This is a genomic window from Comamonas sp. FUJ_7 (assembly GCF_057369555.1).
In genome coordinates this window covers 283,181-338,300 of sequence record NZ_JBXXZI010000004.1, presented here as the reverse complement: position 1 = coordinate 338,300, position 55,120 = coordinate 283,181, and the positions used below count along the sequence as shown (strand labels likewise).

Below are 55,120 nucleotides of genomic sequence, written 5' to 3'. Positions count from 1 at the left end.
TGGCACTTCGAAAGTGGGAGCGCATAACGCAGGTCTGCTAAAGACTTGAGGCTTATAAATACCGGATATCCAAAAAAAGAGAGCGCCTGGCGCTCTCTTTTTATTTCTGCAGGTTGGAGGTGTAGAAGCGTAGGATGCCGCGTCCATCCAGTTTGCGTACTAACTGCTGACCGAACCAGAGATAGTGCAGATGGGCCAGAGCCTCTCCCATGGCGAACGTCATCTGATGAGTGTCGAGCTGGCGTTTGAAGAGAAGGGGAAGGATGTCGGCGGCACTCAGCCCTTGTTGCTGAGCAGCTGCTTGCATGATGTCATCTAGGCGCTCTTGGTGATGAGCGAGCAGCTGCTGAACACGAACATGCAATCCCGTGAAGGGTTTGCCGTGCGAGGGCAGAACATAGGTTTCTTGCGGAAGCTCGAAATAGCGCTTCAGTGATGTGAGAAACAGCTGCAGAGGATTGGCTTCGGGCTCGGTGGAATGCACGCTGACATTGGCGGAGATGCGCGGCAGAACCATGTCGCCACTGATGAGTATCTTGAGTTCGGCACAATACAGCGCCATGTGCTCCGGCGCGTGGCCATAGCCGGCAATGCATTGCCAGGTGCGGCCGTTGATGTTTATCTCGTCGCCATCCATGATGCGGTGATAAATGTCGGGGATAGGAGCAACCAGAGAAGAGTAGTAGCTGCCTCGCCCGCGCACATGGCGTAGAAATTCTTGATCTTGTTGTCCGTGCAAGCTGTAGAAATCCGCTCCAGACTCGCCGCCGAAGCCGTCTCTGTCTTTCATGGCGACACGGGCGACGTTGTAATCGGTGGCGCTGATCCACAGAGAGGCATTCCATTGCCGGCAAAGCCAGCCGGCAAGGCCGATATGGTCGGGGTGCATGTGGGTGACGATGACACGCAAGATGGGTAGGCCTTCAAGCTCGGAGGCAAAAATCTGCTCCCATTGATCGCGTGCTTCGGGGCGATTGACGCAGCAGTCGATGACTGTCCAGCCTTCGCGGAGTTGGCCATGCCGGTCCGCTTGACGATCACGCAGAAGCCAAAGATTGATGTGATCCAGAGCAAATGGCAATGACATGCGTATCCACTTGATGCCAGGCGCGATCTCCAGGGCTTGAGCCATGTTAGGCAAGGTATTGCCTAGCGGATAGTGGAGTGCAGATTCTTGAATGGAGCTCATGGCAGGGTATTTCGTTTAGGATTGACGTTAACGTAAACGTAAACGTCAGATTGACCAGCATTTTAGAGATTGAGCCGTTTTGGGCAGTCGCCTGTGCGATGCAAGACTTAGAACTACACCATCATGTCTATCAGTTACACCATCAGTGATCTAGCCAAAGAGTTTGATCTCACGACCCGAGCCATTCGTTTTTATGAAGATATGGGGTTGTTGCAGCCGGAGCGTTCGGGGGCAGGAGGGCGCAACCGTGTGTACTCGCCCCGAGATCGGGCACGCTTGCGTTTGACGTTGAGGGCCAAGCGCCTGGGGCTGTCACTGTCAGAAGCCAAGGAAATCATCGAGATGTATGACAGCCCGCGTGACACGGGCGTGCAATTGCGCAAGTTTCTTGATGTTTTGGCGGTGCATCGCAAGCAGCTGGAAGCGCAGATGGCCGATTTGCAGGTGACTCTGGAAGAGGTGCGAGAGCAGGAAAAAGAGGCGCGTATGTTGTTGAAGAAAACAGAGAGCAAAAATACCGCATAATTTACGTTTACGTAAACGTCAATTGGTTAGCTTTCTCAGGAGAGTCGTCATGCCAGCTGCAGGAGCCGCAGAAACTTTGGATATCACGCGTCGCGTGAAAGAGAGTTTCGAGAAACAAGGTGCGATGAGCACCATAGGCGCGACGCTGGCGTTGGTCGAGCCCGGGGCTGTGGATATCTGCCTGGACTGGTCGCAGGCGCTGACGCAGCAGCATGGCTTTTTGCATGCAGGCATGGTGTCTACAGCGTTGGATTCGGCCTGTGGCTATGCCGGTTTGACGTTGATGCCTGAGGGCGCGGCTGTCCTGACTATCGAATTCAAGATCAATTTGCTGGCTCCAGCCAAGGGGCAGCACTTTCGGATGGAGGGGCGCGTCGTCAAGCCGGGACGAACCATCACTGTCACGGAAGGCAAAGCCTTTGCGATGGACGAAGGAAAAGAAAAGCTGATTGCCACCATGAGCTGCACGCTGATGTGCCTGCAAGACCGCGCAGGTCTTAACAATTGACTCGTTACCCCCACTCATACAAATCAACAGGAGACAACCATGAGCCTTGCCAATCTGCCCGGACTGAATTTTCAGCTTGGAGAAGATATTGACGCCTTGCGTGATGCGGTGCGTGAATTCGCCCAGAGCGAGATTGCCCCGCGGGCGGCCGAGATCGATCGCAACGACCAGTTCCCCATGGATTTGTGGCGCAAGTTTGGTGATCTGGGCGTGCTGGGTATTACGGTGCCCGAGCAGTACGGCGGTGCCAATATGGGCTATCTGGCCCACATGGTGGCCATGGAAGAAATCTCGCGTGCCAGCGCTTCTGTCGGTCTGTCCTATGGCGCGCACAGTAATCTCTGCGTGAATCAGATCAACCGCAATGGCAACGAAGCGCAGAAGGCCAAGTACCTGCCCAAGCTGATCAGCGGCGAGCATGTGGGCGCGTTGGCCATGAGCGAGCCCGGTGCGGGTTCGGACGTCATCAGCATGAAGCTCAAAGCGGAAGACAAGGGCGGTTACTACCTGCTCAACGGCAGCAAGATGTGGATTACCAACGGCCCCGATGCCGACACTTTGGTGGTCTATGCCAAGACCGAACCTGAAATGGGTGCACGCGGCGTGACGGCATTCCTGATCGAGAAGGGCATGAAGGGCTTCTCGATCGCGCAAAAGCTCGACAAGCTGGGCATGCGCGGCAGCCACACGGGCGAGCTGGTGTTCCAGAACGTGGAAGTGCCGGCTGAAAACATCCTCGGCGGACTGAATATGGGAGCCAAGGTTTTGATGAGCGGCCTGGATTACGAGCGTGCCGTGCTGACTGGTGGCCCGCTGGGCATCATGCAATCCGTCATGGATAACGTGGTTCCCTACATTCACGATCGCAAGCAATTTGGCCAGAGTATTGGTGAATTTCAGCTCATTCAGGGCAAGGTGGCAGATATGTACACCGTGCTGCAAGCGGGTCGATCTTTCGCTTATACCGTCGCTAAAAACCTGGATCTGCTGGGAACTGATCATGTTCGCCAAGTCCGAAAAGACTGTGCCAGCGTCATTTTGTGGTGCGCGGAAAAGGCCACCTGGATGGCTGGCGAGGGCGTACAAATCTATGGCGGTAATGGGTATATCAACGAGTATCCGCTCGGCCGCCTGTGGCGAGATGCGAAACTCTATGAGATTGGTGCTGGCACCAGCGAAATTCGGCGCATGTTGATTGGCCGCGAATTGTTTGCTGAAACCTGCTGATAAAGCGGGCGCTGCGCCAAGCTTTCAACCACGAAAAAAAGGATAGCTTCATGACAACGACCTCCATCGAAGAACTGTTTGTCCACAACCGTGAGTGGGCAGATCAGATGGAGCGTGATCGTCCTGGTTTCTTTACCGGACTGATGGCGCAGCAAAAGCCCAAGTACATGTGGATCGGTTGCTCGGACAGCCGCGTGCCAGCCAATCAGATCACAGGCCTGGAGCCTGGAGAGGTGTTTGTGCACCGCAACGTGGCCAACGTGGTGGTGCCCAGCGACCTGAATTGCCTGTCCACCATTCAGTACTCTGTCGATCACCTCAAGATCGAGCACCTGATGGTGGTGGGGCACTACGGCTGCGGCGGTGTGTTTGCAGCGCTGAACAACCTGCGTCTGGGTCTGGTGGATAACTGGACACGCCACGTCCGTGATATCCGCGACAAGCACCTTGCTCTGCTCGAGAGCCTGTCTCCTCAGTACCGTCACGATGCTTTGTGCGAGCTGAACGCCATCGAGCAAGTGGTCAATGTGGCCCAGTCCACCGTCATGCAGGACGCCTGGGCCCGTGGCCAGAAGGTCACCGTTCATGGCTGGTGCTACAGCATCAAGAACGGTCACATCACCAACCTTGAGATGACGGTTCCTGGCGTGGGTGGCCTGGAGGATGTCTACAACAAGGCAGTCGAGAAGGTCGCTTCGCGCAAGCGTGACTGATCGCTGCCATAGCGCAGTTGCAGTGCTCTTATGAGTGTTTTTGGCCTCTAGCCATTGCACGCCATAGGGGTGCTGCTCACTTATCTGGAGCGACTGGCCCGCCATGTTTCCGCAACGACTGGACGCCCCCGAGGCCTATGCCATTGCGCAGGCCTTGATGCATGGCTACAACCTGCACTACCGCATGTTCAGCGCAGAGGCTGCGCGAGCCAAGCAGCGCTTTGAGGGCATGGACTGGCAAGGGCAGCAACAGGCCCAGCGTGAGCGCATCAAGTTCTACGACCTGCAGGTGCGTGCCTGCATACAGCGGCTGGAAGAGGAGTTTTCCGCCAGCAAGCAGAGCATGGCCGTCTGGCAGCAGGTCAAGCTGCACTACATCGGTCTGATGGTCGGGCATTTGCAGCCCGAGCTGGCCGAGACCTTTTTCAACTCGGTCACCACCAAAATTCTGCATCGCACGCACTTTCAAAATGACTTCATCTTTGTGCGAGCAGCGGTCAGTACCGAATATCTCGAAAATACGCAGCCCGGGGCGATTCCCACCTACCGGGCCTATTACCCCGCCAACCTTGCGCAGCTCGAAAATACGCTGCAAGCCCTGTTCGAGCAGTTGCAGCTGCAATGTCCCTTTGAGGATTTACCTAGAGATGTGCGGCTGCTGGCCAATCGCATTCGGGAAAAGCTGGCAGACCGCACGCTGAGGCCCAACTTCCAGATTCAGGTGCTCTCCAGCCTCTTTTACCGCAACAAGGGTGCTTATCTGGTTGGCAAGATCATCACGGGCTATACCGAACTGCCCCTGGCTATCCCCATCCTGCACGGAGAGCAGGGGCAGCTCATCTTGCATGCATCCTTGTTTGGAGAGGATGACCTGCATGCCCTTTTCAGCTTTGCGCGGGCCTACTTCATGGTTCACATGGATGTGCCAAGCGCCTATGTGAGCTTTTTGCGCAGCCTGATGCCGCGCAAGCCCAAGGCCGAGATCTACAACGCGCTGGGTTTGGCCAAGCAGGGCAAGACGCTGTTCTACCGCGACTTCTTGCACCACCTGCGTCATTCCAGCGACCAGTTACGCATTGCGCCGGGTATCAAGGGGCTGGTCATGCTGGTGTTTGACCTGCCCAGCTTTCCCTATGTGTTCAAGCTCATCAAGGACAGGATTGCCAGCAGCAAGGACGTGACGCGAGCCCAGGTCAAGGCCAAATATCAGCTGGTCAAGCAGCATGACCGGGGCGGGCGCATGGCGGACACCATGGAATACAGCTTGGTGGCCTTCCCCAAAGACCGTTTCAGCGATGAGCTGTTGGCCGAGCTGCAGGCCCAGGCTCCTGATCAGATCGAGATCAGCGACCGTGATGATGACGGGCAGATGGAAGTCATCATCAGCCACCTCTACATAGAGCGCCGCTTGGTGCCGCTGAACCTGTTTCTGATGGAGTGCATGGCCGAGGCTGACACCAAGCCAGAGCGCCGCGCCGCCATGGAGCGGGCCATTCTGGAATACGGCAATGCCATCAAGGATCTGGTCGCGACCAACATCTTTCCAGGCGACATGCTGTGGAAAAACTTTGGCGTCACCCGTGGCGGCAAGGTGGTCTTCTACGACTATGACGAGATCGAATACCTGACGGACTGCAACTTTCGCAAAGTGCCTGAGCCGCGCACCGAGGAAGAGGAGATGTCAGGGGATATCTGGTATTCGGTCGGCCCTAAAGACGTCTTCCCTGAAACCTTTGGTCCCTTTTTGTTGGGCCACCCGGCGGTGCGCGACATCTTCATGCGCCACCATGCGGATTTGCTGCAGCCGGACTTCTGGCAGGCGTATCAGAGCCGCATACGAGAGGGCTACATCTCGAATGTCTTTCCCTATGAGCGCAGCCGCTTTCTGCATGGCGGCGAGTTCGGGCTGAATACACAAGGTACATAAATATCCAACCATAGCCTCATTGCAAGAGGCAGCACTTATCCATCTTCAAGGAGACAAACCATGCATCAGGATCCCGTAGTCATCGTCAGCGCCGCACGCACGCCCATGGGCGCGTTTCAGGGCGATTTTTCCGATCTGGCCGCTCATGATCTGGGCGGAGCCGCCATCAAGGCCGCTGTAGAGCGCGCCGGCATCCAGCCCGAGCTGGTGGAGGAAGTGCTGTTTGGCAACTGCCTGATGGCGGGCCAGGGCCAGGCTCCTGCGCGTCAGGCAGGCTTCAAGGGCGGACTGCCGCAAAGCACGGGGGCGGTGACCCTATCCAAGATGTGCGGCGCAGGTATGGAAGCTACTTTGCTGGCCCACGACCAGCTGATTGCTGGCAGCCGCGATGTGATGATTGCCGGTGGCATGGAGAGCATGACCAACGCGCCCTATCTGCTCAAGAAAGGCCGCGGCGGCTACCGCATGGGCCATGACAAGATCTTTGATCACATGATGCTCGACGGCCTGGAAGACGCCTATGAGGCAGGCCGCTCCATGGGCACGTTTGGTGAAGACTGCGCGGTCAAATACCAGTTCACGCGCGAAGCGCAGGACGCCTTTGCCATTGCCAGCGTGCAGCGTGCCCAGGCTGCGGCGCAAAGCGGGGCTTTCGATGCCGAAATCACGCCCGTCACCGTCAAGACCCGTAAGGGCGATGTCACGGTGAGCGTGGATGAAGGCCCGCTCAAGGCCAAGCTGGACAAGATCAGCAGCTTGAAGCCCGCATTCAAAAAGGACGGCACCATCACCGCCGCTTCCAGCTCCAGCATCAACGATGGTGCCGCTGCTATGGTGCTGATGCGCGAGTCCACGGCCAGGCAGCTGGGCTGCAAGCCGCTGGCGCGCATCGTCTCGCACGCCACTTTTGCGCAGGCGCCCGAGTGGTTCACCACGGCTCCCGTGGGCGCAACCGAGAAAGCCCTCAAGAAAGCGGGCTGGAAGGTCGATGACGTGGACCTGTGGGAGATCAACGAAGCCTTTGCCGTCGTGCCCATGGCGCTGATGGCCGAGCTCAAGGTGCCGCATGAGAAGGTCAACGTCAACGGCGGAGCCTGTGCGCTGGGTCACCCCATCGGGGCCAGCGGCGCCCGCATTCTGGTCACGCTGCTGCACGCGCTCAAGGCGCGGGGCAAGAAAAAAGGCCTGGCCACGCTGTGCATAGGTGGTGGCGAGGCGACGGCCATGGCGGTAGAGCTGGTCTGAGCTGCTTTGATCGGTGCAGAACCGGTGCCATTTGCTCAGAACCGGCATCGGTTTGCTCTACAGTGAACGCATGTTCAACGGCTTGCATGCATTCGCGCTGGATGTTTGCGGCCCATATTGCGGAAGTCATTCATGAGCGCAGATATCCCCCACGACGAGAGCGAGACCGTCAAGCCGCTGGAGACGCAGCAGATCGAGGCTTTCTGGAGCGATTTTTCTAATCAGCTGCCTCAGTTGGAGACGCTTGATCTCCATGCGTTTGTGGAAAGCGCCAATGAAGTGCTGCACCGATATGCGCCGGGCCTGAGTCTGGAGCTGGAAGGCCATCTCAAGCAAGCCGGAGGGCGGCTGGTGGTCTCGGCCCATGGCAATACGGCGCAATTCGAGAACGCGCAGGCCCTGGTGCGCCAGGCGCCGCGCTTTGAGCACTACAGCGTGCAGGCGTTTCGCAGCCGTGCTCAGGGCAGCAACTTCGGCATGCGCATGGATGGCTTCGAGCTGGCCTGCTCCGAGATCCGGGTGGGCTACTACGATGCGGGCGGCATCATCGGCCTCAGGCTCTCGTTCGAAAAGCCCATTGCAGAGGACATGAACGAGCATGCGCAGCACATGGCCTTCATCATGCTGGACCATGTGCTGGGCGAGTGGGATTTCTCCGTGCGCGTGGGGCCTGTGGAGTTTGTCTCCGAGGCGGCTACCGATGTCTACGGCTCTGCCTTGCTGTCGGACTTCCCGCCGCTGTTCGACAGCTTTATCCGCCAGCAACTGGGCCGCAGTTATGAGTTTCCTGGCGAGGAAAGTGACCGCTGGCTGTCGCTGGAGGTGCGCTCGCCGGATGCCGACGAGGATTCACCCCCCGATATCCTGAGCTTTCACGACGGTGCGAATGCTGTGGCCACACGGGCGGACTTGTCGCACTTCCTGGAGTGGCGCTTTCATTTCTCCAGCCAGGACGAACTTGATGGCGTGCGCGATGCCCAGGATGCGCTTGACGAGCAGCTCAGCCGTGAGCAGCGCGGCATTCTGGTTTTCTCGCGTGTGGAGGATCTGAGCGCAAGGGTCGCGGCCTACTATGTGGAAGATCCGGCCCACGCTGTGCAGCTGGCCCGCCAGCTGGGCAAGCAGCATGTGCCGAATCTGGAGCCCGAGATGGAGGTGAGCTTCGATCCTTCGTGGAACGAGTTTCTGTCGCTCTACGCCGCAATTCACCGCAACGATAGACCCGAAGAGGCCCCTCTTTCATGATCACCTCGCGCGAGCAACTGCAAAAGCTCTACGACCCGCCTGCCGAGCGCGCCTTGCTCAAGCAGCAGTGGGAGCTGGACAGGCATTGCCTGCGCTTTATTGCTCTGTCGCCATTCTTTGTCATGGCCACGGGCGGTGCCAATGGCGCTTTGCTCGACGCTTCGCCGCGTGGCGGCAAGCCGGGCTTTGTCAAAGCGCCGGATGCCAATACCTTGCTCATCCCCGATGCGGGCGGCAACAACCGGCTGGACAGCCTGAGCAACTTGCTGGACGACCCGCGCCTGGGCCTGCTGTTTTTTGTGCCGGGTTTTGATGAAACCCTGCGCGTGAACGGCACCGCCCAGTTGCGCGACGAGGCGCATTACACGGCCTTGTTTGCCAGCGAGCACTTTCGCCCCAAGTTGGTGATCGAAGTTACGGTGCAGGAGGCCTATCTGCACTGCGCCAAGGCCTTGATGCGCTCGCGCCTGTGGAGCGATAGCTCCAAGGTGGCGCGTAACGTCATGCCCTCGCTCAATCAGATTGTTCACGCCCAAATGGGGCTGACGGGGCAGCCGGAAACGCAGGATCGCATGGTCGCCCGTTACAGCGCCATGATTGCTGCCGAGCAGTTTCAGAAAAAACAATAGCTGCCAGCGTAGGCTATGAAAGGAATTGAGATGAAAACCATGTTGAAACCATTCATTAGCGAGCGCAAGCAGCTATGGCTTTGATATTGATTCTGGGCGCATCACGCGGCCTGGGGCGAGCGCTGGCCGAGGCCTATCTGGCACAAGGCGACCAGGTGATTGCCACGGTGCGCAAGTCTGAAGACATGGCCGCCCTGCAGGCGCTGGGCGCACGGGTGTTGCAGGTCGATGTGGCCGACCCCGCCAGCGTCAGCGGTCTGGCCTGGCAGCTCGATGGCGAAAGCATTGAGCTGGCCTTGTATGTGGCGGCTGTCTGGGATGGACATGCAGCCGGCATACCGCCCACGCAGCCGCAGTTTGATGCCGTCATGCACAGCAATGTGCTGGGCTTTATGCAGGCGCTGCCGCAGATTGCGCCCATGGTGCAGGAGGCGGGCGGCGTGATCGGCGCTTTCTCCAGCGAGATGTCCTTGCTTGGCGAGGCCGACGAAAGCGCCTGGCTGTACCGCGTCAGCAAGGCGGCCCTGAATATGGCCGTGGTCTCCGCCTGCCAGCACTGGCCGGGCCTGACGCTGCTGGCGCTGGACCCCGGCTGGACCCAGACCGAAATGGGCGGCGCAGCGGCCCCCGTGACCGTGGAGCAAAGTGTGCAAGGGCTGATGCAGGCGCTGGAAAAAGTGCGCCCCGAAGACCGCGGCAGCCTGCTGCGCTTTGACGGCACAAGCACCAGACTTTTGAATGCCTAGCCCAGGCGGAATATGGGCATACAGCTATAACTATTGGAGACAAAATGCTGCTGAACCAGGACCAGGAAATGATCCGCGATGCCATGCGCGACTTTGTGCGTGAGCAGATCACCCCCCATGCTGCGCGCTGGGACAAGGAGCACCACTTTCCCAAGGATGTGCACCAGGGGTTGGCCGCGCTGGGCGCCTATGGCATCTGCGTGCCAGAAGAGCTGGGTGGCGCGGGCATGAACTATCTGAGCCTGGCTCTGGTGCTGGAAGAGATTGCTGCCGGTGATGGCGGCACCAGCACCGTCATCAGCGTGACCAACTGCCCGGTCAACGCCATCCTCATGAAATACGGCAACGCCCAGCAGCAGGAGCAATGGCTGCGCCCGCTGGCGCAAGGTCAGATGCTGGGAGCTTTCTGCCTGACCGAGCCGCATGTCGGCTCAGATGCATCCGCACTGCGCACCACGGCGACGAAGGACGGCGGCGACTACATCATCAACGGCGTCAAGCAGTTCATTACCAGCGGCAAGAACGGTGATGTGGCCATCGTGATTGCCGTCACGGACAAGACGGCGGGCAAGAGAGGTATGAGTGCCTTTATCGTGCCCACAGCGAACCCCGGCTATCAGGTCGCTCGCCTTGAAGACAAGCTGGGCCAGCACAGCAGCGATACGGCGCAGATCAATTTCGAGAACTGCCGTATTCCCGCCGCCAATCTGATTGGCGCTGAAGGCGAGGGCTACAAGATCGCCTTGTCTGCGCTGGAGGGCGGGCGCATCGGCATTGCCGCGCAAAGCCTGGGCATGGCGCGCGCAGCGTTTGAGTGCGCGCTGCAGTACAGCAAGGACCGTGAGAGTTTTGGTCAACCCATCTTCAATCACCAGGCCGTAGGCTTCAGGCTGGCTGAATGTGCGACGCAAATCGAAGCGGCCCGCCAGCTCATCTGGTACGCAGCCAGCCTGCGCGATGCGGGCCGACCCTGCCTGAAGGAAGCGGCCATGGCCAAGCTCTTTGCCAGCGAGATGGCTGAGCGTGTGTGCAGTGCCGCCATCCAGACACTGGGCGGTTACGGTGTGGTGAGCGACTTTCCCGTCGAGCGCATTTACCGCGATGTGCGTGTGTGCCAGATCTACGAAGGCACCAGCGACGTGCAGAAGATTCTGATTCAACGGGCGCTGGCCTGAAGTCCGCTGTGGCTGTGGCTGTGGCGTGGCGCCTGGGGGGACTGCAAACGCACTGAGGGCTGTGCCGGTTGCTGATGTCACAAGGCCTGCTTAGGATGTATCCCGTGAGGGCAAAGCCTTCCGGGTTTTCAACCATTTTCAGCAGGAGTCCAGAGCATGCCTTTTGCCCCGGTCAATGGCCAGAATATCTACTACGAAGACACAGGAGGGCGCGGCCCGGCCATTGTTTTCTCGCACGGCTTGCTCATGGATCACACCATGTTCGCGCCGCAGATCGAGGCCTTGCAAGGGCAGTACCGCTGCATCAGCTGGGATGAACGCGGGCATGGTCAGACGGCTGAGCCCGAGCACTGCGCCGCTTTCAGCTATTACGACTCGGCCGACGATCTGGCCGCACTGCTCAAGCACCTGGGGGTGGAAAAGGCTGTGCTGGTGGGCATGTCGCAAGGCGGCTACCTGTCGCTGCGCTGTGCGCTGATTCACCCCGATGTAGTTGCTGCTCTGGTGTTGATTGACACTCAGGCCATGCTGGAGGAACCCGAGAAAATGCCCCACCACGAAGCCTTGCTCAAGACGTGGATGGAACATGGTCTGTCGGACGATATGGCAACTACGCTGGAGCACACCATTTTGGGACAGGGCTGGCCTGGTGCTGCGCAATGGCGGGCCAAATGGAAGCAGGCTACTCCCGCCAATCTGGGGCAGAGCTTTGCAGCGCTGGCGCTGCGCGATGACATCAGCCCGCGCTTGTCTGAAATCAAGGTACCGGCACTGGTGATCCATGGACAAAAAGACGAGGCGATTGCCGTGGAGCGTGCCCGCTCCATGTTCAAGGGACTGCCTCATGCGCAGTGGGTGGATGTGCCGGGTGCAGGTCATGCCGCAAACCTCACGCACCCTGAGCCGGTGAATGCAGCGATCAGTCAGTTTCTGGCCCAATTGCGCTGATCAGTTTTCCTGGATAGGGATAGTCACTTGACCGACAATGCGGGCTTGCGGAACAAGTGACTGAGGTGCTGTGAAGAAATCCCAACCCATGCAGGTCTGTCCCTGTGGAAGCCAGAACGTCAAGGGCAAGCTGCAAGCTTATGCGGATTGCTGTGGGCGCTATATCGATCACTGGGAAACCCAGCCGGCCCCGAATGCCCTGGCGTTGATGCGCTCGCGCTATACGGCCTTTGTGCGCGAGAACGAGACCTATCTCAAGGCCACGTGGCATGCCGATCAGCGTCCGCAGACGCTGGACTTTGATGGCTCGGTCAAATGGCTGGGACTGCAGGTCAGGCAGTTTCAACGCACCGCAGAGACCACGGCCGAAGTTGAATTTGTCGCCCGCTACCGACTGGCTGGCACGGCGGTGCGCTTGCATGAGCGCAGCCGCTTTGTATGGGAAGCCGGGCGCTGGTACTACGTGGATGGCGACCAGTTCTGACGCTGTGGCCAGCGTGCGCGCGGACACCTCGCTGGAGGTCGTCGAGCGCAGGGCCAGATTGCGGCTGCTGCAGTCTCTGACTTCACGCGGCTCTTCGGAAGTGGCCGCCTTGCTGATTCCCCCGCTGGTGATGCTGATGCACTGGCATGGTGCGTCCAGAGGCTCTTGGCTGCTGGTGGGGTGGTGGGCGCTGATGATGGTCATGGCTTTGGGGCTGTCCATGCTGCGCAAGTACCTGCGTTGTCAATGGCAAGACCCCGAGCATGTACCTCAAGAGCTTGAGCTGCGCCGCTGGGAGCGGATGCTGGCGGTTTCGGCATTGATCAACGGCTTGTGCTGGACGGTGTCGCTGCTGGTGACCTGGGAGGTCGCGGCGCTGGATTTGCGTCTTTTTGTCTATCTGGTTCTGGCCGGGGTACTGGCATCGGGGACGACATTTCTGGCTCCTGTTCCGTGGGTGTTTGGCGGCTTCTTTGTGGGCCTGTATATCCCCATGCTGCTGGCGTCGCTGGGCTATCTGGGCGCACGTGGCACCTACCTTTTCCCATTACTGCTGCTGTATGGCGCTGTGGTGCTGCGCCATGCATGGGGGGGCTGGCGCTTCTTCCAGGAGCAGGTCACGCATGAGCGCGAAAGACATGTGCTGGCGGAGCGCTACAGGCGGGCCAAGGTTGAGGCGGAAAATGCCCTGGCCGAGAAAAGCTGGTTTCTGGCTGCAGCCAGTCATGATCTGAGGCAGCCCCTGCATGCTCTGGGGCTGACCTTGGAGGCCGCCCGCCAGCGCAACGCCAATGCCGAGGTGGCGGGCTTGCTTGATGAGGTGCAGACCTGCTCACGAGACTTGAACGCCATGTTCAACGACTTGCTCGACCTGTCCCGGCTGGAGGATGGCGGGTTGGTTCCTCACCCGCAGCGGGTGAGCATTGCTCACCTCTTTGCTGAAGCGCAGCGTGTTTTTGCCAAAGATGCGGAGCGCAAAGGGCTGCGCTTTTCGGTATGTCTGCCCCGGCACCGTCACGTTGTGGTCGAGATGGATCAGGTTTTGCTCAAGCAGATGATCTTCAACCTGCTGCAAAACGCCTTTCGCTATACCGACTCGGGCGGGGTGCTGTTGAGCTTGAGACGGCGTCGGCACCGGTGGGTGATCCAAGTCTGGGATACGGGGGCAGGAATTGCGCAGGCAGAGCTGTCCCAGATCTTTTCGCCCCATTACCGCGCTGCGGCCAACCCAGAAGGACAGGCGGGGCATGGGCAGTCCAGACCTACGAGCTTGCGCTCGCGTGGGCTGGGATTGTCAGTGGTTGCGAAGGCCGCCCAGTGTATGGGGGTGCAATACGGCGTCGAGTCTAGGCAGGGGGCAGGCTCCTGCTTTTGGTTATGCCTGCCCGAGCAAGCCACGCAGGTCGCCGAGCCGCCGTATGTAGTGCCTGTTGACTGCACGCCCGCTGAGGCTGGAGCGCTCCTGAAAGGACGCTGTCTATTGCTTGATCCCGATGAAGCACACAGGCGCAGAGTCCATGCGCTGCTGCAGACCTGGGGGCTGGAGGTGCATAGCTTGGCTTGCGCCCAGGAACCAGGCTTGATGGAGCTGGGAGAGTGGAATCCTGCATTTGTGCTGTGCGCCGATCTGGCGGCCCTGCAGCAGCTGCAGCAGCAATATCCACAGGCGGGTGGCGCATTGATCAGCGGTGATGCCAGGGAGCTGGAGCTGGCGCAGGACGAAGGCTATCTGGCTTTGTCCTTGCCGCTGCAGGTCGCTTCCTTGCAAGCGGTGCTCCGAAGCGCTGTACAAGGTTGAGCGTCAGCTCTCCAGATCCACGGTTTGCAGACGGGTGATCAGCTCTACCCGGTTCGCAGCCCCAAGCCTTTGCAGCAGGGCCGTCACGTGCTCTTTGACCGTGTGCTCGGAAAGGTTCAGCGACTCGGCAATAAAGCGATTGGGCTTGCCTTTGAGAATCAGTGCCAGCACCTGTGATTGACGCACGGTAATACCCAGGTCCCGCGCGCTCATGCGAAGCCGGATAGGAGGTTGCCAGTCGTCGTTGTTGCTGTCGGCAGTAAACCAGACTTGCTCGCTCAGCAAGGCTTTGGCGGCCTGCAGAAATTCGGCTGCTGGGCGGTTTTTCCCGATGAAGCCATGGGCACCTGCTGCGCGCGCTTTGTCTGCAATGCCAGGGTGCTTGTCGCCGCTGGTCATCAGAATGCGGCTTCTGGGCGCCAGAGACAGCATATCTTTGATAAAGCAACTGGAGTCTTGCCCATCCAGCCAGAAGTCCACGACGGTCAGCACCGGTGCCCCCATGGAGGCGATCAAGCTCAGGGCCTCGTAGCCACTCTCGCACAGCAGTACTTGGTCCACAGAGGGCAGGCTTTGCAATAGCAGCCTGGCTCCTTCTGCGACCAACGGGTGATCATCCACCACGAGGGCGTAGGAGGTCGATGTGATTAGAGGGGAAGAGGGCGTTAAAGGCATGTATTCAATATTTGCTGTCAAACGCGGTAACTGATACCCCTCTGCTGAGGGGTATGGCGTTCGGCAAGTGCTTCCGAGAATCAGGCAGGTGCAGGCGCACTGGCCTGCAGACCTCATTATTCAGGGAGAGCTTATACAAATGAAACAAGATACTCAAATGACACGCCGCGCTGCGGGCTTGCTGCTGTTGGCCTCTCTGGCTGCTTGCGGTGGAGGCGACGGTGATGGTTCGGGTAATACAGGTGGTGGTGGGGGCGGCGGCTCGGGAGGCGGCGGAAACGGTGGTGGCAGCGGCGGTGGCGGTGGCGGTGGAGGGGGGAATGGCAATGGCGGTGGTGGCAACTCGGTGACGGGTTCCTACAGCCTCAAGCCTGCTGCCGGCAGCGAAGCCCAGATGCTGAATGATGCCAATGCCATGGGAGCTACAGGCTTTGCGCTGCTGTCCTCCCTGGGGGCTGGCAATGGGCAAAGTGGTGACTTCTACGTCAGCGACACCGCGCATGCTGGTCATCAATTCACGTATATGGTGCAGCCTGCTCAGGCAACGGCATCCGTGTTTCTGACCCAGCTGAACCAACACGGCAGCAATGGCTACAGGTTCAAGAGCTTTTCAGCCTTCGGGGCACCCGGTGGCATGAGCAATCTGTTCGTCAAGAACAGCAGCCGCAGCGATCAGTTCAGCTATGAGGCAAGTGCGTCTGCAGGACTGACTCAGTCACAGTGGCAAGTGGAGTTGAATGAGAAGGGGGCACGCGGATTCCACTGGATTGGCCCGGCCATGCTGAGCGGCGGCGATATGGTCAACCTCTATGTCAAGCGCAGCGATGGCGTGACCTATGAATACGCGCTGGAGGCGGAGCTGGATGACACGCTGGCGAACATGCAGGCGCACTGGAACAGCAAAGGTGCCGAGGGCTGGCTTGCACGTGGCTCTGTGGCGCTGGACTCGAGTTCTGTGGAGGTCTATGAGAAAAGCTCGGCCCAAAGCGGTGCGGTGGAGTATCGCGTCGAACCACAGGCACAAGGGCTCAGCCCGGAGAATATGAAAGATCAGATGAATGCCAATGCGGCTGATGGATTTTTCTTTTTCTCCGAGATTGTGGACAGCACTAGCGCAGTAGGCGTGATCTCCATCAAGAACGGCGGTCTGCTGGACCATCCGCTGGCGGGAGTGTCCTTCCCTTGAACTCCAAAAAAGACATGCTCGCATAATCGAGAGCATCGTTTTTTTGACCAAAGGCGCCCTCGGCGCCTTTTTTGCATCGCTTTTCTGCGGTGCGGATGACCTCATGACTGCTTTTGACGCTGTACTTTTTGACTGTGATGGAGTGCTGGTGGACAGCGAATCCATCACCAACCGTGTGCTGTGCACCATGCTCAACGAATCGGGCTGGGCCATCAGTCAGGAGCAGTGCACGCGCGACTTCATTGGCAAGACGGTGCGCAGTCAGGCCGCGGTGATCGAAGCACACACCGGCAAGCCTTTGACCGATGCCTGGATGGCCGAGTTCTACGAGCGCCGCAACGCAGCCCTGCAAGCCGAGCTGGTGGCCATTGATGGGGCTGTGACAGCGGTCCAGCAGATTTATGCGCTGTGCGAGGGGCGCATTGCCTGCGCCTCCGGTGCGGACCGTGCCAAGGTAGAGATGCAGCTGGCCAAGGTGGGCATGGCGCCCTACTTTGAAGGCCATGTCTACAGCGGCCACGAGATGCCGCGCAGCAAGCCCTTTCCCGATGTGTATCAAGCTGCGGCCAAGGCACTAGATGTTGATCCTGCCAAATGCCTGGTGATTGAAGACACCACTACCGGCGTGCAGGCGGGAGTGGCTGCTGGTGCCACCGTCTGGGGCTATTTCCCCGCCGACCAGGGACATGCTTCAGCAGAGCAGCTGCTGGAGGCCGGTGCTGCCTGTGTGTTTGGCCACATGGGTGATTTGCCCGCCATGTTTGATGCCGTGCGCAAAAGTGCCCGTTCGGCCGTTGAAGGCGACGGCTACGAGCACGAAATCCAGTAAGCCAGGGGACCTCGGCGGAGCTTGATCAGTCCCAGATAGATAGCGCCTCGTCAAGGCGCTGCATGGGGTTCTCGTCAATGACGCTGTTGTGCAGCAAGATCACGCGCTGCACAGGCCAGCTCCTGAGCTGCTGTACCCATGTGCGCACGGCGGCTAGATCCCTGACCAGCAGGCGCACGGTGCGTGGCACCGTCAGGCGCTTGTAGCCGCCCGTCATGCCCAGGTACAGGCGCACTGGCAAGCTCAACGGACCTTGCCAGCATTGCAGCACATCGGTGACGATCAGACTGCCGCTGGCAGGGTGGAACCAGAGCGTCTCGTCCAGAAGAGGAATGCCTTGTGTGGGCAGGCACTGCAATTGCCCGGCCCAGGGCGCGTCGTTATCGGCTGGGATGCGCTGCATTTGCGATAGGTCAGGGTGCTTGTGCAGCACGCTTGCCGTGCCGTACAGATGGGCCTGTGGATAAAGACGGGCCAGTGCGGGCAAAAACAGGTGGTGAAAGGTGCTGGGGGCGACGATGTGGCGCAGAGTGCCCAGGCGGTCCAGGTCGGCCTTTTGCGCAGGTGTCAGCGGCACGGCAGAGTGGGAAAACAGGCTGCCGTCATCCAGACGAAAGACTGTCATGCGCGTGCTTACAGACATGCCTTTATTGAGAAATTGATAGCTTAAGGTCCATACTCCGTCTGCGATAGAAGCCCAATTCTCTGTATTTTCTTGCATGGCTGGTCTCAGTGGGGGCGCTGGCCGGCGGTTTTGCGGAACTCCGAGGGGGAGAGACCCGTCCAGAGGCGGAAGGCGCGAATAAAGCTTTTGTCATTGAGAAAGCCACAGGCCTGTGCCACACGCTTGATGGGGCGGCTGGTGCGCAGCAGCAGGGCAATGGCGCGCTCGCGCCGGATGTCGTCCTTGAGTGCCTGCAGTGAAGCGCCTTCTTCCTTGAGCTGGCGGTGCAGGCTGCGCTGGGACAGATGCAGCTGACGCGACAGCGTCTCGGCGGTTTGTTGTTCTTCCCCGCTGGCCGCTAGCAGCTGGCGCACGCGCTGCACCAGCGTCTTCTCGCGTTGATATGGCCGCACCTGAATCGGCAGTGCTCGCTGCAGCATGCGGTTGAGCGCCGCCTCATCGCGCGCCAGTGGGGCCTGCAGCCAGCGCGACTCGAACTGCAGACTGGCGACAGGGGCCTCGAACTCCACGCTGCCCGGCGCAAACAGCACATGGTAGACGCTGGCATGTGCGGGTTCGGCGAACGGGAAGCTGGCATGCAACAGGCTGATGGGCTCATTGATTAGCCAGCTGGCAAAGCCGTGAATATTGCGCAGCACGGAAAGCAGGCAGAACTCGCGCATCTCTCCCAGTGCGCGCACCTCATGCAAGGTCAGTGTGGCAATGCCGGCTTGCTCGCTGAGCTGAAGCTGAATGTCCGGAGCAATCAGCCCATGGTGGCGGCACCAGCGGGCCAGGGCCAGACCCAGGTGCGGGGCGCTGATGCTGGCACGGGCCAGCATGCCATAGCTGCCCCAGGGCAAGCGGCGCTCGAACCAGCCCAGTGCCTCATCGTCAAGTTCGCGCATGGCGGCATCCGACAGCGCTTCCATTTGCAGCGCTGTAATTCGCTCCCTGTTCTGGTGAATCAGGTCTGGCGGGATTTGTGCCTTTTCAAGAGCGCCAAGCGCAGACATCTGCCTGGCTTCATACGCCCGGACAATGGCCTGGACAAACGCCATGGGGGTAATTGCCGGGTGTGAAGCGTGTACGGAACTGGCATGGTGCGGGAGCGGAGTCTTGACGAGAGAGGGGGTCAGCATTTGGCAATTATTGCAACCTGTCTGACTTCTTCTGAACAGGGCTTGCCCTTATTCTGGTCAACAGAACAAGTGCTGAACGGACCTTGTGCGGCCGCAGAAGATGTGGCTGCACAGACGCAAGGAGACATGGAGCCATGCCATCGCAAATGAGCGCGCTGACCGCCAGTTACGCCAAGGGGCGCACGGATGTACCGCTGATCGAGCAGACGATTGGCGATTTTTTTGCCGACATGGCGCAGCGCCAGAGCAGTCGCGATGCGCTGGTCAGCCGCCATCAGGGCTTGCGCTACAGCTATGCCCAGCTGCATGCCGCTTCCCGTCAGCTGGCCAGCGCTTTGCTGAACCAGGGTTTGGAAAAAGGTGACCGCATCGGCATCTGGAGTCACAACAATGCCGAGTGGGTGCTGATGCAGCTGGCAACGGCCCAGGTCGGTCTGGTGCTGGTCAACATCAACCCAGCCTATCGCACGTCCGAAGTGGAGTACGCGCTCAACAAGGTGGGCTGCAAGGCACTGGTTTCCATGCCGCAATTCAAGACCAGCGACTACCTGGGCATGCTGCGCGAACTGGCCCCTGAATTGATGCTGTGCGAGCCCGGAAAGCTGCAGTCGGCACGTATGCCCACGCTGCGCAGCGTGATCTGGATCGATGTTGCAGGCCAGGGCGAAGAGCAGCCCGGCATGCTTCGCTTTTCTAAGCTGATGGAGAAGGGCCAGTCTGAGGATCAGCGCATTGATGCGATTGCTGCCACGCTCAAGAACACCGACCCCATCAACATCCAGTTCACCAGTGGCACTACGGGCTTTCCCAAGGGCGCGACGCTGACGCATCGCAACATCCTGAATAACGGCTTCTTCATTGGTGAGTGCATGCGTCTCACGCCCGAGGACAGGCTGTGCATTCCCGTTCCGCTGTACCACTGCTTTGGCATGGTGCTGGGCAATCTGGCCTGCTTTACGCACGGCGCAACCATCGTCTATCCCAATGATGGGTTTGATCCCATCACCGTGCTGGAAGCGGTGCAGGCCGAGAAATGCACAGGGCTGCATGGTGTGCCCACCATGTTCATTGCCGAGCTGGATCACCCGCGCTTTGCCGAGTTCGACCTGTCCACGCTGCGCACCGGCATCATGGCCGGCTCACTCTGCCCGATCGAGGTGATGAAGCGTGTGGTGCGAGACATGCACCTGAGCGAGATCACCATCGCCTACGGCATGACCGAAACCAGCCCCGTGAGCTGTCAGAGCGACCATGAAACACCGCTGGAAAAGCGCGTGGCCACCGTCGGCAAGGTGCAGCCGCATCTTGAAGTGAAGATTGTCGATCCCGAAAGCGGCGAGACGGTGGCACGTGGCATATCGGGCGAGCTGTGCACGCGTGGTTATTCCGTCATGCATGGCTACTGGGGCGATGAGGCCAAGACCCGCGAAGCGATTGATGCCGAGCAGTGGATGCACACCGGTGATCTGGCCACCATGGATGACGAGGGCTACGTCAACATCGTGGGGCGCATCAAGGACATGGTGATTCGTGGTGGCGAGAACATCTACCCGCGGGAAATAGAGGAGTTTCTCTATCGCCATCCCAAGGTGCAGGATGTGCAGGTGGTGGGGGTGCCAGACATCAAGTACGGCGAAGAACTGTGCGCCTGGATCATTGTCAAGCCCGGTGCTGCGCTAATCGAGGATGAAGTGCGCGAGTTCTGCAAGGGCAAGATTGCCCACTACAAAGTGCCGCGCTACATCCGTTTTGTGCCCGCTTTCCCCATGACGGTGACGGGCAAGATTCAGAAATTCAAGATCCGCGACGAGATGATTGAACTGCTGGATCTGCGCACCATCAAGACGGCTTGAGCATGAGGGCGCAGCAGCCATGTTCGTGATGACGGTGGCTGTGGTGTGTCGAACGAACTCAAAAGACAAGCTCTGGTATCGAAAAAGACATTCAAGGAACCAACAATGAGCATTCTGGGGACACAACTGAATCCGCGCTCGGCGGACTTTCTGGCCAACGCCGCTGCCATGCAGGCGCTGGTGGACGATTTGCAAACGCGCTGTGCACAGACCGCGCTGGGTGGCAATGAAGCCGCACGTGCCAAGCATGTGGCGCGTGGCAAGCTGCTGCCGCGCGAGCGCGTGCAACGCCTGCTGGACCCCGGCACGCCGTTTCTGGAGCTGTCGCCGCTGGCGGCGCTCAATATGTACAACAACGACGCACCGGGCGCGGGCGTGATTGCGGGCGTGGGCCGCGTCAGCGGCGTGGACTGCATGATCGTCTGCAACGACGCCACGGTGAAGGGCGGGACCTACTACCCCATGACGGTGAAAAAGCACCTGCGGGCACAAGAAGTGGCGGCGCAGAACCACCTGCCTTGCATCTATCTGGTGGACTCAGGCGGTGCCAACCTGCCCAATCAGGACGATGTCTTTCCCGACCGCGAGCACTTTGGCCGCATCTTCTTCAACCAGGCCAATATGAGTGCGCAGGGCATCGCCCAGATCGCCGTGGTCATGGGCAGCTGCACGGCCGGCGGCGCTTATGTGCCGGCCATGAGCGATGAATCCATCATCGTCAAGAACCAGGGCACCATCTTCCTGGGCGGCCCACCGCTGGTCAAGGCTGCTACGGGTGAAGTCGTCAGCGCCGAAGACCTGGGTGGTGGCGATGTGCATACGCGCCTGTCGGGCGTGGCCGATCATCTGGCCGAGAACGATCTGCATGCGATAGCGCTGGCCCGCCAGTCTGTGGCGAATCTGAACAAAATCAAGCCTGAAAACAAGGCAGATCATGCACCAGCAGCTCCTCTTTTTGATAGTCAAGAGCTGTATGGCGTGATTCCCGTCGATACGCGCAAGCCCTTTGATGTGCGCGAAATCATTGCGCGCGTGGTCGATGGCAGCCAGTTCGACGAGTTCAAGGCCCGCTTTGGCAACACCCTGGTCTGTGGCTTTGCGCGTATTGAGGGCATGCAGGTCGGCATCATTGCCAACAACGGCATTCTGTTTTCAGAGTCGGCGGTCAAGGGCGCGCACTTCATCGAGCTGTGCTGCCAGCGCAAGATCCCGCTGGTTTTCTTGCAGAACATCACCGGTTTCATGGTGGGCCGAAAGTACGAAAACGAAGGCATTGCGCGCCATGGCGCCAAGCTGGTCACGGCGGTGGCCACGGCCAGCGTGCCCAAGTTCACCGTCATCATCGGCGGCAGTTTTGGCGCGGGCAACTACGGCATGTGCGGTCGTGCCTACAGCCCCCGTTTCCTGTGGATGTGGCCCAACGCACGCATCTCCGTCATGGGTGGCGAGCAGGCCGCCAGCGTGCTGGCCACCGTCAAACGCGATGGCATTGAAGGCAAGGGTGGTAGCTGGAGCGCCGAGGAAGAGGAAGCCTTCAAGGCGCCGATTCGCCAGCAGTACGAAGACCAGGGTCACCCTTACTACGCCACGGCCCGTCTGTGGGACGACGGCGTGATCGACCCTGCCGACACGCGCCGCGTGCTGGCGCTGGGCCTGTCGGCCACGCGCAATGCGCCGATTGAAGACACCAAGTTCGGCGTCTTTCGCATGTAAACCCCGCACCCTCAACGACTTCAAGGGAGACCAGCCATGACTGCTTTGACTTTGACCGTGGATGGCGGCATTGCCCGCATCACGCTGACCCAGCCCGAGGTTCGCAATGCCTTCAGCGATGAGGCCATTGCCGAGATCACTGCCGCATTTCGCAAAGTGGGCGAGCAGGCCGATGTGCGCGCCGTGGTGCTGGCCGCCGAAGGCCCAGCCTTTTGCGCCGGTGCCAATCTGAACTGGATGCGCCGCATGGCCGATTACTCGCGTGACGAGAATCGCGTCGATGCCGGGCTGCTGGCCGAGATGCTGCGCGTGATCTACGAATGCCCCAAGCCCACGATTGCACGCGTGCAGGGCGATGTGTATGCGGGCGGCATGGGCCTGGTGGCCTGCTGCGATATGGCGGTGGCCGTGGATACCGCAGGCTTTTGCCTGAGTGAGGTCAAGATTGGCCTGATTCCCGCCACCATCAGTCCCTATGTGATTCGCGCCATGGGCGCACGCGCTTCGCATCGCTACTTTCTGACGGGCGAGCGCTTTTCGGCGCAGGAAGCGCACCGCATCGGCTATGTGCACGAGGTGGTGGAAGCCGAGCAGCTGGACGCTGTGGTTGATGGCTGGCTCAAGCATTTGCTCAGCGCGGGCCCCGCCGCCGTGCGCGCCTGCAAGCGTCTGGTGCTGGATGTGGCCGAGCGGGAGATCAACGAGCAGCTGATTGCCGCCACGGTGGAGCAGATTGCCAATATCCGCGCCAGCAGCGAAGGCAAGGAGGGCGTGCAGGCCTTTCTCAACAAGCGCAAGCCCAACTGGCTGCCGGGTTGAGTCCAATGAGATGACAAACCTTGTGCGCAGGCCGATTTAGAGTCTGGTACTGGCATAAGGAGTGAACACCATGGATATCTGGCAAACCTTCATCAACTGGCTACACCGTGCAGGTCTGCATGTGGACCCGAGCACGGCGGATGCCGTGGGGCAGGCCGCAGATCAGCTGGGCGACGTGGCGACCAAGGCCGGTCAGGCCGTGGGGCAGATGGACATGGGCTCCATGCTGGCGCTGGCAGCGGCACTGGGCTGGGCCAGCGGCTTTCGTCTGTATGCCGTGGTGTTTGCCGTCGGCTTGCTGGGGGCTACCGGTGTGATGCCCTTGCCCGGCAGCCTGGGTGTGCTGGCCCATCCCATGGTCTTGGTGATCAGCGGTGGCCTGCTGTTCGTGGAGTTCTTTGCCGACAAGGTGCCCTTGGTCGATTCGGCCTGGGATCTGTTCCAGAGCGTGCTGCGCATTCCTGCTGGCGCGGCGCTGGCGGCCTCGGTCTTTGGCGCGGACAACGCCACCATGGCCATGGCTGCGGCGCTGATGGGCGGCACGCTGGCCGCTACCAGTCAGGCCGCCAAGACGACGACGCGGGCGCTGATCAATACCTCGCCCGAGCCGTTTTCGAACGTGGGGGCGAGTCTGGCGGAGGACACGGTGTCGCTGGGGGCCATCTGGCTGGCGCTGACCAATCCGCTGGTGTTTGCTGCGGTGTTGCTGGTGGTTGTGCTGCTGATGTGGCTGGTGATCTGGGCGCTGTGGCGCTTTTTGAAGGCGATTTTTCGACGTCTGCGCGGTGATGGAGATGCGCAGGAGTCTTTGCAAAAAACATAGCTGCTTGCGCTTGATGGATAAGCGCTGGATGGCGATTTGACTAAAAACCGGAGACGATATGTTCAAGAAAATTCTGATTGCCAATCGCGGTGACCAGCCGCGCTGCGGCGCAGCGCCGAAGGCATATTGCATGGCACGCGCAGTGTGCACAGGCGGTTTCACCGCGGAGGTAGCCCATGTTTAAAAAGATCCTGATTGCCAATCGCGGTGAAATCGCCTGCCGGGTTGCTGCCACTGCTCGCCGCATGGGCGTGAAAACCGTCGCCGTGTATTCCGATGCCGATGCCCAGGCCAAGCATGTGGCCGCCTGCGACGAAGCCGTGCACATCGGCGGCAGCGCGCCCAAGGATAGCTATCTGCGCTGGGAGCGCATCCTGGAAGCTGCCAAGGCCACGGGCGCCGAAGCCATTCACCCCGGCTACGGCTTTCTGTCTGAGAACGAAGACTTTGCCAACGCCTGTGCAGAGGCCGGTCTGGTCTTTATCGGCCCGCCCGCCAGCGCGATTCGAGCCATGGGTCTCAAGGCCGAGTCCAAGCAACTGATGGAAAAGGCCGGCGTACCGCTGGTGCCTGGTTATCACGGCCATGACCAGAACCCCGAGATGCTGCACAAGGAAGCCGACCGCATTGGCTACCCCGTGCTCATCAAGGCCAGCGCGGGCGGCGGCGGCAAGGGCATGCGTCTGGTGGAAAAAAGCGAAGACTTTGCGGCTTCGCTGGAGAGCTGCAAGCGCGAAGCCATCAACAGTTTTGGCAACGATGCCGTGCTGATCGAAAAATACGTGCTGCGCCCCCGCCATATCGAGATCCAAGTGTTTGGCGACCAGCAGGGCAACTGTGTCTATCTGTTCGAGCGCGATTGCTCGGTGCAGCGCCGCCACCAGAAGGTGCTGGAGGAAGCCCCTGCGCCCGGCATGACGCCCGCGCTGCGCAAGCAAATGGGCGAAGCCGCCGTGGCGGCGGCAAAGGCCGTGAACTATGTGGGCGCGGGTACGGTGGAGTTCATCGTCGAGCAGCCCGGCGGCTATGACCAGCCCGAAGCCATGAAGTTCTACTTCATGGAAATGAATACCCGCCTGCAGGTGGAGCACCCCGTCACCGAAGCCATCACCGGCGAAGACCTGGTGCAGTGGCAGTTGCTGGTGGCTGCGGGCAAGGCACTGCCCAAGCAGCAAAGCGAGTTGAAGATCATCGGCCACGCGATTGAAGCGCGTATCTGCGCCGAGAACCCCGAGAACAACTTTCTGCCTGCCACCGGCCATCTGGCCGTCTACCGCAAGCCCGATTGCAGCAGCTTCGAGATCAGCAATGTGCGCGTGGACGATGGCGTGCGCGAGGGCGATGCCATCAGCCCGTTCTACGACTCCATGATCGCCAAGCTCATCGTGCGCGGCGACGACCGCGCCCAGGCGCTGGCACGACTGGACGCGGCACTGGCACAGACCCATATCGTGGGCCTGACCACCAATGTGCAGTTTCTGCGCCAGGTGGCCAAGAGCCAGGCTTTCAGCAATGCGCTCTTGGACACCGCACTGATTGAGCGCGAGCGCGAGGGCCTGTTTGGCAAGGATTTTGTGGGCCGCGATCTGGCCGTGGCCGCTGCCGTGGCGCATCAGCTGCAGCAGGAGCAGGCCGAGCAGAGCGCCGACCCCTTTAGCCGCCGCGACGGCTGGCGCATGTCGGGCCGCTTTGAGCGCCAGTTTTCCTTTGACTACCGGGGCGAATCCGTCAATGCAGTCATGGCCTATGGCCGCGATGGCCAGACCCATCAACTGGCGGTGGGCGAGGGTGACAACCGCAGCGACGTCGTGCTGCAGTGGCGCGCTCTGCCCGATAGCCGACTGGAGCTGAACTTGGGCGGCCAGCGCACCGTGGCCGTGGTGCATGCGCAGGGCGATCAGCTGTCCATCTTTACCGATGCGGGCAGCAGCCAGGTCACCGTGGTGGACCAACTGGCGCATGCCGCAGGCGGTGGCAATGAAGGTGGCCGCCTGACAGCCCCCATGCCCGGCAAGGTGGTGTCGTTTGCCGTGAAGGCGGGTGACAAGGTCAGCAAGGGCCAGCCGCTGGCAGTGATGGAAGCCATGAAGATGGAGCACACGATTGCTGCGCCCGGCGATGGCGTGGTGCTGGAGCTGCTGTATGGCCCCGGCGATCAGGTCAGCGAAGGCGCTGAGCTGTTGCGTCTGGAAGTGTGAAACACCCCCTGAGCCGCTACGCGGCTTCCCCCTCTCTCTACGCGCTGCGCGCTATGGGAGGGGGACGCAGCCCTTGCTTGGCTGCTCTGGCCTGGGATGTGTCAGCTGGGTTGAACTGTTTTACAAAAAGAGCGGCTTGCACAGCATGGGCAAGGATTTCGGCGGGTTTTGATGCTGAAATCCTTTTAAAACGAGCGCAAGCAGCTTCTTTTTTAATAGCTGACCATTGGTCATTCACGTCTGCAGATCCCTGGCCAAACCGTTAGGCTTCGCACCTATGAAAGTTCTTTTTTGCTGTGAAGATACGCGGCCAGAACCCTGGCTCAAAGGTTTGCAGGATGCGCTGCCCGGCGCGGAGATTGCCGTCTGGCAGCCGGGCGCTGCGCAGGCCGACTATGCGTTGGTCTGGGCGCCGCCTCAGCAGTTCATCGACGAGCAGGCCGCTGGCCTGAAAGCCATGTTCAATATCGGCGCCGGTGTGGATGCACTGCTGCCGCTGACCATTCCTGCCGAACTGCCCGTTTATCGCCTGGAAGACGCCGGCATGTCTGTGCAGATGGCTGAATATGTGGCGCAGGCCGTGATCCGTTTCTTTCGCGGCCTGGACCAGTACGAGGCCGATATGGCGAAGGGCATCTGGCAGCAGCAGCGCAACCCCAGACGTGTCGACTATCCCGTCGGCGTGATGGGTCTGGGCAAGATGGGTGAGCGCGTGGCCAGGGCGCTCACGGTGTTTGACTTCAAGGTCAACGGCTGGAGCCGTTCGCCACGCGAGATGGACGGCGTGCAATGCTTTAGCGGCATGGAGCAGTTGGACGATTTTTTGCGCAGCAGCCGCATTCTCGTGAACCTGCTACCCCTGCATGCGGAGACCGAAAACATCATCAATGCGCGCGCGCTGGCGTTGCTGCAGCCCGGCGCCTATGTCATCAACGTAGGCCGTGGCGGCCATCTGGTGGATGCCGACCTGCTGGCGCAGATCGAATCCGGCCATGTCAGCGGTGCCATGCTGGACGTGTTCCGCGAAGAGCCACTGCCCGCGAGCCATCCGTTCTGGACGCAGCCGCGCATCACCCTCACCCCTCATACATCGGCCCGCACATTGGCGGCGGACAGCATTGCCCAGATCGTGGGCAAGGTCGCGGCCATGAGCCGGGGCGAGGCTGTGACTGGGCGCGTGCATCTATCACGCGGTTACTGATCCCTAGGAGACAAGAATGAACTACCCCGCACGCGTCAAAATCATCGACGTAGGCCCGCGCGACGGCCTGCAAAACGAGAAGCAGCCTGTGCCTGCTGCTATCAAGATCGAGCTGGTGCAGCGTCTGCAGGATGCCGGCCTCAAGGAAATCGAGGTCACTAGCTATGTGTCGCCCAAATGGGTGCCGCAGATGGCGGACAACGCTGAGGTGATGGCGGGCATTCAGCGCCGCAGCGGGGTGCTGTATTCGGTGCTGACACCGAACCTCAAGGGCTTTGAGGCCGCGCTGGCGGGCAAGCCCGATGAGATTGTGGTGTTTGGCGCAGCCAGCGAGGCCTTCAGCCAGAAGAACATCAACTGCTCGATTGCCGAGAGCATCGAGCGTTTTGCACCCGTGGTGCAGGCCGCACTCGATGCCGGGATTGCCGTGCGCGGAGCCATGAGCTGTACCGTGGGCTGCCCTTACGAAGGCGAGATTGCCCCCGAGAAGGTGGGCTATCTGGCTGGCCTGATGAAAGACATCGGCGTGCAGCGCGTGGATGTAGCCGACACCATTGGTGTGGGTACGCCCATCAAGGTGCAAAAGGCGTTGCAGGCCACGCTGGCGCATTTCGACATCGATCAGGTCTCCGGCCACTTTCATGACACCTATGGTCAGGCGCTCTCCAACACGCTGGCGGCGCTGGAGCTGGGCGTGTGGAACTTCCAGTCCTCGGTGGCGGGTCTGGGCGGCTGCCCTTATGCCAAGGGCGCGACAGGGAATGTGGCGACGGAGGATGTGGTCTATCTGCTGCAGGGCATGGGCATAGAGACCGGCATTGATCTGGACAAGCTCATAGACGCAGGCCATTTCATCAGCGAGTTTCTGGGCCGCCCCACGCAGTCGCGTGTGGCCAAGGCGCTGTTGACCAAGCGTGCGGGCTGATGTGAAAAGCCGGTCATGGGCGTTGTTACCATCACGGCCCATGCAAGCAAGATCACGTTTTTCTCTGACAGTGTGCCTGACGGTCGCGGCCCTGTTGGTAGGCTGCGCCAGTATGGATGCCCAGGAATGCCGCGAAACTGACTGGGAATATCTGGGCCAGCTCAATGCCATGGAAGGCAAGCAGGACCTGAACACGCGTGCCAAGCGCCATTTCAGGACTTGCAAGGAGCAAGGCGTGCAGATGGATGTGCGTGCCTATCAGCAGGGCTGGTTGCGCGGTCTGCGGGAGTTCTGCACACCGGAAAGAGGCTGGGCCTATGCGGAGGCGGGCGGGAAGTTTCAGATGGGCTATTGCCCGGCACAGCTGGATGCCGCTTTTCTTCAAGGCTATAGCCCGGCCCGCGAGCGTTATGAAGCCAAGGAGGCGGTCGTGGAGCTGGAGCGCCGCATCAGTGCCAAGAAAAAGGAATTGCGCGAGGCGCGTGATGCCAAGAACAGTGCCAGTCATATCGCCTATGTCCAGAAAGATCTGCGTGATTTGCAGCTGGAGCTGGTGCAGCTCAGGATCAAGCTGGCACAGTAAGGGCTTCACAGGAGCCAAGGCGCAGCTTGATGCTGGCGCGATTTTCAGGAAAACAAACAATGTGTGGGTCAGAACTTCACGCGCTGCCGGAGGGTGTGCAGCGCGTCAGCCGCTTTTTGCAGGATGCAGCGCATCCCCATGCGCCGCAGATGCTCGATGGCGCGGCGCGCACGGCGCAGGAGGCGGCAGACCAGCTCGGCATTCTGGTCGGTCAGGTGGCCAAGAGCATCATCTTCAAGCGCAAGCTGGACGGCGTGGCTGTGCTGGTCGTGACCTCGGGTGACAAGCGCGTGGATGAGAAAAAAGTCACGGCACTGGTCGGCAAGGTGGGCCGCGCCGATGCGGACTTCGTCAAGGCCAGCACCGGATTTTCGATTGGCGGTGTCAGCCCCGTGGCCCATGCCACCAAGGTGGTGACGCTGATGGATGCCGAGCTGCAGCGTTTTGAGACCGTGTGGGCGGCAGCGGGTCACCCCCATGGCGTGTTCCCCGCCACGCCTGCGCAATTACAGGCGTTGACCGCAGCCCCCTGGTCGGATGTGGTGGAGCAGGCATGAGTGGCGGTCTTCTTCAAGAACAGCAACTGGTGCAGCTGGCCACCAAGGCCGAGGTGGCATTGACCTGGGTCGAGGCCGATCAGCCCGTAGCCTCGCCCTGCATCAACGTCTGCCGTATGACCGAGGACCGCAGCCATTGCCAGGGCTGCTTCAGAACCATTGACGAAATTCGCGCCTGGTCCAAGGGCGACAGCGAGCTGCGCCTGGAGATCTGGGGCAAGCTGCTGCAACGCGCTGGCCTCAAGGACCCGCGAGAAGACCTACGCGAAGCCGAAATCTGATCACAAGCCAAAGAGAGCCGACATGAAGCACATCACTTTTTATCTGGACTTTGTGTCGCCCTATGCCTGGCTGGCGCTGGAGCAACTGCCCAAGGCGCTGCAGGGGCTCAGCTACCACGTTGAATACCGGCCCGTGCTGCTGGGTGCCTTGCTGCAGGGGGCTGCCAACCCCGGCCCGGCAGGCATTCCTGCCAAGAGGGCGTGGACTTATCGACAGGTGAGCTGGCTGGGCCAGTCACTGGGCATTGGCTTGCAGATGCCGGCCCAGCACCCGTTCAAGCCGCTGCCTTTGCTGCGGCTGGCGCTGGCCCATGGGCGGGACGGCTGCATCAACCGCTTTGTGGCGCAGACCGTAATGCAGCATGTCTGGCAGGGCGGCCATGATGCAAACGAGCCGCAGCGCTTGCTGCAATTGCGCGAGCAGCTACAAGAACAGAAGCGTCACGACGAAGCCGGTGACGAGGTCAAGCAATGGCTGCGCAGCAATACCGACAAGGCGCAGCTGGCCGGCGTGTTTGGCGTGCCCGCCTGGGAAGTAGACGGCCATGTCTTCTGGGGGCTGGATGCGCTGCCCATGCTGCGCAGCTATCTTGAGGGCGACAGCTGGTTTGATGCGCAGTGGCAGGCCGTGACCCAGGTGGAGTCGGGTCTGAGCCAAAGCTGAAGCTGAAAGGGATAGCTGGAATTACAGAGACCTGCCATGAGCAGGTCTCTGTCGTTGAGGCCTTACTTTGCAGTCACCTGCTTGGCAGCGCCACGGTAGCGCTCCAGCCAGTGGGCGTAGGGTGCGGGCAAGACCCAGTCGGGCTTGTCCTTGCCCAGCGCCAGGGCCAGCTGGTAGGCGTAATGCGGATTGGCCAGATGGGCGCGGCCGATCATGACCAGATCGACCTCGCCATCGGCCACGATGCGCTCGGCCACCTGTGGGTCGTCCATGCCCCAGCTCGAGGCCACGGGCAGGCCGGCTTCGCGGCTCACGCGCTGGGCGATGGGGGCCAGGAAGGCGGGTGTGCCCCAGGGCACTTTCACATCGGGAATGACAAAGTTCACGCTGACGTTGAGCAGGTCCAGCCCGCGCTCGCGCATCTGCTTGGTGACGGCAATCGACTCTTGCAATGTCTCTTCATCGCGGCCGTCGTATTCGATCACGCCAAAACGGGCGGTCAGTGGCAGATGCTCGGGCCAGACCTTGCGCACGGCCTCCACGGTCTCCAGTAGAAAGCGGGCGCGGTTGTCAAAGCTGCCGCCGTAGGCATCGCTGCGTTGGTTGGTGTGGGCCGAGAAAAAGCTCTGCGCCAGATAGCCATGGGCAAAGTGCAGCTCCAGCCATTCAAAGCCGGCCTCCAAAGCGCGGCGGGCCGCGGCCACAAAGTCGGCCTGCACGCGGGCAATATCGTCCAGCGTCATCGCGCGTGGCACGCGCGGCAGACCGCCGCCAAAAGCGATGGCCGATGGCGCAATCGGCTGCCAGCCGCGTGCATCACCCTCGGCAATGTGTTCGTCGCCTTCCCATGGATTGTTGGCGCTGGCCTTGCGACCGGCATGACCGATCTGGATGCCGGGCACGGCGCCTGCGGCCTTGATGCCGGCGGCAATGCGGGCCATGCCTTCGATCTGAGCGTCGTTCCACAGGCCGGTGCAGTCGGGGGTGATACGGCCTTCGGGCGAGACGCCCGTGGCTTCCACAATCACCAGCCCCGCGCCGCCACGCGCCATGGAGGCGTAGTGCACCTGATGCCAGTCATTGGTGAGTCCGTCCACCGCGCTGTACTGGCACATGGGCGGAATGGCGATACGGTTGCGCAGGGTCAGGCTTTTGAGGGGGAAGGGGGAAAACAGTGCGGACATGGGCAGATGTGGGGAATATGCGTGGGTGAGCAATGCTTGAAATTTGATAGCTGCTTGCGCACAGCACTCATCGGTTTTATGAATAAACAATGCTTTAAGCGTTGATTAGCAAGCGCTTGCAGCTATTAAAAACGAGGAGGTTTCACTGCTGCCGCTGAAGCGGGCGTCGCATGAACCGAGGCGGTAATAGTCCCCCTTGGGCGATAACCTTGCAGGGCGCGACTTTTTGCTTTGGGCAGCCCTGCCGCACCTCTGCAATGCAAACGGCCCGCAACCCCAATTCTGGTTGCGGGCCGTTTCAGAGATGGATCAGCCTCGGGGCTTTATCAGTGACCCGATGCGCCAGCAGCGCCCAGGCCGGTTTCCGAGCGCACTTGCTGCGCGGGGAACACGGCACGTTCCTTGGCGGCCTGCGCGCTCTTGTCGAGCACCGAGAACAGCCACACGCCGAAGAAGCCAATCGCCATGGAGAACAGCGCAGGCGAGGCGTAGGGGAACCAGGCCGAGCCTGCAGGGTGGCCTAGCGTGGCTTCCCACACCGAGGGCGAAACAATGGTCAGACCCACGGAGGAGACCAGGCCCATGAAGCCGCCAATCACGGCGCCCTTGGTCGTGCAGTCTTTCCACAGCACCGACAGCAGCAGCGGCGGGAAGTTGGCGGAAGCCGCCACCGCAAAGGCCAGCGAGACCATGAAGGCGATGTTCTGCTTCTCGAACACAATGCCCAGCAGCACGGCCACGATGCCCAGGCACAGCGTGGTGATGCGCGAGACGCGCAGTTCAGAGGCGCTGTCGGCCTTGCCCTTCTTGATGACGGTGGCGTACAGGTCGTGCGAGACGGCTGATGCGCCGGACAGGGTCAGGCCCGCCACCACGGCCAGAATCGTGGCAAAGGCCACGGCCGAGATAAAGCCGTAGAACACATCGCCGCCCACGGTCTTGGCCACCAGCACGGCCGCCATATTGGCCGTACCTGCGCCGCCGTGGATTACGCCCTTGGCCGTGTCGGCCATTTCGGGGTTGGTCAGCACCAGGGTGATGGCGCCAAAGCCGATGATGAAGATCAGCACGTAGAAGTAGCCAATCCATGTCGTGGCCCAGAACACGCTCTTGCGCGCTTCCTTGGCGTCAGGCACGGTGAAGAAGCGCATCAGGATGTGGGGCAGGCCCAGCGTGCCGAACATCAGCGCCATGCCAAAGCTGATGGCCGAGATCGGGTCCTTGATGAAGCCACCCGGGCCCATGATGGCCAGGCCGAGCTTTTCTGCCACGGATGGCTCTGCACCGCCGTTTGCGGCGATCTGGGTGCGCACCTTCACGCCTTCGGCAAACAGTGCCTCGGGGCTGAAGCCATACTTGGCCAGCACCATGAAGCCCATGAAGGTCACGCCGGCCAGCAGCAGGCAGGCCTTGATGATCTGCACCCAGGTGGTGGCCGTCATGCCGCCAAACAGCACATAGATCATCATCAGCGCGCCCACCAGCACCACGGCGACCCAGTAGTCCAGGCCGAACAGCAGCTTGATGAGCTGACCGGCACCGACCATCTGGGCAATCAGATAGAAGGCCACCACGACCAGAGTACCGCACGATGCAAAGATGCGGAACGGCGTCTGTGCAAAGCGGTAGCCGGCCACGTCGGCAAAGGTAAAGCGACCCAGGTTGCGCAGACGCTCTGCCAGCAGGAAGGTTAGCAAAGGCCAGCCGACCAGAAAGCCGATGGAGTAGATCAGGCCGTCATAGCCGCTGGCCATGACAGATGCCGAGATGCCCAGAAACGAGGCGGCAGACATGTAGTCGCCCGCTATGGCCAGACCGTTCTGAAAGCCGGTGATGCCGCCGCCAGCGGTATAGAAGTCCGATGCCGACTTGGTGCGGCCTGCCGCCCATTTGGTGATCCACAGCGTTGCCACCACAAAGGCGGTGAACATGATGATGGCCGTCCAGTTGGTGGCCTGCTTGGCGGCATTGCCGACGTCGCCGCCAGCGGCCAGAGCCGGGGCGGCGGTGGCCAGAGCAGCCAGCCCGGCCGCGCCTGCCAGCCATTGCAAAGAGTTACGCTGATTCATGCCTTGACGCCTTTGAGAATGTCGCGAGTCAGTTGATCAAACTCGCCATTGGCGCGGCGCACATACAGGCCGGTGATGATCACGGAAAAAATAATGACGCCCATGCCGATGGGGATGCCCAGCGTGGTCACGCCTGCGCCGATAGGCTGGGCCAGGAACTCCTTGTCGAACGCGATCAGCGCGACATAGCCGTAGTACACGATCAGCATCAGAACGGTCAGAGCCAGGCCCAGGCGGTTGCGCTTGCGGCGCAGCTGCTGGTAGGCAGGGTTGCTTTGAATAGTCTCTATCACCGGGTCTTGCACAGTGTTGTCTCCTTTGAAGTTTTCCAGCCTGCCTGCGTAGGTGAGCGGCCTGCTTGCGATGCATTCTGAGAAGCCCGTCTGACCGCCTCCTTACTTACGTTATCGGTGTTTGCCCCGGTTTTTCACATCGGAAAAAAACAAATTCGGGTAAGTGCGGAGAGGGTCGGGTAATGCCCAGCCTTGAAATTTTGAGGAGTGATTTTTTGTAAGTTAGCGGTCAGTTGTCGCTTTGATATTGGCCGTGCAGGTGAGTTGGCAGCGCCTGGAATTCCCAAAACCTAGGAGACAAACATGGCCATCAATGCGACAGCAAGCACGGGAGGTAAGTCGGCCCCGCGGCCGATGAGCCCGGAAGAGCGCAAAGTCATCTTTGCGTCTTCACTCGGAACGGTTTTCGAGTGGTACGACTTTTATCTATACGGGTCTCTGGCGGCCATCATCGCCAAGCAGTTCTTCAGCGGTCTGGATTCAGGCTCGGCCTTTATCTTTGCGCTGCTGGCCTTTGCGGCGGGCTTTATCGTGCGGCCCTTTGGTGCGCTGGTGTTCGGCCGTCTGGGCGACATGATCGGGCGCAAGTACACCTTTCTGGTGACGATTCTGATCATGGGCGTCTCCACCTTCATCGTGGGAATCTTGCCCAACTACGCCAGCATCGGCGTGGCAGCCCCCATCATCCTGATCGCACTGCGCATGCTGCAGGGGCTGGCGCTGGGCGGCGAGTACGGCGGTGCCGCCACCTATGTGGCCGAGCATGCGCCGCACGGCAAGCGCGGTGCCTATACCTCGTGGATTCAGACGACGGCGACGCTGGGTCTGTTCCTGTCGCTGCTGGTAATTCTGGGAGTGCGCACCTCTTTGGGCGAAGAAGCCTTTGTGGACTGGGGCTGGCGTATTCCTTTCCTGGTGTCCATTCTGCTGCTGGCCATCTCGGTCTGGATCCGCATGACGCTGTCCGAGTCGCCCGCCTTCCAGAAGATGAAGGCGGAGGGCAAGGTCTCCAAGTCTCCGCTCAAGGAGTCCTTCGGACACTGGAAGAATCTGAAGATTGTGATCCTGGCTCTGCTGGGCCTGACGGCCGGCCAGGCCGTGGTCTGGTACACGGGGCAGTTTTACTCGCTGTTCTTCCTGACGCAGCAGCTCAAGGTCGATGCAGTGACGGCGAACTTGATGATCGCTGCGGCACTGCTGATCGGTACGCCTTTCTTTGTGATCTTTGGAACGCTGTCCGACAAGATCGGCCGCAAGCCCATCATCATGATGGGCTGCATTCTGGCGGTGCTGACCTACTTCCCCGTCTTCAAGGCGCTGACCGAAGCGGCCAACCCTGATCTGGCCGCTGCTCAGGCCAAGAACAAGGTGGTGATCGTGGCCGATCCTGCGGAGTGCTCTTTCCAGTTCAACCCTACCGGCACGGCCAAATTCACCAGCTCCTGCGACGTGGCCAAGCAGGCGCTGGCCAATCGCTCGGTGAGCTATGAGAGCGAGGATGCGCCGGCAGGCACCCCTGCAGTCATTCGCATCGGTGAAGACACGGTTGCCAGCTACTCCATGGCGGGGTTGAGTGCGGATGAGCTCAAGGCCAAGGGGGCCGAGTTCAATAAGACAGTGACAGAAACGCTGAAGAAGGATGGCTACCCCGACAAGGCAGATCCAGCCAAGATGAACAAGGTCATGATGATTGTGATCCTGACCTATCTGGTGCTGCTGGTGACCATGGTCTACGGCCCCATTGCCGCCATGCTGGTGGAGCTATTCCCCACGCGCATTCGCTATACATCGATGAGCTTGCCCTATCACATCGGTAACGGCTGGTTTGGCGGCCTGCTGCCGACCATGTCGTTTGCCATCGTGGCGCAGACCGGAAATATGTACAACGGCCTCTGGTATCCCATCATCATTGCGGGAGTGACTGCGGTCATCGGTACGTTGTTCGTGCCCGAAACCAAGGACCGGGATATCTACGCAGATGATTGATTGAATGCCCGGGTGCTTCAGTTTCTGAAGCATTCCAGCCAAGGCCCGTCTCGCGATTGCTGGATGGGCCTTTTTGCTTTGCTTTAGCACTTATGGATTACAGCAGTGTGGCAGCAAAGCATCATTGGCTCATTTTTTTGTCATGCAAATCATGCTTTTCAGAGACGCGAACCTAGAATCACTCCTAGCCGCGAGAGGGCAGGAAGCCTACAAGCCGATGCGGTACAAAACACTATCCCAGGATTTAGGAGCATTGAATGACCAAGATGACTCGCATCGCTCTGGCCACACTGGCTGTGATGGGCGCAACTACCGCAATGGCACAGAGCAGCGTGACGCTGTATGGCCGTATCAACACCACTGTTGAGCACCAAAAGCTGGGCGACCAGTCAGCCACGGGTATGGTGAATAACGCTTCTCGCTTTGGCTTCCGCGGTACAGAAGATCTGGGCGGTGGTCTGAAGGCGGGCTTTGTGCTGGAGTCCGGCTTCAGCTCCGACACTGGCGCTGCTGCATCGACCTTCTTTGGTCGTCAAAGCGAAGTGAATCTGTCGGGCAACTTCGGTATGGTTCGTCTGGGCAACTTCTTCCCTGAATCCTATTTCGCATCTGCTGACTACGTCAGCATGCATAACCACGACACAGGTCCTTCTTCGGACGCGCTCTACCAAGATCCCAACTGGATGGGTGCTTCGACAGGTGGTCAGGGCGGTCCCGGCGGCCTGGGCACGGGCAACAAAATTTCTTATCGCACTCCAGCCATGGGTGGTTTCTGGGCGGAAGGCTCCGTGTCTATGCACGAAAAAGCAGCTGACACCAACCGCAAGAATGGCTACGACCTGGCTGCCAACTACAACCAAGGGCCTCTGGCACTCGGCGCTGGCTACAGCCGCTGGAACAGCAATTGGCAAGCCTCTCTGCGCGGTCTGTACACCTTTGGTGCTGTGACTCTGGGTGGTTACTACCAGCGCAACGACGAAACGCTGATGGGCTCGCGCAACAACTTCCGTCTGTCGGCCATGTATGCCATGGGTGCATCTGAATTCCACGCGAACGTGGGCCGTGCCAATAGCTGGAGCAACCTGTCCAGCTCTGCAGCCACTCAGTTCACGCTGGGCTACAACTACAACCTGAGCAAGCGCACCAAGGTCTATACCTACTACACCCGTGTGAACAACGGAAACAATGCGAGCTATGGTTATGGCAATGCCATGAGCGACAGCATGACTGCTGGCCAGCCCACAGGCAAGGACTTCAGCTCCTTTGCGCTGGGTGTCCGCCACGCCTTCTAATTTGTGCACCGCGCAAGCGGTGTCTCCAGCAACTGCAGCTGATAATGCAGACCATTACTCCAAGTTCATACCCCATGTCGAAAGGCATGGGGTTTTTTCATGTCTGTATGACTGCTGAGAAAAGCAGTAATGCACATGTATTCCAAAGGCCCATGTCCTGGCTGCCTAGAATGTTTGGCCTCCATAGAAAAGACCGCAGAACATGACGCAGGGCCTGATCCGTATCCGTGGTGCTCGCCAGCACAATCTTCGCAATCTGGACATCGATATCCGCACCGGTGAGCTGACCGTGGTCACCGGGCCCAGCGGCTCCGGCAAGTCCAGTCTGGTGTTCGATACGCTCTACGCCGAAGGCCAGCGCCGCTATGTCGAGACCTTCTCTGCATACGCGCGCCAGTTCCTCGATCGCATGGACAAGCCGGCTGTAGACAAGGTCGAAGGCGTGCCGCCCGCGATTGCCATCGACCAGACCAACCCGGTGCGTAACTCGCGCTCCACCGTGGGCACGATGACGGAGATCAACGATCACCTCAAGTTGCTGTTTGCGCGCGCGGCCCAGCTGTTCGACAGCAAGACCGCCATGCCGGTGCACCACGATACGGCAGACAGCATTTACGCCGAGCTGGCTCAGCGCTGCGAAGCGGCGGGGGATCCGCGCATTGCCATCACCTTCCCGGTGGAGCTGCCAGCCAACACCACGGCCGAAGAAGTGGAGCAGTGGCTGTCGGCCAGCGGCTTTACCAAGGTACAGGCCGAGCGCGAAGTGGAGCGCGCCCAGCCTGTGGCCGATGAGGTGAGCAAGGGCAAGAAAAAGACCAAGGCTGCACCGGAAAAAATCAAGGTCTTGGATGTTATTGCTGACCGCTTTCGCCTGAGCAAGGCCGAACGAGCTCGCGCCATGGAGGCGATTGAAGTGGGCCTCAAGCGCGGTAGCGGCAGGCTCACGGTCTATGTACTGCCAGAGAGTGGTGCAGAGGTTGGCGAGCCCGAGCTGTGGAAGTTCTCCCTGGGTCTGCATTGCCCCGAGAGCAATCTGACCTATCAGGAGCCGATTCCCTCGCTGTTCTCGTTCAACTCCGCGGTGGGCGCCTGCGATGCCTGCCGTGGTTTTGGCCGTGTGATCGGGGTGGACTGGGGTCTGGTGATTCCGAACGAAAAGCTCACCTTGCGCACCGGCGTTATCAAGCCGATTCAGACACCGGCCTGGAAGGAAATTCAGGACGACCTGATGCGCCACTCCGAGGCTGAGGGCATTCCCCGCGACACGGCCTGGTCCAAGCTGACGAAGGAGCAGAAAGACTGGGTGATTGAAGGGTCGCCCAATTGGAACGGTAAGTGGAGCCAGACCTGGTACGGCATTCGCCGCTTTTTCGAGTACCTCGAAAGCAAGGCCTACAAGATGCATATCCGGGTGCTGCTGTCCAAGTACCGCAGTTATACCGAATGCCCGACATGTGGCGGTGCGCGACTCAAGACAGAAAGCCTGCTTTGGCGTATTGGCGGCAAGCAGGCTGCCGATGCCGTGCTGCCGCCCGGCGATGAAGGAGGCAGATACCAGCGCTTTATGCCGCATGGCGTGGGCTGGAGCCGTGAGCAGCTGGAAAGCCTGCCGGGCCTGTGTCTGCATGACCTGATGCGTCTGCCGATCACGCGCCTGCGCGAATTTTTTGCGCAGCTGGCACCGGCTGCCGATGCGGATAAAAACGATGGTGAGGCACAGGCGCTCAAGATGCTTCATGCCGAAGTCATGACGCGGCTGCAGTACCTGTGCGATGTCGGCATAGGCTACCTCACGCTGGACCGCCAGAGCCGCACGCTGAGTGGCGGCGAGGTGCAGCGCATCAACCTCACTACCGCTTTGGGCACTTCGCTGGTCAATACCTTGTTCGTGCTCGACGAGCCCTCGATTGGACTGCACCCGCGCGATATGGAGCGCATCACCGAGGCCATGCAGCGCCTGCGCGATGCGGGCAATACGCTGGTTGTGGTGGAGCATGACCCCGCCGTCATGTTTGCGGCAGACCGCATGATCGACATGGGGCCGGGCCCCGGCGCACGCGGCGGGCAGATTGTGTTTGATGGCACGCCCGAGGATTTGCGCCAGGCCGATACGCTGACGGGCGCCTATCTGGGCGGCCGCAAGCAAGTGGGTTTTGGCCTCAAGCGCATGGTGACAGAATCCACGCCGCGCCTGATTCTCGAAGGCGCGCGCGAGCACAATCTGCGCGATATCAGCGTGGACTTTCCGCTGCAGCGCCTGGTCACCATCACCGGCGTTTCGGGCTCGGGCAAGTCCACATTGATCCAGGATGTGCTGGTGCCAGCGCTGATGCGTCACTTCGGCAAGCCCACCGATGCGGCGGGCGCGTTCGAGCGCCTGCTGGGCGCGGACCATCTGGCCGATGTGATGTTTGTCGACCAATCGCCCATCGGCAAGACGGCGCGCTCCAACCCGGTCAGCTATGTGGGCGCCTGGGATGCGATCCGCGAGCTGTTCGCCGTGGCGCCGCTGTCGCGCCAGCGCGGCTACACGGCTGCCAAGTTCAGCTTCAACAGCGGCGACGGCCGCTGCCCGACCTGCGGCGGCTCGGGCTTTGAACATGTGGAGATGCAGTTCCTCTCGGACGTCTATCTGCGCTGCCCCGATTGCAACGGCACGCGTTATCGCCCCGAGATCCTCGAAGTGAAAATCGAGCGCAACGGCCAGCCGCTGAATGTGGCCGATGTGCTGGAACTCACGGTGGCCGAAGCCGCGCTGCTGTTTGCGCAGGACCGCGATGTGATCCGCGCTCTGCAGCCCATCGTCGATGTGGGTCTGGAATATGTGAAGCTGGGTCAGCCCGTGCCCACGCTGTCGGGCGGCGAGGCCCAGCGCTTGAAACTGGCAGGCTTCCTCGCGGAAGCGGCTCGCGCGCAAAGCAAGTCCAAGCAGTCGCTGGCCAAGAAAGGCACGCTGTTCCTGTTCGACGAGCCCACGACCGGCCTGCATTTCGAGGACATCGCCAAGCTCATGCGCGCGCTGCGCAAGCTGCTCGAAGCCGGCCACTCGCTGATCGTCATCGAGCACAATCTGGACGTGATTCGCGCCAGCGACTGGCTCATCGACCTGGGCCCCGAAGGCGGTGATGGCGGCGGTCTGATCGTGGCCCAGGGCACGCCTGAAGATGTGCGCCATGTGCAAGAGTCGCACACGGCCCAGGCCTTGCGTGAATACGACCTGGCCATGGGCGTGGGCGGCGAGGCGGTGCGCGAAGTTGCGCCCATGCTCTATAAACCAGAGCGCAAAGCCAAGGCTGCACAAGCACTGCAGGCCAAGAATGCGATTGAAATCGTCAACGCCAAGGAGCACAACCTCAAGTCGCTGACGGTCGATGTGCCGCGCGGCAAGTTCAATGTGGTGACCGGGGTGTCGGGCTCGGGCAAATCCACGCTGGCTTTCGACATTCTGTTCAACGAAGGCCAGCGCCGCTATCTCGAATCGCTCAATGCCTATGCGCGCTCCATCGTGCAGCCTGCGGGCCGTCCCGAGGTCGATGCGGTCTATGGCATACCGCCCACGGTGGCCATCGAGCAGCGCCTGTCGCGCGGCGGTCGCAAGTCCACGGTGGGCACGACCACCGAGGTCTGGCACTTTCTGCGTCTGCTCTATGTGAAGCTGGGCGTGCAGCACTGCATACACGACGATGCCATCGTCCAGCCTCAGACCGAGGAAAGCATTGCCGCGCAGCTGATGACGAACTTCCGTGGCCAGACCATAGGCCTGCTGAGCCCGCTGGTCGTCAACCGCAAGGGCGTCTATACCGAGCTGGCCGACTGGGCCAGACCCAAGGGCTACACCCATCTGCGCGTGGACGACGAGTTTTTGCCGACCACGGGCTTTCCGCGCATTGACCGCTTCAAGGAACACACGATTGAGCTGCCCGTGGCCAGTGTGACGGTGACCGCAGCCAACGAGAAGGAGCTGCGCGGTCATCTGCGCCAGGCGCTGGAGATTGGCAAGGGCGTGCTGCATGTGCTCTCGGGCATAGAGAATCTGGCGGACGCCATGCAGGGAGGCCAAAGCACGGCCGGCATTGGTGCGCTGCAGGTGTTCTCCACCCAGCGCGCTTGCCCAGTCTGTGCCACCAGCTATGCCGAGCTGGACCCCCGTCTGTTCTCCTACAACAGCAAGCATGGCTGGTGCCCCGACTGCGTGGGTACGGGCGTGAAGCTGACCAAGGACCAGCGCAAGGTCTATGACGACACCTTGCTGGCCGAAGACAACCGTGGCCGCGAGGTGAAGTTTGAAGGCCAGGAAGTGGAAGACCTGGCCGAGGTAGAGTGCCCCAAATGCCACGGCACTCGTTTGAACGCCACGGCGCGTGCCGTGAAATTCCACGGCGTGGGCATTACCGATATTGCCCAGCTGTCGGTGAGCGATGTGCGCCAGTGGGTGCAAAAGCTGGCGCTTTCGGGGCGCGAATCTGATATTGCACGTGACCTGATTCCGGAGATTCAAAGCCGTCTGGAGTTCTTGGAAGAGGTCGGCCTGGGCTATCTGACGCTGGATCGTGGCGCGCCCACGCTCAGCGGGGGCGAGGCCCAGCGCATCCGCCTGGCCGCGCAGCTGGGCAGCAATCTGCAAGGCGTGTGCTATGTGCTGGATGAACCCACCATCGGCCTGCATGCGCGCGACAACCAGATTCTGCTGAATGCTCTACACAAGCTGGGCGACAAGGGCAACACCCTGGTGGTGGTGGAGCACGACGAAGACACGATTCGCCGCGCCGATCACGTGATCGATATCGGCCCCAGCGCCGGCATTCGCGGCGGCCGTCTGGTGGCGGAAGGCACGGTTCAGGACATCATGGATGCCGAAGACTCGGTCACCGGCCGCTATCTGTTGCATGCCATGCGCCACCCCTTCAAGCCACGTCTTTGGGTGGGCGAGGGTGAGCCGCCCAAAGTGGAGACTGCTATCAATGCAGAAGCTGCTAGCGCTGAGGATTCATTGGTTTCAGATAAAAAACCATCTAAAACCAAGAAAAAGAAAGCGCAAGCAGCTACTGAAACAGTAGTGACTGAAGAGAGTAACGCGCTGCACTGGCTGACGGTGCTGGGCGCGAATTTGCACAACTTGCAGAGCGTGGATGCGCGCGTACCGCTCAAGCGTTTGGTGGCCGTCACCGGCGTTTCTGGCTCTGGCAAGTCCACGCTGGCGCGTGATGTGCTGCTGACCAATGTGGCTGCCTGGGTGCAGCAGCGCTCGACCAAGGCTGGGCGTGATGCCATGGATGAAGGCAAGTCACCTGCGCTGGTGGGCTGCAAAGGAATCAAGGGCTTTGAGACGGTGGACCGTGTGCTTGAAGTGGATCAGACACCGATCGGCAAGACACCGCGCTCCTGCCCTGCGACCTATATCGGCTTCTGGGACACGATTCGCAAGCTGTTTGCCGAAACGCTGGAAGCCAAGGCGCGTGGCTATGCGGCGGGGCGTTTCAGCTTCAACACCGGCGAAGGGCGTTGCCCGGCCTGTGAAGGGCAGGGCGTGCGCACCATCGAAATGAGCTTTCTGCCCGATGTGAAAGTGCCTTGCGAGGTCTGCCACGGCGCGCGCTTCAACCCCGAAACACTGGCCGTGACCTGGCGAGGCAAAAGCATTGGTGAGGTGCTGCAGATGGAAGTGGATGAGGCCGTGGAGTTCTTCGCTTCCATGCCCTCGATTGCGCACCCGCTGCAGTTGCTCAAAGACGTGGGGCTAGGCTATCTCACGCTGGGCCAGCCTTCACCGACTTTGAGCGGTGGCGAGGCCCAGCGCATCAAGCTGGTGACCGAGCTGACCAAGGTGCGTGACGATATTGGCCGCCGGGGCCAGAAGGCGCCGCACACGCTGTACGTGCTGGACGAGCCCACCGTGGGCCTGCACATGGCCGATGTGGACAAGCTCATCCATGTGCTGCACCGGCTCGTTGATGGCGGCCACAGCGTGGTAGTCATCGAGCATGACCTTGACGTGATTGCCGAGGCGGACTGGATTATCGACTTAGGCCCCGAAGGCGGCAAGGAAGGTGGGCGCATCGTCGCCACGGGCACGCCCGAGGAACTGGTGAAAATCGGCACGCATACCGGCAAGGCGTTGGCACCGGTGCTGGCGCGAGTCTGATAGACAGCGCGGCGGGAGATTATTGAATCCAGCCGCCGCGCTTGGCATGAATGCGGGTCCAGCTGTCATCCAGGCGGCCCCCGTGAATCTCGCAAGCGGCCTGCTTGTTGTATGTGCTCTCCGTGACGATGCCGAAGGGGTTGACGATGGAAGCCCGCACCGGGATGGTGATGGTCAACACCCGCTGATCCTTGGTGAAGTCCAAATAGCGTGTGTCTGGCGGCAGCTGCATTTCTTTCTGGTACCAGGCCAGGCACATGCGTGCCTCTTGCTCGTACACAGACTGTGGAATATGTGCAGGAGGTGGAGCCAGAGGTGCGCTGGGCTGCTGTGGAAGATCGATTACTTTTGCGCTACCCGACAGCGGCGCTTGGAGTGTTGGAGTACTTGGAATGACCGTGGTGCTCGCGCCTGCCGGGCAAGGTATGTCCTGATACCAGGTTCGCCCGCCCTCGTCGCAGCGGGTGATTGCATATGCGCCGGGGCTCAGGGCCAGCAGCAAAAGCCAGGGCAGAAGGGATTTCATGGTGGAGTGTGCAAAGCCAGAACAGCGTTCATTGTGCATAGGTGCCGGAGTGCTTCTATGTCATGCTTTTCCATGAAAAAAGGCTGCCGAAAGGCAGCCTTTTTCGATTCGCGTGGCAATGCTTACTGAAAGCCCAGCGTATGCGGCAGCCAGGTCGACAGCTCGGGGATAAAGGTCAGCATGCACAGCACGATGAAGTGGGCCACCAGGAACAGTGGCATCTCGCGTGTCAGATCGGTGATCGATACCCGTGTGGCGACCGAGGTTACGAACAACAGGCCACCGACGGGCGGCGTGATCATGCCCAGTGTCAGGTTGACGATCACCACCATGGCAAAGTGCGTGGGGTCAATGCCCAGGGTAAAGGCAATGGGGGCCAGGATGGGCACCAGAATCATCACGCCGGGCAGTGGCTCCATGAAGATGCCGAAGACCAGCAGCAGAATGTTCACCGCGATCAGGAACATCACGGGCGAGAGCTCCCAGCTCACGATCAGCTCGGACAGGTACTGCGGAATGCCCTCCACCGTCAGCACCCAGGCAAAGGCGGCGGATGTCGCCATCACCAGCAGCACGGATGCCGTGAGCATGGCCGAGCGCGCCAGAATGCCGGGCAGGGCCGACCACTTGAGCGTGCGGTAAATCCACTTGCCGCAGATCAGCGCATAGAACACGGCAACTACGGAGGCCTCAGTGGGCGTGAAGATGCCAAAGCGGATGCCGACCACGATCAGCACGATGAGCATCAACGCAGGGATGGCCTTGAAGCTGTTGGCCCACATTTCGCGTGCGCTGGGGCGCGGCTCGGTGCTGCGGTAGTCGCGCTTTTTGCAGACCCACCAGTTCACGGCAGCCATGGCCAGCGCAATCAGAATGCCGGGGATAAAGCCCGCCATGAACAGCCCACCCACCGACACGTTTTCATCCTGCAGCGCATAGATGATCATGCTGACCGAGGGGGGAATGATGGGGCCGACGATGGCGGTACTGGCCGTCAGTGCCGAGGCGTAAGCGCGGCTGTAGCCGGCCTTGTCCATCATCTTGACCATCATGGAGCCGGGTCCGGCGGCATCAGCCAGGGCCGAGCCCGAGATGCCCGAGAACATGGTCAGCGACAGCACATTGGCATAGCCCAGACCGCCGCGCACATGACCGACAAACTGCGCGGCAAAGCGCAGCAGCACGGCAGTGAGCGCACCACCCGACATCAGCTCTGCGGCCAGAATGAAAAACGGCACGGCCATCAGCGGAAAGCTGTCGATGCCCGTGAACATTTCCTTGAAGACGATCAGCTGTGGATAACGTCCACCGACAAAGACCGCCAGCGCTGCCGAGATGGCCAGCGCAAAGGCCACCGGAAAGCCTAGCGTGAGCAGGACGACGATGGCAACAAATAAAGTGATACCCATGATGTTTCAGTCAATCAGTGATTCATGGCGTGCTGCATGAAACCGGCAGGCCGTAAGCGCGGGGCAGCGAGCAAGGGCCGCCCCGCAGCGAGGCTGTCGTTCCCCTCCCGCGCAGCGAGAGAGGGGGAAGGCGCGCGGCGACTCAGGGGGTGTTTCATATCGACGCGGCTGCATCGGCGTCCATTTCGTCGGACTCCGCGAAGCGGCCTGAGGTGATGTATCCCTTGGCAATGAACAGCAGGTGAATCAGCATCAGCACAAAGCCCACGGGCATGGCGCCGTAGATATAGGAAATCGGGATGTCCGTCGCAGCGGTGGTTTGAAAACGCGTGGCATACACGTACTGCGATGAGGTGATGGTCATCACCACAAAGAACACGATCAGACTGATGACTACGACGGCACGCAGAACCTGTGCCTTGCGGGTGCTGACGGCACGGTGCAGATTGTCGATGGCCACGTGGCCGCCAAAGCGCAGCACCAGACCAGCACCCAGAAAGGTGACCCAGATCATCATGTGGCGGGCGACCTCTTCGGCCCAGACGATGGAGTCACCCGTGGTGTAGCGCAGCACCACGTTCGCAAAAACGATGCAGGCCATGGCCAGCAGCAGCACGATGAGCAGCCAGCGATTGCAGGCGACCAGAGTGCGTTCGATACGATCAAGCATAGGGAGTAAGGCGTCATGGATGACGCGCAGTGAGAGTGCCGTACTGAGGGGCAAGAGCAGGACGGCTGCATGGGCAGTGCCTGAAGTGGATGCGGCCCCCTAGACGGAAAAGCCGGTGACGAGGGCCACCGGCTGCGGACTCAGCCCTGAATTACTTCACGGCAGTGATGGCGTCCAGCGTCTTCTGGCCGAACTTCTTGGCGTATTCCTTGTAGGCGGGCTCCAGCGCGGTACGGAAAGCGGCCTGGTCCACCTTCTCCACAACCTTCATGCCATTGGCCTTGGCCTCTTCCACGCCCTTTTTCTCCACGGTGTCCACAAAGGCGCGCGATGCCAGTGCCCCCTTCTTGGCGGCTTCGGTGAAGGCCGTCTTTTGCGCGGCATTCAGCGAGCCCCAGAACGAGGGCGAGACGATCAGCGCCATGGGGGCGTAGACGTGAGAAGTCAGCGTCAGGTGCTTTTGCACTTGCCACAGCTTGGTGGATACCAGCACGGAGATAGGGTTCTCCTGGCCGTCAATCGTGCCCTGCTGGAGCGCGCCGATCACCTCGGGCCAGGACATGGGGGTGGGCGATGCGCCCAGCGTGCGGAAGGCCGTGATGTGCACGGGGTTCTCGGTCACGCGGATCTTCAGCCCCTTGAGATCGGCCACGCCATTGACGGCATGCTTGTTGTTGCTCAGATGGCGAAAGCCTTGCTCACCCCAGGACAGAGCCACCAGGCCGCGCTTTTGGAACTGGGCCAGCAGGTCTTGACCAAAAGCGCCGTCCATCACCGCACGGGCGTGTTGCGTGTCGCGGAACAGAAAGGGAATATCGACCACGCCCACGGCAGGCACAAAGTTGCTCAAAGCGCCGGTGGAGACAATGGCGGCTTCCACAGTGCCCAGTTGCAGGCCTTCGATCAGCTCACGCTCGCCACCCAGTGCAGAGGCGGGAAACTGCTTGAATTTGTAGGCACCGTTCGTGCCTTTTTCCACGCCTTCGGCCCAGGCATTGGCGGCGGCGCCGTAATGGGAGTTGACGGCCAGCGCATAGCCAATCTTGACTTCCTTGCCCTGGGCAAAAGCGCTGGCGGCGGTCAAAGCAGTCGTAGCTGCCACGGCCGTGGCGACGAAGGTGCGGCGAATCATGCGCATGGTGTTGGTCTCTCTGAAATGTTTTGAAATGAATTAAAAATTGTAGTGAGTACCAACAGTGGGTTTTTACGCATATGACGGTCGTCTTTTGCGTTTGATTACATCGCAGTTTGCGATGGCTTGCTGAAGCAGACGCAATGCTTTTCGCGCTTTATGTGACCGGCATTCCTGATGGCATTGATGCCCCTGGTGCATTCCTCTAGCTATGAAAAAAGCCCGCAGTAGCAAGACTTGCGGGCTTTATTTTGAGAGCGGGTAGCGCTTGATTGGTAATGATTTCAAATGTTTTTAATACTGAATTCAATTGCCAGTAAGCGCAAGGCGCTCTTATTTTTGAGATGTCAGAATCTGTTCGACCAGCTGCACAAAACCATCGCCGCGCTCGGCCTGGGTGACATAGCGGGGCAGGTGCTTGAGCTGGGGTACAAAGCGCTCGATATTGGCCACGCCCACCGACAGGGGAACGCTCTGGAACATGAGCTGGTCGTTGGTCGAATCGCCGATATAGATCCACTGGCCCAGCGTGGTGTCCAGGTTGATGTCGAATAGCTCGCGCACGATCCAGCGCGCGCCTTCGAGCTTGTTGTGATCGCCAAACCAGCCGTTGATATGGATGGAGCTGACGGTGGCATTCATGCCGGCAGCCTTCATGATGGCCACGCACTCATCGATCTGTGCCTGGGGCATGTGCGTGAACTCGCTGTGATCCACAGCGATATCGCATTCGCGGCCGGCAGAGTCGGTGGCGCGCTTGGCACCGGGCACCGTGGCTTCGATCTGCTCCAGCACCTGCTGCATGCGGGCAAAGTTGCGGGCACGCTCGGCATCGCCTTGCTGATAGAGCTTGTCCAGACCGCCTTGGGCATTGCGGCGCAGGGCCACGGCCCCGTTTTCGGCCACGATGGAATCCACGGGCCAGGCCGAAGCAAAAGGCACGCTCCAGCCCACGGGGCGGCCGGTGATGGGTACGACCTTCAGCCCCGCACTCTTGAGGCGTGCAATGGCGGCCACCACATGCTCGGGCACTACGCCATCGGTGGTCAGGGTGTCGTCGATATCGGTCAGCACGCCCAACAGGTTCTGGGGGACCGGCAGTTCAGACAAAGGGCGCAGAAATTCTTGGCTCACAACAAACTCTCAATACAGGGCAGATAACGCTGGAACTGGGAGTGGCCCAACGGCGGGACGCCGAGCAAGGGCCGCCCCGCAGCGAGGGCGTCGTCCCCCTCCGGCGAAGCCAGAGAGGGGGAAGGCGCGAAGCGCCTCAGGGGCTGAGCACACTCAGTTCGCACTGCCCAGGCTCAATCCAGCGTGTTCGCGCAGCGGGTGGAAATGAATCTTGGGGAATCGTTCCTGCGCCAGTCGCACGTCGTACGGGCTGGTGCACAAAAAGGCCAGCGTGTCGGCCGCGTCGTGCGCCAGGCGCATGGGGTAGGCGGCTTCAAACTGGCGCAGCTCGGCGGGGGTGTCCGCCGTGATCCAGCGTGCGCCGGTGTACTGGCAGCCTTCCAGACGCACATCGCAGTCGTACTCGGTCTTGAGGCGGTGCTGCACCACTTCAAACTGCAGCTGACCCACGGCGCCCAGCAGCATATTGCCGCCGACATCGGGCTTGAACACCTGAATCGCGCCTTCTTCGCCCAGTTGCATCAGGCCTTGCTGCAGCTGCTTGGTGCGCAGCGGGTTCTTGAGCACAACGGTCATGAACATTTCGGGCGCAAAGAAGGGCAGGCCGGTGAACTGCAGGTTGGGGCCGTCGGTGATGGAGTCACCCAGCTGCACGCCGCCGTGAATGGTGAAGCCGATGATGTCGCCTGCGTAGGCCTCGTCCACGGCCTCGCGGCGCTGCGACATGAAGGTCACCACAGAGGTGGGGCGCAGTTCCTTGCCGGTGCGCTGCACCTTCATCTTCATGCCGGGCGTGTACTTGCCGCTGGCCACGCGCACAAAGGCGATGCGGTCGCGGTGGTTGGCGTCCATATTGGCCTGCACCTTGAACACCACGCCGGCAAAGCCTTTGTCTTCAGGCTTGATGATTTTTTCTTCGCGCTGGCGGTTCACTTCGGTGAAGGCGACGCGCGGGCCGGGCGGGGGCGACATGTCGACCACGGCGTTCAGCACTTCCATCACACCAAAGTTGTTCACACCCGAGCCGAAGAACACGGGCGTGAGCTTGCCGGCCAGGAAGGCTTCATGGTCCCACTCGGCCGATGCGCCCTGGGCCAGCTCCATCGATTCGATGGCATCGTCATAGGCCTTGCCAAAGCGGGTACGCAGCTTGTCGACTTCGGTCAGCGGAATGACTTCAAAGTCTTCGGGGCGCTTTTCGCTGCCGGCGGCAAACACGGTCATGGTCTGCGTCTGCAGATTGATGATGCCGCCAAAGCTCTTGCCCTGACCCACAGGCCAGGTGATGGGGCAGCAGGGCATGCCCAGCTCGCGCTCCACTTCGTCCATGATGTCCAGCGGGTCGCGCACTTCACGGTCGAACTTGTTGACGAAGGAGATGATGGGCGTGTCGCGCTGGCGGCAGACCTCGATCAGGCGGCGGGTCATGGCTTCCACACCGTTGGCCGCGTCAATCACCATCAGCGCGGAGTCCACGGCCGTCAGCACGCGGTAGGTATCTTCCGAGAAGTCCTTGTGGCCGGGGGTGTCGAGCAGGTTGATCACATGGTCGCGGTAGCTCATCTGCATCACCGACGAAGCCACCGAGATGCCGCGCTGCTTTTCGATCTCCATCCAGTCCGAAGTCGCGTGGCGCGAGGCCTTGCGGCCCTTGACAGCACCGGCAATCTGGATCGCGCCCGAGAACAGCAGCAGCTTTTCGGTCAGCGTGGTCTTACCCGCGTCCGGGTGGGAGATGATGGCGAACGTACGACGGCGCCGGGTTTCTGGGGCGTATGACACAGTATTGAGAGCTGTAAATACAGCCGGAGAACGCCGGCTGTGACAACAAAAGGTGCAGCGGTCCGCTTGCTGCACAAGGTCTGCGTCCCTTGGGAGCAGGCCTGTGAATAAGGCTTGAGGGCGCTTATTTTAGCGGCAGGGGCAATTCATGGAAGCAGCCCGGAAATGACGGCATGCCGCAGTTGCAGCCGAATGCCGGTGCTCCCCTTGCCCCCGGGACATGGGGAGCACAATAGAGAGTGTCTCTTTAGCGTGCCTCTTTTCCGGCCTTTGTCCGTCAACCATGAACCGTGTTCTGCAGGATGTGAATGCATCCGACCCTGCCCAGCCTTGCGCACTCCCTGCCCCGGTGTGGATCAAGCGCGGTTCTGCCGATTACTGGCGTGTCAGCGTGGCCTTGTTCTTGGCGGGCTTTGCCACTTTCTCGCTGCTGTACTGCGTGCAGCCTCTGCTGCCTGAGCTGGCTCACACCTTTGCCATCAGCCCAGGCCAGAGCGCGCTGGCGCTGTCGGTGTCCACGGCTTGCTTGGCTGGCTCCATCGTGCTTGCGGGGGCGTTGTCCGAGGGGCTGGGGCGACGCAAGCTGATGTTTGTCTCCATGGCGCTGGCGGCGCTGTGCAATCTGCTGGCCTCATTTCTGCCGCAGTGGCATGCATTGCTGGCCGCCCGGGCACTGGAGGGGCTGCTGCTGGGCGGTGTGCCCGCTGTGGCCATGGCCTATCTGTCTGAAGAGATCGATCCGCCAGGTCTGGGCTTTGCCATGGGCCTGTATGTGGGCGGCACGGCCTTGGGCGGCATGCTGGGTCGTGTGGGGATGAGCGCCATGACGGAGTTCTGGGGCTGGCGCCATGCGCTGGCGGCGCTGTCGGTGCTGGACTTGCTGGCTGCGCTGGGCTTTGTCTGGCTGCTGCCCAACTCACGCAACTTCATCAAGAAAACCGGGCTGGGTGCGCGTTATCACCTGCAGGCCTGGGGGCGACACTTGCATCACAAAGGGCTGGCGCTGCTGTTTCTGATTGCCTTTGGGCTGATGGGTGTTTTTGTCAGCATCTACAACTACGCCGGCTTTTTATTGAGTGCCGCTCCGTACAGCTTGAGCCAGCTTCAGATCAGCCATATCTTCTATGCCTATCTGTTTGGCATGGTGGCTTCGCCCGTAGCGGGTGGGCTGGCTGACAGGCTGGGCCGTGGCCCGGTGCTGATTGCCGGTGCACTGCTGATGGCGGCAGGTGTGGTGCTGACGCTGTTTGAGCCACTGGCAGTCATCGTCACTGGCATTGTTTTGCTGACGGCTGGTTTCTTTGTCGCGCACTCGGTGGCCAGCGGCTGGGTCGGACGACTGGCGCAGCAGTCCAAAGGCCATGCATCGTCGCTCTACCTCTGGGGCTATTACATGGGATCCAGCGTGCTGGGGGCCGGGGCAGGCTGGTTCTGGTCGCGCTGGGGCTGGACGGGCGTGGGCAGCGTGGCCTTGGCTGTGCTGGCGCTGGTGAGTGCCCTGACGCTGCGCGTGCAGTGGCTGTCGGTTCAGGCGGCAAAGGAGCAAAAGGCGGCCCGGCAGTGATTGGCCTGAGCCGCGTCGGTTATCGCCCGGCAGGCTGCAAGGGGATTCCCTTATAATCGCCGACCATCCGAGGAGCGTTGCAGTGCTTTTTCAAGCACGAGGCTCGGATTCCATCCCGCAACGACGCTCACCCACGCTTTCTGTGCGGTGAGACTGCATTTTCCTGTCCCCGCAGAACGTGGTTTTTCATTCATTTTTTGGAGAAAACCATGAACGCTGCTGTGCGCTTCAACCCCGCTGACTCGGCCATTACCGACATTTCCCTGGCCGACTGGGGCCGCAAGGAAATCAAGATTGCCGAAACCGAAATGCCCGGCCTGATGGCCATCCGCGAAGAGTTTGCTGCTGCCCAGCCCCTGAAGGGCGCGCGCATCACCGGCTCGCTGCACATGACCATCCAAACGGCTGTGCTGATCGAGACATTGAAGGACTTGGGCGCCGAAGTGCGCTGGGCGTCTTGCAACATCTTCTCGACCCAAGACCACGCCGCTGCGGCCATTGCTGCGACAGGCACTCCCGTGTTTGCCATCAAGGGCGAGTCGCTGGAAGACTACTGGGACTACACCCACCGCATCTTTGAATTCGGCGCTGCTGGCACCGACAACGAAGGCCCCAACATGATCCTGGACGACGGCGGCGATGCGACCATGCTGCTGCACCTGGGTCAAAAGGCCGAGAAGGATCTGTCCGTGCTGGCCAACCCCGGCTCGGAAGAAGAAAAAATCGTCTTTGCCGCCATCAAGGCCAAGCTGGCGGTGGACCCCACCTGGTACACCCGCAAGTCCGCCCAAATTTTGGGCGTGACCGAAGAAACCACCACCGGTGTGCACCGCCTGAACGAAATGTCGGCCAACGGCAGCCTGCTGTTCCGCGCGATCAACGTGAACGACTCGGTAACCAAGTCCAAGTTTGACAACCTGTACGGCTGCCGCGAATCGCTGGTCGACGGTATCAAGCGCGCCACCGACGTGATGATCGCGGGCAAGGTCGCTTGCGTGGCTGGTTACGGTGACGTGGGCAAGGGCTGCGCCCAAGCACTGCGCGCTTTGAGCGCCCAAGTGTGGGTGACAGAAATCGACCCGATCAACGCGCTGCAAGCCGCCATGGAAGGCTACAAGGTCGTGACCATGGAATATGCCGCCGACAAGTGCGACATCTTCGTGACCACTACCGGCAACAAGGACATCATCCGCCACGAGCACATGGTCGCCATGAAGGACCAGGCCATCGTCTGCAACATCGGTCACTTCGACAATGAAATCGACGTGGCTTCGATCGAGAAGTACGAGTGGGAAGAAGTCAAGCCCCAGGTCGACCAGATCAAGTTCCCTGACGGCAAGAAGATCACCCTGCTGGCCAAGGGCCGTCTGGTGAACCTGGGTTGCGCTACCGGCCACCCCTCGTTCGTGATGAGCGCATCGTTTGCCAACCAGACCATCGCCCAGATCGAGCTGTTCACACGCCCCGAAGCCTACGAAGTGGGTAAGGTCTACGTGCTGCCCAAGCTGCTGGACGAAAAGGTGGCACGCCTGCACCTGAAGAAGGTCGGCGCGATGCTGACCGAGCTGACCGATGAGCAAGCCGCTTACATCGGTGTGAAGAAGGAAGGCCCTTACAAGCCGGAGACATACCGCTACTGATCGTAGCGGTCACCCCCTGAGGCGCTTTGCGCCTTCGCCCCTCTCTCTACGCGCTTCGCGCTAGGGGAGGGGGACAGCACCTTCGCCGCGAGGCGGCTCTTGCTCGCTGTCCTGAGCTTGGAGCGCGCCTGTATCGAAGCTGTGTTAATTTATTTGATAGCTTCTTGCGCTTGTCAGTCATTGGTTTCAGATGGATATCTATCTGAATGGCAAGCAAGACAAGCGCAAGCAGCTATCTAAAAAGATTTCTTTTGCCCGCTGCACCTCTGTGCAGCGCCTGGCGCCGGTTTATTTCAAAGGAAGCGACGCTATGCGCGCAGATGTTTTTTTGGTGGATGCTGGTCATGCCTCTACGCGCTCTCAAGCCCAGCGCCTGATTGCTTCGGGCGTGGAGTGGCGCCTGACGCCGCTGGCTCCTTGGAAAAAGGTCGTCAAAAACGGTGACGATATTCCTGCGGGCGCAGAGCTGAACCTGCTCGATGCCGCAGAGGCCAAGTACATCTCGCGTGGCGGGCTCAAGTTGGAAGGGGCGCTGGCTGCCACAGGCATCTCGGTCAAGGGACTGCGCTGCCTGGATGTGGGGCAGAGCACCGGCGGCTTTACCGACTGCCTGCTGCAGGCCGGTGCCGCGCAGGTCATCGGCATCGATGTGGGCCACAGCCAGTTGCATGAGCGTCTGCGCAGCGACGAGCGCGTGATCTGTGTCGAGAGCTTTAACGCTCGCACGCTGACGCCCGAGTCGCTGGAGCAAGCCTGCGATGAAGCGCTGTGCGAAGTCATCGAGGAAGAGGAAGACAACGACACCCAGCCCGTTGCGCCCTATGCATGGATGCGCAATGGCGGGCAGATCGACGAAGACTACGACGACAGCGATGACGCCAAGGAGCAAGACGTAGAAGCCTTCAAGGCCGAGCGCGCCGCCAAGGCCAAGGCTCGCGCCGAGGGCTTGGCTCCCGTGGAAATGCGCCGCCGCGAAGGCACTGAAAACATCGATATCACGCCTGCATTCGATTTTGTTTGCGGCGATGTATCTTTTATCTCGCTGACACTGGTGCTGCCTGCCGTGGTGCAGACTCTCAAGCCCCATGGTCAGCTGCTGATGCTGGTCAAGCCTCAGTTCGAGCTGCAGCCCGGCCAGATCGGCAAGGGCGGCATTGTGCGCGAACCGGCTTTGTATGGCGAAGTGGAAAAGCGCATTCGCGACTGCCTCGCCGGGCTGGGCCTGACGGTCAAGCAATGGCTGGATTCTCCCATTGAAGGCGGCGACGGCAATCACGAGTTCTTCGTTTGGGCCGAGCAAGGTGCTGAAATCAAAGCACCGGTCGCGGCTGCTGCAGATGAGGCCGTGGCAGCCAAACCGGTGGTCAAGTCCGCCGCCAAGCGCCCCTCGCGTGCCGACATCAAGGCCGAGCGTGCCAAGCAGGAGCTGTATGCCGACCCGGAAGCGGCCAGCTTTGGTCAGCCCGGCCCAGGCCGCAGCAAGCAGAAAAAGCGCAACGAGCGCTGAGCTTTCAGTGCAGCGTGCACTGGGCTAGCAAGTAACGAATGCCAAGGCTTGCAGGCCTTGGCCATATCCACAGAATCCTGAGACAAGAGCCGTCATGAGTTTTCCCGTCAGCTTCGAGTTTTTCCCCACCAAGACGCCCGAGGGCGCGGCCAAGCATGTGGCTACGCGTCAGGCGCTGTATGCACGCAAGCCCCAGTTTTGCTCCGTGACCTATGGCGCGGGCGGTTCCACGCAGTCGGGTACGTTTACCATGGTGCGCGACATTCAGAACGAGGGCGTGAGCGCAGCTTCGCACTTCTCTTGCATCGGTGCCACGCA

46 protein-coding genes and 1 riboswitch (1 of these 47 only partly in view) are annotated in these 55,120 nt (G+C 60.5%); of the genes, 33 read left to right on the top strand and 13 right to left on the bottom strand.

The genetic code is table 11. From position 1 onward, the window contains the following. Window positions 1-100: 100 nt before the first annotated feature. Entirely contained in the window at window positions 101-1,189 is a 1,089-nt protein-coding gene (locus AC2I9W_RS08645; protein WP_486409582.1) for an MBL fold metallo-hydrolase, read from the bottom strand. 123 nt (window positions 1,190-1,312) lie between these two features. On the opposite strand from AC2I9W_RS08645, the gene AC2I9W_RS08640 reads away from it, so the two are divergent. From AC2I9W_RS08640 to AC2I9W_RS08580, 13 genes are all read left to right on the top strand, one after another. Further along, a complete protein-coding gene (locus tag AC2I9W_RS08640; RefSeq protein WP_486409581.1) occupies window positions 1,313-1,714 on the top strand; it encodes a MerR family transcriptional regulator in 402 nt (133 codons plus the stop codon). 49 nt (window positions 1,715-1,763) lie between these two features. Further along, entirely contained in the window at window positions 1,764-2,222 is a 459-nt protein-coding gene (locus AC2I9W_RS08635) for a PaaI family thioesterase (RefSeq protein ID WP_486409580.1), read from the top strand. A gap of 39 nt (window positions 2,223-2,261) precedes the next feature. Continuing rightward, window positions 2,262-3,449: an isovaleryl-CoA dehydrogenase gene (locus tag AC2I9W_RS08630; protein WP_486409579.1), complete on the top strand. Its 1,188-nt coding sequence runs from the start codon at window positions 2,262-2,264 to the stop codon at window positions 3,447-3,449. Between the two features lie 50 nt (window positions 3,450-3,499). Continuing rightward, window positions 3,500-4,162: a carbonate dehydratase gene (gene can, locus AC2I9W_RS08625; RefSeq protein ID WP_486409578.1), complete on the top strand. Its 663-nt coding sequence runs from the start codon at window positions 3,500-3,502 to the stop codon at window positions 4,160-4,162. A gap of 103 nt (window positions 4,163-4,265) precedes the next feature. Further along, window positions 4,266-6,089 carry a bifunctional isocitrate dehydrogenase kinase/phosphatase gene (gene aceK / locus AC2I9W_RS08620; RefSeq protein WP_486409577.1) on the top strand — a complete coding sequence of 608 codons (1,824 nt, stop codon included), beginning with the start codon at window positions 4,266-4,268 and terminating at the stop codon, window positions 6,087-6,089. Between the two features lie 60 nt (window positions 6,090-6,149). Further along, window positions 6,150-7,334: an acetyl-CoA C-acyltransferase gene (locus tag AC2I9W_RS08615; protein ID WP_486409576.1), complete on the top strand. Its 1,185-nt coding sequence runs from the start codon at window positions 6,150-6,152 to the stop codon at window positions 7,332-7,334. A gap of 132 nt (window positions 7,335-7,466) precedes the next feature. Beyond that, window positions 7,467-8,579 (top strand): hypothetical protein, encoded by a 1,113-nt coding sequence (locus tag AC2I9W_RS08610; protein ID WP_486409575.1) that lies wholly within the window; start codon window positions 7,467-7,469, stop codon window positions 8,577-8,579. Then, the gene (locus AC2I9W_RS08605; protein WP_486409574.1) at window positions 8,576-9,208 is read left to right on the top strand and encodes an MSMEG_1061 family FMN-dependent PPOX-type flavoprotein; all 633 of its coding nucleotides are present in this window, start codon (window positions 8,576-8,578) and stop codon (window positions 9,206-9,208) included. The genes AC2I9W_RS08610 and AC2I9W_RS08605 overlap by 4 nt, the downstream gene beginning before the upstream one ends. A 74-nt stretch (window positions 9,209-9,282) precedes the next feature. After that, complete coding sequence (locus tag AC2I9W_RS08600) at window positions 9,283-9,954, top strand: SDR family oxidoreductase (RefSeq protein WP_486409573.1); 672 nt, start codon at window positions 9,283-9,285, stop codon at window positions 9,952-9,954. A 44-nt stretch (window positions 9,955-9,998) separates the two neighbouring features. Then, window positions 9,999-11,129 carry an acyl-CoA dehydrogenase family protein gene (locus AC2I9W_RS08595; RefSeq protein WP_486409572.1) on the top strand — a complete coding sequence of 377 codons (1,131 nt, stop codon included), beginning with the start codon at window positions 9,999-10,001 and terminating at the stop codon, window positions 11,127-11,129. Between the two features lie 156 nt (window positions 11,130-11,285). Continuing rightward, window positions 11,286-12,077 carry an alpha/beta fold hydrolase gene (locus AC2I9W_RS08590; protein WP_486409571.1) on the top strand — a complete coding sequence of 264 codons (792 nt, stop codon included), beginning with the start codon at window positions 11,286-11,288 and terminating at the stop codon, window positions 12,075-12,077. Window positions 12,078-12,165: 88 nt separating this feature from the next. After that, the gene (locus AC2I9W_RS08585; protein WP_486409592.1) at window positions 12,166-12,561 is read left to right on the top strand and encodes a YchJ family protein; all 396 of its coding nucleotides are present in this window, start codon (window positions 12,166-12,168) and stop codon (window positions 12,559-12,561) included. Then, window positions 12,545-14,359 (top strand): sensor histidine kinase, encoded by a 1,815-nt coding sequence (locus AC2I9W_RS08580; protein WP_486409570.1) that lies wholly within the window; start codon window positions 12,545-12,547, stop codon window positions 14,357-14,359. The genes AC2I9W_RS08585 and AC2I9W_RS08580 overlap by 17 nt, the downstream gene beginning before the upstream one ends. Before the next feature lie 3 nt (window positions 14,360-14,362). Here the strand turns inward: AC2I9W_RS08580 and AC2I9W_RS08575 are convergent, their stop codons facing one another. Then, window positions 14,363-15,034: a response regulator transcription factor gene (locus AC2I9W_RS08575; protein ID WP_486409569.1), complete on the bottom strand. Its 672-nt coding sequence runs from the start codon at window positions 15,032-15,034 to the stop codon at window positions 14,363-14,365. 139 nt (window positions 15,035-15,173) lie between these two features. Between AC2I9W_RS08575 and AC2I9W_RS08570 the strand changes: the two genes are divergently transcribed. Next, window positions 15,174-16,220 carry a hypothetical protein gene (locus AC2I9W_RS08570; RefSeq protein WP_486409568.1) on the top strand — a complete coding sequence of 349 codons (1,047 nt, stop codon included), beginning with the start codon at window positions 15,174-15,176 and terminating at the stop codon, window positions 16,218-16,220. A gap of 103 nt (window positions 16,221-16,323) precedes the next feature. After that, complete coding sequence (locus tag AC2I9W_RS08565; RefSeq protein ID WP_486409567.1) at window positions 16,324-17,049, top strand: HAD family hydrolase; 726 nt, start codon at window positions 16,324-16,326, stop codon at window positions 17,047-17,049. Window positions 17,050-17,074: 25 nt separating this feature from the next. Here the strand turns inward: AC2I9W_RS08565 and AC2I9W_RS08560 are convergent, their stop codons facing one another. Continuing rightward, window positions 17,075-17,770 (bottom strand): DUF4336 domain-containing protein, encoded by a 696-nt coding sequence (locus AC2I9W_RS08560; RefSeq protein ID WP_486409566.1) that lies wholly within the window; start codon window positions 17,768-17,770, stop codon window positions 17,075-17,077. An 8-nt stretch (window positions 17,771-17,778) separates the two neighbouring features. Continuing rightward, a complete protein-coding gene (locus tag AC2I9W_RS08555; protein WP_486409565.1) occupies window positions 17,779-18,855 on the bottom strand; it encodes an AraC family transcriptional regulator in 1,077 nt (358 codons plus the stop codon). A 134-nt stretch (window positions 18,856-18,989) separates the two neighbouring features. Between AC2I9W_RS08555 and AC2I9W_RS08550 the strand changes: the two genes are divergently transcribed. The 11 genes from AC2I9W_RS08550 (at window position 18,990) to AC2I9W_RS08500 (ending at window position 30,472) form a co-directional block, all read left to right on the top strand. Further along, window positions 18,990-20,708: an AMP-binding protein gene (locus tag AC2I9W_RS08550; RefSeq protein ID WP_486409564.1), complete on the top strand. Its 1,719-nt coding sequence runs from the start codon at window positions 18,990-18,992 to the stop codon at window positions 20,706-20,708. Window positions 20,709-20,813: 105 nt separating this feature from the next. Beyond that, entirely contained in the window at window positions 20,814-22,421 is a 1,608-nt protein-coding gene (locus AC2I9W_RS08545) for a carboxyl transferase domain-containing protein (RefSeq protein ID WP_486409563.1), read from the top strand. A gap of 36 nt (window positions 22,422-22,457) precedes the next feature. Then, window positions 22,458-23,240 carry an enoyl-CoA hydratase/isomerase family protein gene (locus tag AC2I9W_RS08540; protein ID WP_486409562.1) on the top strand — a complete coding sequence of 261 codons (783 nt, stop codon included), beginning with the start codon at window positions 22,458-22,460 and terminating at the stop codon, window positions 23,238-23,240. Window positions 23,241-23,310: 70 nt separating this feature from the next. Then, entirely contained in the window at window positions 23,311-24,063 is a 753-nt protein-coding gene (locus tag AC2I9W_RS08535; protein ID WP_486409561.1) for a DUF4126 domain-containing protein, read from the top strand. 176 nt (window positions 24,064-24,239) lie between these two features. Continuing rightward, window positions 24,240-26,261 carry an acetyl/propionyl/methylcrotonyl-CoA carboxylase subunit alpha gene (locus tag AC2I9W_RS08530; protein WP_486409560.1) on the top strand — a complete coding sequence of 674 codons (2,022 nt, stop codon included), beginning with the start codon at window positions 24,240-24,242 and terminating at the stop codon, window positions 26,259-26,261. 277 nt (window positions 26,262-26,538) lie between these two features. Further along, window positions 26,539-27,462: a 2-hydroxyacid dehydrogenase gene (locus AC2I9W_RS08525; RefSeq protein ID WP_486409559.1), complete on the top strand. Its 924-nt coding sequence runs from the start codon at window positions 26,539-26,541 to the stop codon at window positions 27,460-27,462. A gap of 16 nt (window positions 27,463-27,478) precedes the next feature. Beyond that, window positions 27,479-28,387: a hydroxymethylglutaryl-CoA lyase gene (locus AC2I9W_RS08520; RefSeq protein ID WP_486409558.1), complete on the top strand. Its 909-nt coding sequence runs from the start codon at window positions 27,479-27,481 to the stop codon at window positions 28,385-28,387. 40 nt (window positions 28,388-28,427) lie between these two features. Beyond that, window positions 28,428-28,970, top strand: a complete 543-nt coding sequence (locus AC2I9W_RS08515; protein ID WP_486409557.1) for a DUF2799 domain-containing protein — start codon at window positions 28,428-28,430, stop codon at window positions 28,968-28,970. 59 nt (window positions 28,971-29,029) lie between these two features. Further along, the gene (locus tag AC2I9W_RS08510; RefSeq protein ID WP_486409556.1) at window positions 29,030-29,527 is read left to right on the top strand and encodes a YbaK/EbsC family protein; all 498 of its coding nucleotides are present in this window, start codon (window positions 29,030-29,032) and stop codon (window positions 29,525-29,527) included. Further along, a complete protein-coding gene (locus tag AC2I9W_RS08505) occupies window positions 29,524-29,808 on the top strand; it encodes a DUF1289 domain-containing protein (protein ID WP_486409555.1) in 285 nt (94 codons plus the stop codon). The genes AC2I9W_RS08510 and AC2I9W_RS08505 overlap by 4 nt, the downstream gene beginning before the upstream one ends. Window positions 29,809-29,830: 22 nt before the next feature. Beyond that, window positions 29,831-30,472 carry a DsbA family protein gene (locus AC2I9W_RS08500; RefSeq protein WP_486409554.1) on the top strand — a complete coding sequence of 214 codons (642 nt, stop codon included), beginning with the start codon at window positions 29,831-29,833 and terminating at the stop codon, window positions 30,470-30,472. Between the two features lie 62 nt (window positions 30,473-30,534). Here the strand turns inward: AC2I9W_RS08500 and AC2I9W_RS08495 are convergent, their stop codons facing one another. The 3 genes from AC2I9W_RS08495 to AC2I9W_RS08485 form a co-directional block, all read right to left on the bottom strand. Then, on the bottom strand, window positions 30,535-31,656 hold the full coding sequence (locus tag AC2I9W_RS08495) for an NADH:flavin oxidoreductase/NADH oxidase (RefSeq protein WP_486409553.1): 1,122 nt from the start codon (window positions 31,654-31,656) through the stop codon (window positions 30,535-30,537). Between the two features lie 326 nt (window positions 31,657-31,982). Continuing rightward, window positions 31,983-33,725, bottom strand: coding sequence for a cation acetate symporter (locus AC2I9W_RS08490; RefSeq protein WP_486409552.1), 1,743 nt, complete (start codon window positions 33,723-33,725; stop codon window positions 31,983-31,985). Continuing rightward, a complete protein-coding gene (locus AC2I9W_RS08485; RefSeq protein WP_486409551.1) occupies window positions 33,722-34,030 on the bottom strand; it encodes a DUF485 domain-containing protein in 309 nt (102 codons plus the stop codon). Before AC2I9W_RS08485 ends, AC2I9W_RS08490 begins: the two co-directional genes overlap by 4 nt. Before the next feature lie 291 nt (window positions 34,031-34,321). On the opposite strand from AC2I9W_RS08485, the gene AC2I9W_RS08480 reads away from it, so the two are divergent. From AC2I9W_RS08480 to uvrA, 3 genes are all read left to right on the top strand, one after another. Next, window positions 34,322-36,004, top strand: coding sequence for an MFS transporter (locus AC2I9W_RS08480; RefSeq protein ID WP_486409550.1), 1,683 nt, complete (start codon window positions 34,322-34,324; stop codon window positions 36,002-36,004). 257 nt (window positions 36,005-36,261) lie between these two features. Continuing rightward, window positions 36,262-37,296, top strand: coding sequence for a porin (locus AC2I9W_RS08475; protein ID WP_486409549.1), 1,035 nt, complete (start codon window positions 36,262-36,264; stop codon window positions 37,294-37,296). Between the two features lie 202 nt (window positions 37,297-37,498). Next, window positions 37,499-43,438 carry an excinuclease ABC subunit UvrA gene (gene uvrA, locus AC2I9W_RS08470; protein WP_486409548.1) on the top strand — a complete coding sequence of 1,980 codons (5,940 nt, stop codon included), beginning with the start codon at window positions 37,499-37,501 and terminating at the stop codon, window positions 43,436-43,438. Window positions 43,439-43,457: 19 nt separating this feature from the next. Here uvrA and AC2I9W_RS08465 read toward each other — a convergent pair whose 3' ends face one another. From AC2I9W_RS08465 to AC2I9W_RS08440, 6 genes are all read right to left on the bottom strand, one after another. Further along, window positions 43,458-43,964: a hypothetical protein gene (locus AC2I9W_RS08465; protein ID WP_486409547.1), complete on the bottom strand. Its 507-nt coding sequence runs from the start codon at window positions 43,962-43,964 to the stop codon at window positions 43,458-43,460. Between the two features lie 122 nt (window positions 43,965-44,086). Next, complete coding sequence (locus AC2I9W_RS08460) at window positions 44,087-45,373, bottom strand: TRAP transporter large permease (RefSeq protein ID WP_486409546.1); 1,287 nt, start codon at window positions 45,371-45,373, stop codon at window positions 44,087-44,089. A 154-nt stretch (window positions 45,374-45,527) separates the two neighbouring features. Further along, complete coding sequence (locus AC2I9W_RS08455) at window positions 45,528-46,043, bottom strand: TRAP transporter small permease (RefSeq protein WP_486409545.1); 516 nt, start codon at window positions 46,041-46,043, stop codon at window positions 45,528-45,530. Between the two features lie 151 nt (window positions 46,044-46,194). Further along, window positions 46,195-47,181, bottom strand: a complete 987-nt coding sequence (locus tag AC2I9W_RS08450; protein WP_486409544.1) for a TRAP transporter substrate-binding protein — start codon at window positions 47,179-47,181, stop codon at window positions 46,195-46,197. 327 nt (window positions 47,182-47,508) lie between these two features. Beyond that, window positions 47,509-48,309, bottom strand: coding sequence for an HAD-IIB family hydrolase (locus AC2I9W_RS08445; protein ID WP_486409543.1), 801 nt, complete (start codon window positions 48,307-48,309; stop codon window positions 47,509-47,511). A gap of 153 nt (window positions 48,310-48,462) precedes the next feature. After that, window positions 48,463-50,091 (bottom strand): peptide chain release factor 3, encoded by a 1,629-nt coding sequence (locus tag AC2I9W_RS08440; protein ID WP_486409542.1) that lies wholly within the window; start codon window positions 50,089-50,091, stop codon window positions 48,463-48,465. Between the two features lie 283 nt (window positions 50,092-50,374). On the opposite strand from AC2I9W_RS08440, the gene AC2I9W_RS08435 reads away from it, so the two are divergent. The 4 genes from AC2I9W_RS08435 to metF form a co-directional block, all read left to right on the top strand. Continuing rightward, on the top strand, window positions 50,375-51,655 hold the full coding sequence (locus AC2I9W_RS08435) for an MFS transporter (RefSeq protein ID WP_486409541.1): 1,281 nt from the start codon (window positions 50,375-50,377) through the stop codon (window positions 51,653-51,655). 63 nt (window positions 51,656-51,718) lie between these two features. Next, a riboswitch (S-adenosyl-L-homocysteine riboswitch) is annotated at window positions 51,719-51,791 on the top strand. 73 nt (window positions 51,792-51,864) lie between these two features. Then, a complete protein-coding gene (ahcY, locus tag AC2I9W_RS08430; protein WP_486409540.1) occupies window positions 51,865-53,295 on the top strand; it encodes an adenosylhomocysteinase in 1,431 nt (476 codons plus the stop codon). Window positions 53,296-53,605: 310 nt separating this feature from the next. Continuing rightward, entirely contained in the window at window positions 53,606-54,802 is a 1,197-nt protein-coding gene (locus AC2I9W_RS08425; RefSeq protein WP_486409539.1) for a TlyA family RNA methyltransferase, read from the top strand. Window positions 54,803-54,896: 94 nt separating this feature from the next. Next, window positions 54,897-55,120 carry the 5' portion of a methylenetetrahydrofolate reductase [NAD(P)H] gene (gene metF, locus AC2I9W_RS08420; RefSeq protein ID WP_486409538.1) on the top strand. 604 nt of this gene lie beyond the right edge of the window, so 224 of the gene's 828 nt are visible here — the first part of the coding sequence; it begins with the start codon at window positions 54,897-54,899; the stop codon falls past the right edge of the window.

Excerpts from the sequence above, each read along its gene's own strand:
- AC2I9W_RS08645 (WP_486409582.1), bottom strand. The coding sequence starts at position 1,189 with ATGAGCTCCATTCAAGAATCTGCACTCCACTATCCGCTAGGCAATACC.
- AC2I9W_RS08640 (WP_486409581.1), top strand. The coding sequence starts at position 1,313 with ATGTCTATCAGTTACACCATCAGTGATCTAGCCAAAGAGTTTGATCTC.
- AC2I9W_RS08635 (WP_486409580.1), top strand. The coding sequence starts at position 1,764 with ATGCCAGCTGCAGGAGCCGCAGAAACTTTGGATATCACGCGTCGCGTG.
- AC2I9W_RS08630 (WP_486409579.1), top strand. The coding sequence starts at position 2,262 with ATGAGCCTTGCCAATCTGCCCGGACTGAATTTTCAGCTTGGAGAAGAT.
- can (WP_486409578.1), top strand. The coding sequence starts at position 3,500 with ATGACAACGACCTCCATCGAAGAACTGTTTGTCCACAACCGTGAGTGG.
- aceK (WP_486409577.1), top strand. The coding sequence starts at position 4,266 with ATGTTTCCGCAACGACTGGACGCCCCCGAGGCCTATGCCATTGCGCAG.
- AC2I9W_RS08615 (WP_486409576.1), top strand. The coding sequence starts at position 6,150 with ATGCATCAGGATCCCGTAGTCATCGTCAGCGCCGCACGCACGCCCATG.
- AC2I9W_RS08610 (WP_486409575.1), top strand. The coding sequence starts at position 7,467 with ATGAGCGCAGATATCCCCCACGACGAGAGCGAGACCGTCAAGCCGCTG.
- AC2I9W_RS08605 (WP_486409574.1), top strand. The coding sequence starts at position 8,576 with ATGATCACCTCGCGCGAGCAACTGCAAAAGCTCTACGACCCGCCTGCC.
- AC2I9W_RS08600 (WP_486409573.1), top strand. The coding sequence starts at position 9,283 with ATGGCTTTGATATTGATTCTGGGCGCATCACGCGGCCTGGGGCGAGCG.
- AC2I9W_RS08595 (WP_486409572.1), top strand. The coding sequence starts at position 9,999 with ATGCTGCTGAACCAGGACCAGGAAATGATCCGCGATGCCATGCGCGAC.
- AC2I9W_RS08590 (WP_486409571.1), top strand. The coding sequence starts at position 11,286 with ATGCCTTTTGCCCCGGTCAATGGCCAGAATATCTACTACGAAGACACA.
- AC2I9W_RS08585 (WP_486409592.1), top strand. The coding sequence starts at position 12,166 with ATGCAGGTCTGTCCCTGTGGAAGCCAGAACGTCAAGGGCAAGCTGCAA.
- AC2I9W_RS08580 (WP_486409570.1), top strand. The coding sequence starts at position 12,545 with ATGGCGACCAGTTCTGACGCTGTGGCCAGCGTGCGCGCGGACACCTCG.
- AC2I9W_RS08575 (WP_486409569.1), bottom strand. The coding sequence starts at position 15,034 with ATGCCTTTAACGCCCTCTTCCCCTCTAATCACATCGACCTCCTACGCC.
- AC2I9W_RS08570 (WP_486409568.1), top strand. The coding sequence starts at position 15,174 with ATGAAACAAGATACTCAAATGACACGCCGCGCTGCGGGCTTGCTGCTG.
- AC2I9W_RS08565 (WP_486409567.1), top strand. The coding sequence starts at position 16,324 with ATGACTGCTTTTGACGCTGTACTTTTTGACTGTGATGGAGTGCTGGTG.
- AC2I9W_RS08560 (WP_486409566.1), bottom strand. The coding sequence starts at position 17,770 with ATGCAAGAAAATACAGAGAATTGGGCTTCTATCGCAGACGGAGTATGG.
- AC2I9W_RS08555 (WP_486409565.1), bottom strand. The coding sequence starts at position 18,855 with ATGCTGACCCCCTCTCTCGTCAAGACTCCGCTCCCGCACCATGCCAGT.
- AC2I9W_RS08550 (WP_486409564.1), top strand. The coding sequence starts at position 18,990 with ATGCCATCGCAAATGAGCGCGCTGACCGCCAGTTACGCCAAGGGGCGC.
- AC2I9W_RS08545 (WP_486409563.1), top strand. The coding sequence starts at position 20,814 with ATGAGCATTCTGGGGACACAACTGAATCCGCGCTCGGCGGACTTTCTG.
- AC2I9W_RS08540 (WP_486409562.1), top strand. The coding sequence starts at position 22,458 with ATGACTGCTTTGACTTTGACCGTGGATGGCGGCATTGCCCGCATCACG.
- AC2I9W_RS08535 (WP_486409561.1), top strand. The coding sequence starts at position 23,311 with ATGGATATCTGGCAAACCTTCATCAACTGGCTACACCGTGCAGGTCTG.
- AC2I9W_RS08530 (WP_486409560.1), top strand. The coding sequence starts at position 24,240 with ATGTTTAAAAAGATCCTGATTGCCAATCGCGGTGAAATCGCCTGCCGG.
- AC2I9W_RS08525 (WP_486409559.1), top strand. The coding sequence starts at position 26,539 with ATGAAAGTTCTTTTTTGCTGTGAAGATACGCGGCCAGAACCCTGGCTC.
- AC2I9W_RS08520 (WP_486409558.1), top strand. The coding sequence starts at position 27,479 with ATGAACTACCCCGCACGCGTCAAAATCATCGACGTAGGCCCGCGCGAC.
- AC2I9W_RS08515 (WP_486409557.1), top strand. The coding sequence starts at position 28,428 with ATGCAAGCAAGATCACGTTTTTCTCTGACAGTGTGCCTGACGGTCGCG.
- AC2I9W_RS08510 (WP_486409556.1), top strand. The coding sequence starts at position 29,030 with ATGTGTGGGTCAGAACTTCACGCGCTGCCGGAGGGTGTGCAGCGCGTC.
- AC2I9W_RS08505 (WP_486409555.1), top strand. The coding sequence starts at position 29,524 with ATGAGTGGCGGTCTTCTTCAAGAACAGCAACTGGTGCAGCTGGCCACC.
- AC2I9W_RS08500 (WP_486409554.1), top strand. The coding sequence starts at position 29,831 with ATGAAGCACATCACTTTTTATCTGGACTTTGTGTCGCCCTATGCCTGG.
- AC2I9W_RS08495 (WP_486409553.1), bottom strand. The coding sequence starts at position 31,656 with ATGTCCGCACTGTTTTCCCCCTTCCCCCTCAAAAGCCTGACCCTGCGC.
- AC2I9W_RS08490 (WP_486409552.1), bottom strand. The coding sequence starts at position 33,725 with ATGAATCAGCGTAACTCTTTGCAATGGCTGGCAGGCGCGGCCGGGCTG.
- AC2I9W_RS08480 (WP_486409550.1), top strand. The coding sequence starts at position 34,322 with ATGGCCATCAATGCGACAGCAAGCACGGGAGGTAAGTCGGCCCCGCGG.
- AC2I9W_RS08475 (WP_486409549.1), top strand. The coding sequence starts at position 36,262 with ATGACCAAGATGACTCGCATCGCTCTGGCCACACTGGCTGTGATGGGC.
- uvrA (WP_486409548.1), top strand. The coding sequence starts at position 37,499 with ATGACGCAGGGCCTGATCCGTATCCGTGGTGCTCGCCAGCACAATCTT.
- AC2I9W_RS08465 (WP_486409547.1), bottom strand. The coding sequence starts at position 43,964 with ATGAAATCCCTTCTGCCCTGGCTTTTGCTGCTGGCCCTGAGCCCCGGC.
- AC2I9W_RS08460 (WP_486409546.1), bottom strand. The coding sequence starts at position 45,373 with ATGGGTATCACTTTATTTGTTGCCATCGTCGTCCTGCTCACGCTAGGC.
- AC2I9W_RS08455 (WP_486409545.1), bottom strand. The coding sequence starts at position 46,043 with ATGCTTGATCGTATCGAACGCACTCTGGTCGCCTGCAATCGCTGGCTG.
- AC2I9W_RS08450 (WP_486409544.1), bottom strand. The coding sequence starts at position 47,181 with ATGCGCATGATTCGCCGCACCTTCGTCGCCACGGCCGTGGCAGCTACG.
- AC2I9W_RS08435 (WP_486409541.1), top strand. The coding sequence starts at position 50,375 with ATGAACCGTGTTCTGCAGGATGTGAATGCATCCGACCCTGCCCAGCCT.
- ahcY (WP_486409540.1), top strand. The coding sequence starts at position 51,865 with ATGAACGCTGCTGTGCGCTTCAACCCCGCTGACTCGGCCATTACCGAC.
- AC2I9W_RS08425 (WP_486409539.1), top strand. The coding sequence starts at position 53,606 with ATGCGCGCAGATGTTTTTTTGGTGGATGCTGGTCATGCCTCTACGCGC.